This is a genomic window from Aliiroseovarius sp. F20344, assembly GCF_023016155.1.
Classification (GTDB): domain Bacteria; phylum Pseudomonadota; class Alphaproteobacteria; order Rhodobacterales; family Rhodobacteraceae; genus Aliiroseovarius.
Genome location: NZ_JALKBG010000006.1, coordinates 570,441 through 627,412, shown reverse-complemented (window position 1 = coordinate 627,412; position 56,972 = coordinate 570,441). Strand labels below are relative to the sequence as shown.

General features: G+C 56.2%; 54 protein-coding genes, 1 tRNA gene and 1 other RNA gene (2 of these 56 cut by a window edge). 20 read left to right on the top strand and 36 right to left on the bottom strand.

Features of this window, described 5'->3' with window-relative positions; translation table 11 throughout:
- From MWU55_RS08845 to MWU55_RS08795, 11 genes are all read right to left on the bottom strand, one after another.
- Positions 1-48, bottom strand: partial view of a MerR family transcriptional regulator gene (locus tag MWU55_RS08845; protein WP_246935678.1) — the 5' end (the start) only. The gene continues 162 nt to the left of window position 1, outside the view; 48 of the gene's 210 nt are visible here — the first part of the coding sequence; its start codon is at positions 46-48; its stop codon lies beyond the left edge, outside the window.
- Between the two features lie 98 nt (positions 49-146).
- Positions 147-1,079, bottom strand: a complete 933-nt coding sequence (locus MWU55_RS08840) for a hypothetical protein (protein WP_246935677.1) — start codon at positions 1,077-1,079, stop codon at positions 147-149.
- Positions 1,080-1,082: 3 nt separating this feature from the next.
- Positions 1,083-2,273, bottom strand: coding sequence for a site-specific integrase (locus MWU55_RS08835; RefSeq protein WP_246935676.1), 1,191 nt, complete (start codon positions 2,271-2,273; stop codon positions 1,083-1,085).
- Between the two features lie 150 nt (positions 2,274-2,423).
- A tRNA-Ser gene (locus tag MWU55_RS08830) sits at positions 2,424-2,513 on the bottom strand.
- Between the two features lie 145 nt (positions 2,514-2,658).
- Positions 2,659-3,378, bottom strand: a complete 720-nt coding sequence (locus tag MWU55_RS08825; RefSeq protein ID WP_246935675.1) for an alanyl-tRNA editing protein — start codon at positions 3,376-3,378, stop codon at positions 2,659-2,661.
- Entirely contained in the window at positions 3,371-5,872 is a 2,502-nt protein-coding gene (locus tag MWU55_RS08820; RefSeq protein WP_246935674.1) for a DUF3772 domain-containing protein, read from the bottom strand. Before MWU55_RS08820 ends, MWU55_RS08825 begins: the two co-directional genes overlap by 8 nt.
- Positions 5,872-6,906 (bottom strand): cysteine synthase A, encoded by a 1,035-nt coding sequence (locus MWU55_RS08815; protein WP_246935673.1) that lies wholly within the window; start codon positions 6,904-6,906, stop codon positions 5,872-5,874. Before MWU55_RS08815 ends, MWU55_RS08820 begins: the two co-directional genes overlap by 1 nt.
- A gap of 72 nt (positions 6,907-6,978) precedes the next feature.
- Positions 6,979-8,106: an NUDIX domain-containing protein gene (locus MWU55_RS08810; protein WP_246935716.1), complete on the bottom strand. Its 1,128-nt coding sequence runs from the start codon at positions 8,104-8,106 to the stop codon at positions 6,979-6,981.
- A 54-nt stretch (positions 8,107-8,160) separates the two neighbouring features.
- Entirely contained in the window at positions 8,161-8,601 is a 441-nt protein-coding gene (locus MWU55_RS08805; protein WP_246935672.1) for a TrgA family protein, read from the bottom strand.
- Positions 8,602-8,698: 97 nt separating this feature from the next.
- Positions 8,699-9,907 carry a cyclopropane-fatty-acyl-phospholipid synthase family protein gene (locus MWU55_RS08800; protein ID WP_246935671.1) on the bottom strand — a complete coding sequence of 403 codons (1,209 nt, stop codon included), beginning with the start codon at positions 9,905-9,907 and terminating at the stop codon, positions 8,699-8,701.
- A 177-nt stretch (positions 9,908-10,084) separates the two neighbouring features.
- Positions 10,085-11,311, bottom strand: coding sequence for an aminotransferase class V-fold PLP-dependent enzyme (locus MWU55_RS08795; RefSeq protein WP_246935670.1), 1,227 nt, complete (start codon positions 11,309-11,311; stop codon positions 10,085-10,087).
- Positions 11,312-11,586: 275 nt separating this feature from the next.
- Between MWU55_RS08795 and MWU55_RS08790 the strand changes: the two genes are divergently transcribed.
- Positions 11,587-12,069 carry an Hsp20/alpha crystallin family protein gene (locus MWU55_RS08790; RefSeq protein WP_246935669.1) on the top strand — a complete coding sequence of 161 codons (483 nt, stop codon included), beginning with the start codon at positions 11,587-11,589 and terminating at the stop codon, positions 12,067-12,069.
- A gap of 53 nt (positions 12,070-12,122) precedes the next feature.
- Here MWU55_RS08790 and MWU55_RS08785 read toward each other — a convergent pair whose 3' ends face one another.
- The 5 genes from MWU55_RS08785 to MWU55_RS08765 are packed head-to-tail and all read right to left on the bottom strand — an operon-like array spanning position 12,123 to position 16,009.
- The gene (locus MWU55_RS08785; RefSeq protein WP_246935668.1) at positions 12,123-12,467 is read right to left on the bottom strand and encodes a contact-dependent growth inhibition system immunity protein; all 345 of its coding nucleotides are present in this window, start codon (positions 12,465-12,467) and stop codon (positions 12,123-12,125) included.
- The gene (acuI, locus tag MWU55_RS08780; RefSeq protein WP_246935667.1) at positions 12,460-13,452 is read right to left on the bottom strand and encodes an acryloyl-CoA reductase; all 993 of its coding nucleotides are present in this window, start codon (positions 13,450-13,452) and stop codon (positions 12,460-12,462) included. The genes MWU55_RS08785 and acuI overlap by 8 nt, the downstream gene beginning before the upstream one ends.
- A gap of 10 nt (positions 13,453-13,462) precedes the next feature.
- Entirely contained in the window at positions 13,463-14,563 is a 1,101-nt protein-coding gene (locus MWU55_RS08775) for a dimethylsulfoniopropionate demethylase (RefSeq protein WP_246935666.1), read from the bottom strand.
- A gap of 32 nt (positions 14,564-14,595) precedes the next feature.
- Positions 14,596-15,228 (bottom strand): DUF1326 domain-containing protein, encoded by a 633-nt coding sequence (locus tag MWU55_RS08770; RefSeq protein WP_246935665.1) that lies wholly within the window; start codon positions 15,226-15,228, stop codon positions 14,596-14,598.
- A gap of 1 nt (position 15,229) precedes the next feature.
- On the bottom strand, positions 15,230-16,009 hold the full coding sequence (locus MWU55_RS08765) for a DUF2182 domain-containing protein (protein WP_246935664.1): 780 nt from the start codon (positions 16,007-16,009) through the stop codon (positions 15,230-15,232).
- 101 nt (positions 16,010-16,110) lie between these two features.
- Between MWU55_RS08765 and MWU55_RS08760 the strand changes: the two genes are divergently transcribed.
- From MWU55_RS08760 to MWU55_RS08720, 9 genes are all read left to right on the top strand, one after another.
- Positions 16,111-16,842 (top strand): FadR/GntR family transcriptional regulator, encoded by a 732-nt coding sequence (locus MWU55_RS08760; protein ID WP_246935663.1) that lies wholly within the window; start codon positions 16,111-16,113, stop codon positions 16,840-16,842.
- A gap of 78 nt (positions 16,843-16,920) precedes the next feature.
- Positions 16,921-17,946: a fatty acid desaturase gene (locus MWU55_RS08755; protein WP_246935662.1), complete on the top strand. Its 1,026-nt coding sequence runs from the start codon at positions 16,921-16,923 to the stop codon at positions 17,944-17,946.
- Positions 17,939-18,291, top strand: a transfer-messenger RNA (tmRNA) gene (gene ssrA / locus MWU55_RS08750). The genes MWU55_RS08755 and ssrA overlap by 8 nt, the downstream gene beginning before the upstream one ends.
- A gap of 142 nt (positions 18,292-18,433) precedes the next feature.
- The gene (locus tag MWU55_RS08745) at positions 18,434-19,249 is read left to right on the top strand and encodes a sulfurtransferase/chromate resistance protein (RefSeq protein ID WP_246935661.1); all 816 of its coding nucleotides are present in this window, start codon (positions 18,434-18,436) and stop codon (positions 19,247-19,249) included.
- Complete coding sequence (chrA, locus tag MWU55_RS08740) at positions 19,246-20,496, top strand: chromate efflux transporter (protein ID WP_246935660.1); 1,251 nt, start codon at positions 19,246-19,248, stop codon at positions 20,494-20,496. Before MWU55_RS08745 ends, chrA begins: the two co-directional genes overlap by 4 nt.
- A 67-nt stretch (positions 20,497-20,563) precedes the next feature.
- Positions 20,564-21,085, top strand: a complete 522-nt coding sequence (locus tag MWU55_RS08735; RefSeq protein WP_246935659.1) for a ClpXP protease specificity-enhancing factor SspB — start codon at positions 20,564-20,566, stop codon at positions 21,083-21,085.
- A gap of 127 nt (positions 21,086-21,212) precedes the next feature.
- Positions 21,213-22,607: a class II fumarate hydratase gene (gene fumC, locus MWU55_RS08730; RefSeq protein ID WP_246935658.1), complete on the top strand. Its 1,395-nt coding sequence runs from the start codon at positions 21,213-21,215 to the stop codon at positions 22,605-22,607.
- Positions 22,607-22,801, top strand: coding sequence for a DUF4169 family protein (locus tag MWU55_RS08725; protein WP_246935657.1), 195 nt, complete (start codon positions 22,607-22,609; stop codon positions 22,799-22,801). Before fumC ends, MWU55_RS08725 begins: the two co-directional genes overlap by 1 nt.
- Positions 22,798-23,022, top strand: coding sequence for a ribbon-helix-helix domain-containing protein (locus MWU55_RS08720; protein WP_246935656.1), 225 nt, complete (start codon positions 22,798-22,800; stop codon positions 23,020-23,022). Before MWU55_RS08725 ends, MWU55_RS08720 begins: the two co-directional genes overlap by 4 nt.
- A 12-nt stretch (positions 23,023-23,034) precedes the next feature.
- On the opposite strand, the gene MWU55_RS08715 is transcribed toward MWU55_RS08720, so the two are convergent.
- The 4 genes from MWU55_RS08715 to MWU55_RS08700 form a co-directional block, all read right to left on the bottom strand.
- The gene (locus MWU55_RS08715; RefSeq protein WP_246935655.1) at positions 23,035-23,229 is read right to left on the bottom strand and encodes a hypothetical protein; all 195 of its coding nucleotides are present in this window, start codon (positions 23,227-23,229) and stop codon (positions 23,035-23,037) included.
- 192 nt (positions 23,230-23,421) lie between these two features.
- Positions 23,422-24,792, bottom strand: a complete 1,371-nt coding sequence (locus tag MWU55_RS08710) for a cytochrome P450 (RefSeq protein WP_246935654.1) — start codon at positions 24,790-24,792, stop codon at positions 23,422-23,424.
- On the bottom strand, positions 24,789-26,033 hold the full coding sequence (locus MWU55_RS08705) for a hypothetical protein (RefSeq protein ID WP_246935653.1): 1,245 nt from the start codon (positions 26,031-26,033) through the stop codon (positions 24,789-24,791). The genes MWU55_RS08710 and MWU55_RS08705 overlap by 4 nt, the downstream gene beginning before the upstream one ends.
- A gap of 81 nt (positions 26,034-26,114) precedes the next feature.
- Entirely contained in the window at positions 26,115-26,867 is a 753-nt protein-coding gene (locus MWU55_RS08700) for a cytochrome c biogenesis protein CcdA (protein ID WP_246935715.1), read from the bottom strand.
- Between the two features lie 116 nt (positions 26,868-26,983).
- On the opposite strand from MWU55_RS08700, the gene MWU55_RS08695 reads away from it, so the two are divergent.
- The gene (locus tag MWU55_RS08695; RefSeq protein ID WP_246935652.1) at positions 26,984-27,220 is read left to right on the top strand and encodes a sulfurtransferase TusA family protein; all 237 of its coding nucleotides are present in this window, start codon (positions 26,984-26,986) and stop codon (positions 27,218-27,220) included.
- Between the two features lie 49 nt (positions 27,221-27,269).
- On the opposite strand, the gene MWU55_RS08690 is transcribed toward MWU55_RS08695, so the two are convergent.
- On the bottom strand, positions 27,270-30,131 hold the full coding sequence (locus MWU55_RS08690) for a ribonuclease E/G (protein ID WP_246935651.1): 2,862 nt from the start codon (positions 30,129-30,131) through the stop codon (positions 27,270-27,272).
- A gap of 577 nt (positions 30,132-30,708) precedes the next feature.
- Complete coding sequence (locus tag MWU55_RS08685) at positions 30,709-33,243, bottom strand: PBP1A family penicillin-binding protein (RefSeq protein ID WP_246935650.1); 2,535 nt, start codon at positions 33,241-33,243, stop codon at positions 30,709-30,711.
- Positions 33,244-33,460: 217 nt separating this feature from the next.
- Here MWU55_RS08685 and MWU55_RS08680 point away from each other — a divergent pair, with 217 nt between their 5' ends.
- The 3 genes from MWU55_RS08680 to MWU55_RS08670 all read left to right on the top strand — a co-directional run bounded on the left by MWU55_RS08680 (position 33,461) and on the right by MWU55_RS08670 (position 36,919).
- A complete protein-coding gene (locus MWU55_RS08680; protein ID WP_246935649.1) occupies positions 33,461-33,760 on the top strand; it encodes a YciI family protein in 300 nt (99 codons plus the stop codon).
- Between the two features lie 86 nt (positions 33,761-33,846).
- Positions 33,847-35,676, top strand: coding sequence for a M3 family oligoendopeptidase (locus tag MWU55_RS08675; RefSeq protein ID WP_246935648.1), 1,830 nt, complete (start codon positions 33,847-33,849; stop codon positions 35,674-35,676).
- Positions 35,677-35,845: 169 nt separating this feature from the next.
- Positions 35,846-36,919 (top strand): Hint domain-containing protein, encoded by a 1,074-nt coding sequence (locus MWU55_RS08670; RefSeq protein WP_246935647.1) that lies wholly within the window; start codon positions 35,846-35,848, stop codon positions 36,917-36,919.
- Positions 36,920-36,955: 36 nt separating this feature from the next.
- Here the strand turns inward: MWU55_RS08670 and MWU55_RS08665 are convergent, their stop codons facing one another.
- The 8 genes from MWU55_RS08665 to MWU55_RS08630 all read right to left on the bottom strand — a co-directional run bounded on the left by MWU55_RS08665 (position 36,956) and on the right by MWU55_RS08630 (position 43,440).
- A complete protein-coding gene (locus MWU55_RS08665; RefSeq protein ID WP_246935646.1) occupies positions 36,956-37,225 on the bottom strand; it encodes a DksA/TraR family C4-type zinc finger protein in 270 nt (89 codons plus the stop codon).
- 58 nt (positions 37,226-37,283) lie between these two features.
- Positions 37,284-37,586 carry a hypothetical protein gene (locus tag MWU55_RS08660; protein WP_246935645.1) on the bottom strand — a complete coding sequence of 101 codons (303 nt, stop codon included), beginning with the start codon at positions 37,584-37,586 and terminating at the stop codon, positions 37,284-37,286.
- 256 nt (positions 37,587-37,842) lie between these two features.
- Positions 37,843-39,432: a sulfatase-like hydrolase/transferase gene (locus MWU55_RS08655; protein WP_246935644.1), complete on the bottom strand. Its 1,590-nt coding sequence runs from the start codon at positions 39,430-39,432 to the stop codon at positions 37,843-37,845.
- A gap of 116 nt (positions 39,433-39,548) precedes the next feature.
- Positions 39,549-40,016: a transcription antitermination factor NusB gene (gene nusB / locus MWU55_RS08650; RefSeq protein WP_246935643.1), complete on the bottom strand. Its 468-nt coding sequence runs from the start codon at positions 40,014-40,016 to the stop codon at positions 39,549-39,551.
- Positions 40,013-40,564, bottom strand: a complete 552-nt coding sequence (locus tag MWU55_RS08645; protein ID WP_246935642.1) for a 6,7-dimethyl-8-ribityllumazine synthase — start codon at positions 40,562-40,564, stop codon at positions 40,013-40,015. The genes nusB and MWU55_RS08645 overlap by 4 nt, the downstream gene beginning before the upstream one ends.
- Before the next feature lie 3 nt (positions 40,565-40,567).
- Positions 40,568-41,698, bottom strand: coding sequence for a 3,4-dihydroxy-2-butanone-4-phosphate synthase (gene ribB / locus MWU55_RS08640; protein WP_246935641.1), 1,131 nt, complete (start codon positions 41,696-41,698; stop codon positions 40,568-40,570).
- 100 nt (positions 41,699-41,798) lie between these two features.
- The gene (locus tag MWU55_RS08635; RefSeq protein WP_246935640.1) at positions 41,799-42,764 is read right to left on the bottom strand and encodes an MBL fold metallo-hydrolase; all 966 of its coding nucleotides are present in this window, start codon (positions 42,762-42,764) and stop codon (positions 41,799-41,801) included.
- Positions 42,765-42,846: 82 nt separating this feature from the next.
- Positions 42,847-43,440 carry a riboflavin synthase gene (locus MWU55_RS08630; protein WP_246935639.1) on the bottom strand — a complete coding sequence of 198 codons (594 nt, stop codon included), beginning with the start codon at positions 43,438-43,440 and terminating at the stop codon, positions 42,847-42,849.
- Between the two features lie 204 nt (positions 43,441-43,644).
- On the opposite strand from MWU55_RS08630, the gene MWU55_RS08625 reads away from it, so the two are divergent.
- The 3 genes from MWU55_RS08625 to MWU55_RS08615 all read left to right on the top strand — a co-directional run bounded on the left by MWU55_RS08625 (position 43,645) and on the right by MWU55_RS08615 (position 48,239).
- Positions 43,645-44,937 carry a capsular biosynthesis protein gene (locus tag MWU55_RS08625; RefSeq protein ID WP_246935638.1) on the top strand — a complete coding sequence of 431 codons (1,293 nt, stop codon included), beginning with the start codon at positions 43,645-43,647 and terminating at the stop codon, positions 44,935-44,937.
- An 84-nt stretch (positions 44,938-45,021) separates the two neighbouring features.
- Positions 45,022-46,164 carry a polysaccharide biosynthesis/export family protein gene (locus tag MWU55_RS08620; protein ID WP_246935637.1) on the top strand — a complete coding sequence of 381 codons (1,143 nt, stop codon included), beginning with the start codon at positions 45,022-45,024 and terminating at the stop codon, positions 46,162-46,164.
- A 56-nt stretch (positions 46,165-46,220) separates the two neighbouring features.
- Positions 46,221-48,239, top strand: a complete 2,019-nt coding sequence (locus tag MWU55_RS08615; RefSeq protein WP_246935636.1) for a capsular polysaccharide biosynthesis protein — start codon at positions 46,221-46,223, stop codon at positions 48,237-48,239.
- Here MWU55_RS08615 and ribD read toward each other — a convergent pair.
- Both ribD and nrdR read right to left on the bottom strand, forming a co-directional pair.
- Positions 48,228-49,346 carry a bifunctional diaminohydroxyphosphoribosylaminopyrimidine deaminase/5-amino-6-(5-phosphoribosylamino)uracil reductase RibD gene (gene ribD, locus MWU55_RS08610; RefSeq protein WP_246935635.1) on the bottom strand — a complete coding sequence of 373 codons (1,119 nt, stop codon included), beginning with the start codon at positions 49,344-49,346 and terminating at the stop codon, positions 48,228-48,230. The two genes, MWU55_RS08615 and ribD, sit on opposite strands and share 12 nt — an antisense overlap.
- Positions 49,347-49,350: 4 nt before the next feature.
- Positions 49,351-49,824, bottom strand: a complete 474-nt coding sequence (nrdR, locus tag MWU55_RS08605; RefSeq protein ID WP_246935634.1) for a transcriptional regulator NrdR — start codon at positions 49,822-49,824, stop codon at positions 49,351-49,353.
- 216 nt (positions 49,825-50,040) lie between these two features.
- Between nrdR and MWU55_RS08600 the strand changes: the two genes are divergently transcribed.
- Positions 50,041-50,244: a dodecin family protein gene (locus tag MWU55_RS08600; protein WP_246935633.1), complete on the top strand. Its 204-nt coding sequence runs from the start codon at positions 50,041-50,043 to the stop codon at positions 50,242-50,244.
- Between the two features lie 66 nt (positions 50,245-50,310).
- On the opposite strand, the gene MWU55_RS08595 is transcribed toward MWU55_RS08600, so the two are convergent.
- The 4 genes from MWU55_RS08595 to MWU55_RS08580 all read right to left on the bottom strand — a co-directional run bounded on the left by MWU55_RS08595 (position 50,311) and on the right by MWU55_RS08580 (position 56,156).
- A complete protein-coding gene (locus tag MWU55_RS08595) occupies positions 50,311-50,730 on the bottom strand; it encodes a secondary thiamine-phosphate synthase enzyme YjbQ (RefSeq protein ID WP_246935632.1) in 420 nt (139 codons plus the stop codon).
- 657 nt (positions 50,731-51,387) lie between these two features.
- Positions 51,388-53,370 (bottom strand): RNA polymerase sigma factor RpoD, encoded by a 1,983-nt coding sequence (rpoD, locus tag MWU55_RS08590; protein ID WP_246935631.1) that lies wholly within the window; start codon positions 53,368-53,370, stop codon positions 51,388-51,390.
- A gap of 191 nt (positions 53,371-53,561) precedes the next feature.
- The gene (dnaG, locus tag MWU55_RS08585) at positions 53,562-55,529 is read right to left on the bottom strand and encodes a DNA primase (RefSeq protein WP_246935630.1); all 1,968 of its coding nucleotides are present in this window, start codon (positions 55,527-55,529) and stop codon (positions 53,562-53,564) included.
- A gap of 39 nt (positions 55,530-55,568) precedes the next feature.
- Positions 55,569-56,156 carry a TetR/AcrR family transcriptional regulator gene (locus MWU55_RS08580; RefSeq protein ID WP_246935714.1) on the bottom strand — a complete coding sequence of 196 codons (588 nt, stop codon included), beginning with the start codon at positions 56,154-56,156 and terminating at the stop codon, positions 55,569-55,571.
- Between the two features lie 145 nt (positions 56,157-56,301).
- Between MWU55_RS08580 and MWU55_RS08575 the strand changes: the two genes are divergently transcribed.
- Complete coding sequence (locus tag MWU55_RS08575) at positions 56,302-56,589, top strand: hypothetical protein (RefSeq protein WP_246935629.1); 288 nt, start codon at positions 56,302-56,304, stop codon at positions 56,587-56,589.
- A 116-nt stretch (positions 56,590-56,705) separates the two neighbouring features.
- Positions 56,706-56,972: the 5' end (the start) of a homoserine dehydrogenase gene (locus MWU55_RS08570; protein WP_246935628.1), read on the top strand. 1,026 nt of this gene lie beyond the right edge of the window; 267 of the gene's 1,293 nt are visible here — the first part of the coding sequence; the start codon lies at positions 56,706-56,708; its stop codon lies off the right edge, out of view.

Genomic DNA, 56,972 nt, shown 5'->3' with positions numbered 1-56,972 from the left:
AGGATCTTCAGGAAAGTAGATACGGTCGTCGTCGTAGATGTTAGCCATCGGTGTGTCATCCTTTTGCTGGACTGGTTTCGATGGCCTTATATTCCGTCTATCCACACAGGATTTGAAAGCGTTACCCGCGAAGCAATTGGAAGTAACTATTCATTTCTTTGCTTCTCATAATTTCCGACCATTCTCTCGGAGATTTTGAATCCCGCCTCCTCAAGTTCCTTCGAAATAGAAAGAAAGCTAACTTCTTTCGGTTTGCCATGCGGATAACGACGATAGTACTCTTCTTTGGCACCGGAGGGCTTCGGGCCGCGTCTTTCGGTTGGCCGACTTCTCCTTTCGTGCCCCTCAGATCTTCCAACCAATCCCCAACCCGGCTCAATGAATCCAACTTGTTGAAGATACGTGGGAAAGTCGTCTGGAAGCGCGCCCCTTTTCCAAACCAGCACCCAAGAAACAAAGGGAGTGACCTGTTGCTCGATGTACTTTCTCGTCGTTTCGCTATCAAGATAGTGAGAGCTTCGCTCAAACCCTGAAGCGGAGTTATTCTTCAATCGGATACACCCCAGCGTATGGTCAAGAAAACAGTATCGTGCGGCTAGGTCTCCAGTGTCGAAACTTCCTTCTTCGTACAGCTTGAAAATATTCAGCAACTCTCGCGACTTGCGAATTGGCCAAACTGGGTGAACCCAATCCAAGCGATCCATATGCAGAAATAAGCTTTCGTCAGGCTGGATAACCAAACCTTCAGACGAGCTGACACATGTTGGAAAATCTTTCAGCACTCTCGATAGTAAACAATGGTACAAAACCGAAATATCGAAACGCATGTTTTGACTGTAGTCAAAATACTCCTGCATCTCTTCATTTGTCGCTTCAAATGGATAGTCGGGATGAAGCTTTCTGAACTGCTTCAATTTGAATGAACCCAACAAACTGTCCGGATGCATATCAAAATCAAACACACCCTCCAAATCCTCTTCATCTTCCTGCAATAGTTTTGCAAGGTAGATGCGATGCACCCAATCCGAAATGAATTCAGACATTAATCCAAACGATATGTAACCTTCGGGTGCAAACAATGACTAATCCTCGCGACCATTCTGTGAAACAGATGAGAAAGTGCTCCACTGAGCCATGACTTTCCGGCGCCGCTCTAACAAATCCGACCGCGCATAAGCGCGCTCCACATCATTCCCGACCTGATGCGCCAATGCGGCCTCAGCAAGCTCCCTAGGCGCATTCGCGGCCTCTGACGCCCAATCCCTGAACGAGCTACGAAAACCGTGCACAGTGAAGCCCTCGCGCCCGATACGGCGCAACAGCATCAGCATCGACATATTGGACAACGGCCTGTGCCGTTTCTGCCCCTCAAAGACGTACGTGGACGCCATCGCCTTGAGCGGTTCAAGGATTGCCAGCATTTCATCAGTCAGGGGCACGCGGTGTTCTTTGCCGCCCTTCATGCGCTCGGCTGGCACGGTCCAAAGGCGCGTTTCAAAATCCACCTCCGGCCATGTCATTTCCAGCACCTCGGTTGTACGTGCGGCGGTCAGGATGGTGAATTGCAGCGCCTTGGCCGCCATTGCCGTTCGTTTATCAAGCTCGGCATAGAAAGCAGGCACATCACGCCACGGCATCGCATCATGGTGTTGTGGCTTGGCTTTGACCTTGGGAAGCACTTGCGCCTCTTTCACGGCAGTCACCGGGTTCTCGCCAGAGCGAAACCCCTTGGCCTTGGCAACATCCAGAACAACCTTGATGCGCTGGGCAAGCCGTTTCGCCGTTTCATGCTTATCGGTCCAGATTGGAGACAGGCACATCATCACTTCGGGTTGCCCGATGGCATCAACTGGCATCCGCCCTATCTTGGGAAACGCATAGTCTCGCAACGTGTTCAACCATTGCTGCCCATGCTTGGGGTTCTTCCAAGTGGGCAATCGGTCGATATGCACTTGGCGGCTGAGTTCTTCGAAAGACGGAACCTCGCGCTTGGCGTTATATCGTGGGTTCAGCCCCGACTTTGCCATGCGTCGGTATTCCAAAGCCCTCTCGCGTGCTTGGTTCAGCGTCACAACATCCGCACCGCCTAAACCAAAGTCCGTGCGAAGCGGTGCGCCCTTGGCATTCTTCTGACCCTTGACGGTAACTCGCACAATCCAGCGCCGCGCGCCGGATGGATCAACCACCAGATAAAGCCCAGAACCGTCGCCATGCCGACCCGGCCCAAGATTCTCCACCAGCCTTTTCGTAAGCTTGCCGCCCAGCGCCGCCATCAAGAAATACCACTATTCATACCACGCAACGAAAGTATATGTGGACAAGTGAATGAAATCCAGTGAAACCAGACAGAAGAGCCAAAGCCATACAAATTAGGCAGATATGGCGTTAGATGCCATTCAACAAAACTGAGAAAAAGGTGTGGCTGGCGGAGCGGAAGGGATTCGAACCCTCGAGACGGTTCCCCGCCTACACACTTTCCAGGCGTGCGCCTTCGACCACTCGGCCACCGCTCCGCCGACGTTGTTATTCGGAAGTGCAGCCGGGTTCAAGCGGTCATTGCAACTTTTATGGCGTCCGAATTGCGACCTTTTGCAGGGCGATCATTTCGCAGTTGATTGGGGATTTACCGGTTCACTGTAGCCGGTCTTGTGCTGTCCGTTAATCGACAAGATGAAGTGCAACGCGCCGGTTCATGCGACCTTTCTTTTCGACCTTTCCCAGCCGCACCTGACCAATTTCCAAGCTTCGCGCCACATGTGTTCCACCACAAGGCTGAAGGTCCACTTGATCATCTTCCGTCCCGATCCGCACCAAACGCACCCTGCCCGCCCCTTTCGGTGGCTGCACAGACATTGTTTTGACCAATCCCGGGTTGGCGTCCAGCTCGGCATCAGTGATCCAGCGCTCTGTGATCTCAAGATCGCGTGCGATCAGGGCGTTCAGCGCATCTTCTACGGCCTGTTTGTCTTCCAGAGGTTCTTCCATTGCAAAATCAAGGCGTGATTTTTCGGCCCCGATCTGTCCGCCCGTCACTGGCAGAGGGATCACAACGGACAATAGGTGTAAGGCGGTATGCATGCGCATGTGCCGCTGGCGCAGGTTCCAATCAAGCCTTTGAGTGACTTCGGTGCCGATGGCGGGCAGCACGCTGGCCTCTGACGGCACAAGTACAATGTCACCAGCGTCGCCCTTCACGGTGGTGGCTATGTCCATTTCTCCACCGGACCAAACAAGCTGGCCTTTATCTCCGGGTTGACCGCCGCCTGTTGGGTAAAACAGACTTCTGTTCAGCACCACGCCGCCCTGATCCGTGTGGGCAACGACGGTACCAGTCGCATCAGTTGAATACGCATCTTTCAGGAAGACCGGATCACTCATCCCCTGTGCCCTCACCATCGGTTTCACCGTTGTTCATGTCGTCGGATGTCATTGCGTCCCGACCCAGCGGAGAAGCATTTTCTGAATTCGACATCTCCGCTTTGGATTGAGAAACCAGCGCCTCAGGATTACGCAACCAGATGTCGCGCTGTGCAAATGGAATCTCGATTCCCTCTTCGACAAAGCGGCGTGCGATTTCGTGGTTGATTTCGCTTTTCACTGTCAGCATGAAATTGACGTCCGATAGGATCGCCCGGATCTCGAAATCCAAACTGTCAGCACCAAAGCCTTGGAATACAATCGCTGGAGCCGGATCGACCGTAACCATCGGATGAGCCTCGGCAATTTCGCGCAAGATGGCGTCAACCCGGCGGGTGTCGGTGCCATAAGCAACGCCAACAGGAATGATTACGCGCCCGATCGAATTGCCGCGGGTGTAGTTGGTGACCACCCCCGCCACCAAATCACTGTTTGGCAGGATCACGTCGGAACGGTCGAAGGTTTCGATCCGCGTGGCGCGGACCGAGATGTCGCGTACATAGCCCATCTCCCCGTTCACCTCGATCCAGTCGCCTTCGGATATTGGACGCTCGATCAAAAGGATGATGCCAGACACGAAATTCGACACGATGGTTTGCAGACCAAAACCAATCCCGACAGACAGCGCACCAGCAACAATCGCGATCGAGCTAAGATCAATGCCCGCCCCGGTAATGGCAATAATGGCAGCTAAGAAAATGCCGACATATCCAGTGCCAACAGCGATCGCATTCTGTCCGCCTTTGTCCATCTTCGTTTTGGGCAAGATCGTGCCACGAAGCGTCGCTTGAATGGCGCGCGTAGCGACATATCCAACCGCAAAGATGATCGCAAAGATCATAAAGGCATGCGGCGTAATCCGCGCCTCGCCCATCTGGAAGCCACCAAGGAAGGTTGTCCAAAGCTCTGACAGATCCGTAGAACGGGCGCCCCAGATCAGCGCTAGTAAAGGCAAAGCAGCAAGCGTTAAACAGAAGCTGATCACCACAGGAAGCAAAGCGTCATCTGTGGCGTCATCGTCTTTGCGCATCACCGTTGCATAAAGCGCTTTGATGAAATCATGCAGGATGACAAGGATCGCCAGCACGGAAAGTGTAAGGATTGTTGGAACAATCATCGCCTGAGCTAAGGATGAGTATCCAACAGCCGCAGCGACAGGGGCCGCAAAGCCAACAATTTCACAGATACGTCCAATTAATGACATCGAACGGGTGCGGAAATTGGTGTTTTCCTCGGACTGAATGCTGCCCAAATGCCGACGCAACAAGCGGCCCAATCTTACAAGCAGAACACCGCCCGCAACGATGAGGGGAAATGACAGCACAGCCATCGTGACATCGGAATATCTGTCATGTTCGCCGATTTCGGACAGGATGTTTCCAAGCCCCAGCAGTACCCCCAGAAACATGACATCTATGCGCGCTTCGGCACGCAAAGCGGGCGTGGGCAGGTGAATTGCCGAGTTGCCGGCCTCCTGCCCAAACAACCGTGTTCCGATCCACAAGGCGACGAAGAAAAAGAAGCCCGCATCTGGCAGAGCATCGATGATGACCTGTCCGCGAAGTCCTAGAACTCCGGTTAGTTGAACAGCCAAAAGTAACGCGATCAAACCAATCATTGGCGCGATGACTTGCCCCAATGAGATCACAAACCCGATCACACCGCGCGATGGCCCCTTGCGCATTTTCCGCAAGCGTCCGCCCAAACGGATCAACCAGAAACGAGAGCGCGTTAGCAGCAGCAATCCGATGCCCAACAACGTCACAGTCAAAGGCAGATCCGATTGGAAATCGCGCCTTTGCGCATCACTGCCCCAAGCATTCTTAACCTCGGAAAGAGCATTCGCGAACGTCTGCTTCATCTCGGAAAATGCAACTGGCCAAGCTGCCGGATTTATCGGGGTTGGTCCAAGCTTCAACAACTGGTCTGTTTGCCGACCACGCAGCTCTGAATCAATTTCTTCGATCAAGATCTCGGCGCTTGCAAAGGCCTCTTGCGCATTTTTGACAGGGGCCTGCACTTCGGCCAAAGCGCTGGCAAGTTCCGTCCGCCGATGCGTCACAGCGGCATGTTCGCTTCCGGGGTCTTCCGGCTCTGGACCCAGCGTCGCCAGCTGAGTTTTCAAAGTGTTGATGCGGATCGAGTTTTCTTCCTGTGCAGACAGGAAAAGCGTGCGCCACTCAGCAATCTCATCTCTAAGATCGCTTAACGCGCTGTCTGAAGCACGACCAATTTCAAGCACCCTTTCACCGCGTTCGGCCACGCGTGACCACGCAAGGTAATCAGGCAATCCATCAGGCGTTAGGATATATGCCGGGGTGTCTTCGGTGACTTCGGCTTCCTGCGCATGAGCAGGAACCATCATAAGGGCGGCAAGCAGCAATACCTTCGCCACTAGAAGCCCGATTGCACGAAGCAAGCTCTGACCTATGCGCGGTCGCAACCCGTTCGTCATCAGCTGTCCTCGAACACTTCGGGCATAAAGGCAGGATCGCGATCCAACCATTCAGGAACTGGAAGCCCTTTTTCACGAAGGAAGGCGGGGTTGAACAGTTTCGATTGATATCGAGTGCCGTAGTCGCACAACACTGTCACAATCGTGTGGCCAGGTCCCATTTCACGCGCCATGCGCATGGCGCCAGCCACGTTGATCCCTGACGACCCGCCAAGGCACAGCCCTTCATTGCGCAGCAGGTCATAGATCACGGGCAGTGCTTCGTCATCTGACACTTGAAACGCCATATCGGGTTTGAAGCCTTCCAAATTGGCCGTGATACGCCCCTGCCCGATCCCTTCTGTGATCGAACCGCCTTCGGCTGCCGCCGTACCGGTTTGATAAAGGGAATAAAGCCCCGACCCCATCGGATCGCTCAACGCCACTTTCACGCCTTTGGGCTGCAGCGCCATACCGACACCGGCTAGCGTACCGCCTGATCCAACGGCACAGGTGAAACCATCCACTCTGCCATCGGTTTGCGCCCAAATCTCGGGCCCGGTGCCTTCGATATGCGCCTGACGGTTTGCAACATTGTCAAACTGGTTGGCCCAGATCGCCCCGGCGGGTTCGCTTTCATTCAACTTCTCTGCCAATCGGCGCGAGTAGTGAACATAGTTGTTTGGGTTTTTGTAAGGAACCGCGGGCACTTGCACCAGCTCTGCCCCGGCCAAACGGATCATGTCTTTCTTTTCTTCAGACTGCGTTTCCGGAATCACAATTACTGTCTTGAAGCCCATCGAGGCACCAACCAGCGCAAGTCCGATCCCGGTGTTTCCAGCCGTCCCTTCAACAATCGTACCCCCCGGCTTCAACGCCCCACGGGCCACAGCATCACGAATGATAAACAGGGCTGCCCGGTCTTTGACGGACTGACCCGGATTCATGAACTCAGCCTTGCCAAGGATCTCACAGCCTGTGGCTTCGGAAGCAGCTTTCAGGCGGATCAGTGGAGTGTTTCCCACCGTGGCTTCGAGATCGCGTTTGATGTCCATTTTTCAGCCCCTTGTGACGCAGTGTTCCTATCATCTGTAGGACTTGGGCATAGGCGGTTCAAGGGCCGAGCATCACGAATGCGTGCGCAAATCCTGTCGGTTTGCAGCCAACCAGTACGCCGCCAGTATCAATGGGCCGCAATTCGCTTCACCCGAGGTGACGAGCGTCATCAGATGTTCAAAAGAAATGACGTGGCTGCGAATGTCTTCGGCTTCGTTCTCTACCCCTGCTATTCCACCGGCATCATCGGGCAAATCGCACAACGCGATAAAGGGATAGAAATACTCGGTGCTGGCACCGGGGCTAGGGTAATGCGCGGTCAAAGGGATCAGACGATCCAAGGTCAGGCGGGCTTCTTCCATTGCTTCCCTACGAGCGCTGTCTTCGGGTGTTTCACCGCCGTCAATGCGCCCCGCAATGGGTTCCAACAACCATGGGCGCACATCGCCGCGGATTTGCGGTCCCATTCGGAATTGCTCGATCACCAAAACCCGGTCACGAACCGGATCATAGGGCAAAACAATAACGGCATCGCCGCCAACAAAGGCTGCACGATCAACAACGTCGCTCATATCGCCCGAGTATTTGCGGAAAGACAGCTCTCGCTCTTCCATCGTGAAATACTGCGCATAAGGGCGACGACTGTCGTAAACTTCAATGTCGTTGGGTCCATAATCTGCACGCAAAGTGGCGGGCACAGGTTCGTTGCGCGCGCGAATGCGGCTAGAAGCTCGAGTGCGGATCATCGGGAAGCGTTGGGCGATGACCTCAGGCGAGACCACCCCAAAGTAACTCATAACCTCTTTCGCGGCCTCAACTGTCATCTCGCCAAACTGCATTTCCCAGTCAGAAAGGCTCCAAACCGCGCCCGGTTTCCACAAACCCGGCGCAGGAAAATAAACCTGAGTGTCGACGGGCTTGCGACCTTCATCGACCTCAACCGAAACATTCTTCAGCGCATAGTCGAACCCACCCTCATAAAAATTCAAGCGGGCGACATCTTCGTCAGATAGATCTTCGGCCAACACTCCGGAAACTTGGCTTGACAGATCACTTGAAGAAATCATCGGAAACGGCTGATTTTCAACCCAATTCACCTTATGAGCACAAAGTACTGCATCGTGAATGCTGCTGACACTGTCTGGTCCAAGCACTGTTTCCAGAAGTGGGCGATGACACAAGGTGCCGTAGAAAAACATGGATGTCACAGCAAACCCTTTTCGCGACCCGCCGGCAAATGGCGTGCTAACGCTCTACCCCCATTTTCGGGCGGCGTAAAATGCACTTGTTGACGCAATAAAGCCCCCGAGAATGGCGGTGGCAGCGATTTCAGCAGTGGTGAACTCCAAAACGGTTTCATACCCAATAACGAAAATATCCTGCAGCGCCTCAATCGGCCCATCATAGCGTTTGCGCAATGAGTTGCTGATCATCTCGGAAAAGGCAAAAATGAAAAGTGTGACAATGACTTGGACAAGAATTGTCGTACCGGCATTCGCACCAACCGACCCCTGCCCTTTGTCAGCCCGCGGGCCAAGATACATCCACCCAACAAAGAACCCCACCGCCGCGCATGTCGGCGACAGATATGGCAACTCCTGGCCTTCTTCCATTAAGGGCTTAACCATTTCGGCGCAAAGCCATCCGATCACAGCCAGAATGATAGCGGAAATCAGTTTTGCGGCTGTAGGCATGTGCTTCTCGGGCCTTTCTGGCTGTGCTGATGGTTAGCTAATCGTTACGAACCGCATATGTCCATATTATGGCATAAAACACAACTTTTTCGCGGGTTTATCCGTTTCTTCGCGCAACGGTCAATTGCACAACATCACAACTGCCAGAATGAAACGCTGCCGCACAGGAGGTCAGATAGAAATTCCACATCCGCCGGAACCTGTCATCGAACCCCATGGTTGCGATCCGCCCCCAGCTTCCGTTGAAACGATCAAACCACCGTCGCAGGGTTACTGAATAGCTTTCACCAAACGTGATCTGGTTGCGCGTATCCAACCCGGCCCGCGCGACTTCATCCTGCAACACAGTCTTTGAGGGCAACATGCCACCGGGAAAAATGTATTTTTGAATAAAATCAACGCCCTTGCGATAGGCCGCAAAACGGCGTTCCGCGATGGTAATAATTTGCAGCGTCGCTTGCGCCCCCGGTTTCAGGCAGGATTTGACGGTCTCAAAATAGATGGGCCAGTATTTCTCGCCCACGGCTTCGAACATCTCGATTGATGCGATCCCGTCATATTGTCCAGTTTCATCGCGATAGTCCTGAAGCTTGATCTCGACCATATCAGACAGCCCTGCGCGTCGCAGACGTTCGACTGCGAAATCATGTTGCTCCTGACTGATGGTCAGCCCCGTGACCCGAATACCTTTACGCGCGGCGTGTTCGGCGAAGCCACCCCAGCCACAGCCTATTTCAAGCACGTGATCCCCCGGACCAACGCCCATTTCATCGATCATCGAGGCGTATTTCTCTTCTTGCGCCTTCTCAAGGCTTTCCTGCCCTGTACGAAACAGAGCGGACGAGTACGTCATCGTTTCATCCAGCCACATTCCATAGAAATCGTTTCCAAGATCATAGTGGTGCGAGATATTTTTCTTGGCCTGTTTTTTCGTGTTCGCCCGCATGACGTGCCGTAGACGTTCATAGGCGCGCAGGAAGATCTGACCGGGAAACCCGTCATAGACCATGTCATTGTCGTCCTGAACAAGGTCCAGAAAGGCCTGAAGGTCGGGTGTCGACCAGTCACCTTCGATATACGCATCGCAAAATCCAAGATCACCTTCGCGGATCAAACGCGCAAACACGTCTGGGTCGTGAACATGAAGTTCGGCCACATATCCTGGCGCGGCACCTTCGGCACGAAACCGACGACCATCAGGCATAACAAAGTCCAATCGGCCTTTGTTCATTCGCTTTGCAACATCAAAGACCTGCGCGAAATACCGCGGCAGGCCGTCTTGGTTCTTTGTATCAGTTAGGATCATGTCTCCCCCCAGAAACACGTTCATATCTGGTGAAAGGCTATGTCGAGCTAGGCCGCGCTGGCAAGGTAGCTGCTATGCAGATGCGGAAAACTGCTTTGCAGGTGCAGTATTGCCGGATGAAAAGCAGCGGCGAAAGCCTTGTCTCGCCGCTGCGGCATTGTTGTCGCAATAAAGGGATCAGAGCACCTGATCCAGCGCTTCCATCAGCTTTGTGACCTCATCGGCCGAGGTATAGTGGGTAAAGCTGACACGCAGCACGCCATGGTTTGGATCAATACCCTGCGCCTCAAGCGCACGTACGGCATAGAAGTCGCCCCCACCCGACATAATCCCCATTGGGGCCAGCTTTTGGGCCAGATCCCCCCCAGTGTGTTCAGAGACCAACGCCACGGTCGGCGCCCTTTGCGCAGCTTGATCCGGTCCAAGCAGACGGACCGAGTTCTTGGCAGCTACATAATCCAGCAATGGCTGCAAAAGATTGACCTCGTGCGCACGCATCAAGTCATGCGCACCGGCTGCCAGCTGAGCCGCATCGCCAGTGATCCCGTGGTGACCAGCCAGCGCCTCCATGTAATCCGCCATCCCAGCCGAAGCCGCGATCTGAGCATGATCCGGTCCCGCTGGCGTAAAGCGTTTGTAAAGGCTTCCCGCGTTGAAATAGTGCCCCTGATTGGGCAGCGCGTCGCCCAGCGCGCGACGGATCACCATGACCCCCTGATGCGGTCCATAGGTTTTGTAAGCAGAAAACATATAAATATCAGCGCCTAAGGCATCGACATTCACAAATCCATGTGGGGCGTAGCTGACCCCATCTACGCAGGTATAGGCCCCCGCGGACCGAGCTTTGGCGCAGATTACAGCAACGTCATTTATCTCGCCCACCACGTTAGAGCAATGAGGGAAGCAGACAAGCTTGACCTTTCCGTCGCCCAAAAGCGTGTCCAGATCCGCCGGGTCCAGATGGCCCGTGTCGGGATCAATCTGCCATTCGCGAACCTCGAACCCTTCATCTGCAAGCCGCCGCCATGGGCCGGAATTTGCTTCGTGATCTTGATTGGTCACGACAATCGCATCGCCCTGTGACAGGTACTGACGGAAAGCTTGCGCCAGAACATAAGTGTTCTGCGTGGTCGAGGGACCAAAGCTCAGCTCATCCGTCGCTACGCCCATCATGGCCGCCAGGCGCGCACGCGCTTCGTCCATTTCTTCGCCTGCCAGACGCGAGGCCTCATAAGGCCCGTACGGCTGTACTTTGCGCTGCGTGTAATAACGCGTGAGCCGGTCGATCACTGGTTTACAGGTGTAGGACCCGCCGGCGTTCTCGAAAAACGCTTGCCCCTGTAATGATGGCTCGGAAAACGCGGGAAACTGTGCCCGTACCCAATTGATATCCAGTTCAGCCATGAGAAGGCTCCTTCTTTCAGTCTTTGGGAGTGCGCCCGTCAGATCGGGCACCCTCGATCTGGCAGGTCTTCCAGCCAGCCCAACGAGTTTTCGATCTCGCGGGCAGTCCGCACCACAGTGGGACCTCTTCGGGCTAGCGGCACGCACAAGAGCCGTCAAGCCCTGTCGTCTGAGTTTGCCGTTAGTGTCCCTGGGTTTGACGCGCGTCAAAGAAACAGGCCGGGACATGCGCATAATATTCACCGTTAACAACAACTGCTTCAAAGGAGGAAACGATGACCCAACGTGAATGGCTTCCCAAAATGTGGGGCGATTGGGGCGAAAACGAAGACAGCCCGTTTCATGCACTTCGCAAACAGGTCGATACGTTGTTTGAAGATTTCGACAGCGGCATCCCGGTGCGTGGTGGCAATTTCGCCATACGTACAAATGTCAGCGAAACGGACAGCGAGATATGCATCACCGCCGAGCTTCCCGGGATCGAGATGAGCGATGTCGACGTTGAAATCACCGGCGACAGCATCACTATTAAAGGCGAGAAAAAGTCCGAGAAGGATGAAAAGGGCGAAGAGGATGGCCGAACATTCCATCGCATTGAAAGAAGTGCCGGTTCGTTCATGCGCAGCACTCGGCTTCCGTTCGATATCGATCCTGACAAGGTGGTTGCCGATGTCAAAAATGGCGTTCTGACGGTCACGGTTCCAAAACCGGCGGACAAGCAGAAGAAAACTCGCAAAGTCGAAGTCAAAGCTGGCTAAAGCGAAGCTGGCGATTGAAACGGCTCGAGCCCACGCGGCTCGAGCCACTTTACTTACTTGCCGTGGCGTGCAGCCAAAGCCGCAAGGAACTCGTCATCGGGCCAGTGTTTGGTAGCGGCTTCCAGAAGGTCCCCGGGGTAGTAATCTCCCTCGGCGAGTGGGTCTTGTCTCAGAACTTCCAATGCGAAGGGCTTCAGCACTTCTGCTCCGATATCCTGCGCGATCATGATGCGCAGGTCTTCGGTGGTGAATTGTCCAAGGGGTTTCTTGCGCAGCGAGGCGCATGTCGCCTCGATGTAGGACGCGCAGCAAGGCGTTCCCCAGTGCTGCCCGTCAATCTCTTCCAGCGTTTTGTTGGCGAGGGACGCGATCAGGCGCCCCTCATCTTGTTTAGGCATTTACATCCACCACAACACGACCTTTGACACCCCCTTTTAGGATATCTGCCCCCAGTCCGGGAAGGTCTTGCAGTGTCGCAGGGGTGATCATGGCTTCTAGCTTGTCCATCGGCAGATCCTTGGCAATGCGTTGCCACGCCCGCACGCGGTTGTCGTAAGGCTGCATGACGGAATCAATACCCAGAAGGTTCACACCACGCAGAAGGAATGGAATGACCGTTGCAGGCAGCCCAGCGCCGCCCGCCAGCCCCACGGCTGATACGGACGCGCCATATTTCATCTGTCCCAGAACACGCGCCAACATGTCGCCACCTACGGCATCCACGCAACCGGCCCAAGTTTCCGCTTCAAGCGGACGTTTGGTGGTTTCGTTCAGCTCTTCACGTGCCACGATGGTGGTCGCACCCAAGGACTTCAGGTAATCCGCTTGATCCGGACGTCCTGTCACCCCTGCAACCTCGTAGCCCAGATTGGCCAGAATTGCGGTCGCGACCGACCCAACACCACCCGCAGCCCCGGTGACCAGCACCGGTCCCTGCCCCGGTTTCAGTCCATGATCTTCCAGAGCCATGACAGCCAACATCGAGGTGAAGCCCGCAGTCCCCACAGCCATCGCCTGACGGGTGGTCAGACCGTCGGGCAGCGGTACCAGCTTGTCCGCCGAGATACGTGCCTTCTGGGCATAGCCACCCCAAGACACCTCGCCCACGCGCCAGCCGGTCAGCACGACCTTGTCGCCGGGCTTGTATCGATCGTCATCCGACGCCTCGACCGTGCCTGCATAATCGATGCCCGGAACATGGGGATAGTTGCGCACAAGTCCTCCGCCTTTGGCAGACAGGCACAGCCCGTCTTTGTAGTTTACGGTGGAGTATTCCACGGCGACGGTCACATTGCCCTCGGGCAGCGCATCGGTATCGATTTCCTTGATCGACGCGGATGCCAACCCTTCGTCGTTTTGCTCCATCATCAATGCTTTGAACATTGTCGTCTCCTCAAATCCAGAAAGTGTCATAGACGGTCGCAGCACGCGGTCCGTCAGGCGTCATCACATCAAGCTCGGTACCCGTGTCCCAATGGGTCATGCGCACCATGCCGATGCCGACACCGGTGTTAAAGTCAGGTGAATTGGCGGCCGAGGTCACCTGCCCCACCTGCCGATCCCCATCCATAAGCGGCCAAGCCCGGTCGCAGGGTGGCACGCCACCCAGTATCTCGATCGCGCGCACTTGCTGAACGGGGCCTTCCTTGGCCACGCGTAACAGAGCATCACGCCCCACACAGCCCAGCGCGCTTTCGGTCGAACAGAACCGCCCCAACCCGGCTTCGTGCGGGGTGTTTTCGCGGGTCATATCGTTGCCGTAAGACAAAAGCCCGCCTTCGACGCGTTCAATCCCATTGGGACAACCCGCATAGACGTCCATACGCTTGCCCGCTTCCATCAGCGCGTTCCACAGGGGCATCGCGATGTCCGCCCCCTCGACATAGATCTCGAACCCACCCTGTTTGGAGTAGCCTGAACGCGCGACCACAAGATCGCGACCCTGAAACTTCAGCCGCTTATACCGGAAGAACCGTATGTCACGCACTGCGTCGCCAAAGACTGCCGCCGCCAGCTCATCCGATAACGGCCCCTGAATGGCCAAGGGCGAGACGTCCGGTTCATCAACCAGAACGTCCAGCCGGAACCCATAAGCCAGTCCCTTCACCCAAAACAGCAGGTCACTGTCCGCGATCGAGATCCAGAACCGGTCCTCGTCCAGTTTCACAGCTACCGGGTCGTTCAGCATCCCCCCGGTCTCATCGACCATGGGAACATAGAAACACTGCCCGTCCTGCATCTTTGACAGATCACGCGGGGTGAGCATCTGGATCAGGCGGGCGGCATCTGGTCCGCGCACCTCGACTTGACGTTCGCAAGACACATCCCAGACCTGCACGGCCCGCTTCAGATGAGCATAATCTTCTTCCACCGACCGAAAGACGGTCGGCAGCAGCATGTGGTTGTAAACCGTGTAGCCCTTAACCCCAGCGGCTTCGACGCCGTCTGAGAATGGGGTACGCCGCAAACGGCGGGATGGTGAGATCATAGCCATGGGTCGCGCTCCCGTGGGGTCCTCCGGCCGCGTTAGCGACCGGGGCCTTTCCAATCGATCTGGCAGATTTCAGCGGATTTGCCGTCGAAATCCCAGACGCGACCAAAGGCGCGTACGCGGGCCTCGTCGGCCTTGGCGACGGTGATGTCCGGCCCCATCCAGTAATTGGTGTTGGTGATCACCTGCTCGGCCCCGCCTTTGCCCGGCACCGGAGTGATCGAACCGCGAATGGCTTTACCGACGATCAGACGACGGGTGTTGCCTTCGGTTTCGAACGACACGGGTGCGCGTTCGGCGCCAAGGAACTCGCTGACCAGCATTTTGAACAGGCCCGTGGTGCCTTTTGCAGCGCCCGTGAAGATGTGGCACAACGCCTCAAATGCCTCGTCCGAAGCACGGTCATCGATATAGGCGGCTGCTTTCCAGTTGCCCCGCGCCATACGGCCCGGAATTTCCAGCAGAAGGCCTACGTTCAGGCCCGCAAGATCCACATCACCATACTGACCGCTGTCAATGCGGATGCCGGCCCAACCCATGCAGTACCCTTCGGTCGGCGGGTGATCCCCAAGACTGACCACGCAAGGGCAGAACACCGTGCAGTTACAGTTGAGGATCAGTTCCCCTTTGATGGTCCATTCGACCGTGCCAATTTGCGATCCGTCCATGTTATCCTCCCTGGACAAGCGCCACGATCCCGCCCGCGATCAGCGCCCAGCCCAAGGGGCGGGTCAGATAGCGGCCGAGATCGGGCAGTTTTTCAAAAATCATGATAAGAGTGGCGAGCCCCATGAAGGCGAGGTTCATTACCCCGCCCACGAAGCCCAAAAGCATCAGCGCCCAACAGCAACCAAGGCAGATTGCCCCTAAACGCAGGCCAAGAGCTGCATCGTTCCATCTGGTCTCGCGCCAGTATTGCATGAAGAAAGCCATTGGCTGGCGACATTGGCTGAGGCAACTGTCTTTGAGGCTTGAGAATTGATACGCCCCTGCCCCGATCAACAGCGCGCCCGTCAGCCAAGGCGAGACGCTTTGGCCAAGCGGCGACAACAGTCCCACCCGGAACAGCACAAGCTGCCCTGCGGCTGCGATGGCTGCAAAGCCCAGCCAGATGACCAGATAGCCTGCAATCAGTTCCAAGAACCCCCGCTTGCTTCCGGCACCCGAGGCGATCAGGTCGTCATAGGTGGCAAAGGTCGGCAGCGCAGTTGGGGCCATCATGGCAGCAGACATAACCGCCCACATGGCAAACAGGCCCACGAAGCCAGCCTTGTCAGGCTCTACCACGCAGAGCGACCGCCAGAAGTCCGCGCCATAGATGCGCGAAAGCTCCAACGCATCAGGCGGCAGTGCCATCGCATAAAGAAGCACCCATCCCACAAGGATCAGAGCAAACAACGCCAGCCAATGTGGCGCGCCCATCGTTCTGATCCTTGACGTGACCGACATGTTGCCTCCATCTTGCGAGTCGAGATTGATAATGTCTGACAATTGCCAATCGAGCAAATGAATTGTCAGACAATTACGGCAAATTAGGGAAGTGACGCGGCGTGAAAACAGATTTGGACGAGAATAAAGACCTGTCAGCACAGATCGCCGAGGCCATACGTGACGCCATCATCGGGGGCAGCCTGATCGTCGATCAACGCCTGCCGTCTGAGGCGGAATTGTGCGAGAAGTTTGATGTGGGCCGGTCCACCGTTCGCGAGGCTTTGAAGCGCTTGGCCGCACAAAACCTGATCCGCACCCAACGTGGCGCGTCCGGCGGGGCCTTCGTGAACCGCATGTCGTTCGAAGACGCCTATGACCAGCAGATCACCACCTCGACCCTGCTTCTGTCCATGAACAGCGTCGACTTTGAGACCGCCTGCGAGGCCCGATACGCGCTGGAACGCTCTTGCGCGCCCCTGTCTGCCCAGCGCCGCACGCCGGATCAACTGGCCACCATGCGCGCCGAGATCCACCGCCAGAGCCAACCCGGCCTGACGGATGAAGCCTTCTGCGCGTCAGATGTGGCCTTCCACCGCGCGCTGGTCGATGGCGCGGGCAATCCAGTGCTGTCCTACCAACTTGCGGGCGCGGTCGAGGCCATGCAGCCCTTGATGAACATGATCACCTATACGCAGAGGGATCGGGAGCGGATTGTCGGGCTGCATACGCAGTTGGCGGACGCGATTGAGGGGCAAAACCAAGCGGCGTCAGTGCAAGTATTGTCTGACCTTGAGGTCTACACGGTTCAACTTGCTAAGAGTTTCATCTCAAAAAGCGCGAAAAAACACTAGTACCAAGCTCGGACCAACGCACATCTTGACAATTTTGCAACCGGTTGCAATTCTTGACTTCACAAGCTGGAGGCGACGATGAAGTTTGGTAAGCGCGACTATCAACTGCACGAAAACGAAGGTCGCCCTCGTCCAATCAGGTGGTGGTCGCCCAGAATCGCCCCAGAAGAACTTGCCGCTTTACGCGAACCAACGGACATGCCCGGTTTGCTCAATTTTTGTCTATGGATCGCCCTTCTGGGCATCTCCGGATGGCTGGCGTGGCTGAGCCTTGGAACCTATTGGGCATTTCCCGCCTTCATCGCCTATGGCACAATCTATTCGTCTTCAGACGCGCGGTGGCATGAACTGTCACATGGCACTGTGTTTCGAACCAAAAGGCTGAATAACTGGTTCTATCAGCTGTGCAGCTTCATGACTCTGCGAGAAGCCTATCTATGGCGCTATTCGCACACGCGACACCACACGCATACCATTGTTGTGGGCAGCGATCCCGAAATACAGGTCGCCCGCCCTGCGGACCTGGTGCGCATTGCCTTGGATTTTCTGTTTATTCCTTCGGGAATTTCCGAAACGCGCCGCATCATGCGCCACGCATTTCGCGGACTAGGTAACCAAGAATCACAGTTCGTGCCCGAACGTGCCAAAGTGCGCCTCGTACGAACAAGCAGGATTTATGTAGCCCTTTGGGCGATCCTCGGTGTTTGGTGCCTCGCAATCCAATCAGTTTTGCCTTTGCTATTTGTCATCGGACCAAGGTTTTATGGCGGCTGGCTACATCAACTGTTGGGGCTGACGCAACATGCCGGTCTTGCCGAGAATGTCTGCGATCACCGTGAAAACTGCCGCACGGTTATGATCAACCCGGTGTTCAGGTTTCTCTACATGAATATGAACTACCATCTAGAGCACCACGCCTCGCCGACAGTGCCCTATCACGCCCTGCCCCGGTTCCACGCGCAGATCGTCGATCAGTGCCCACCGCCATATCCAAACCTATGGGCGGCATATCGGGAAATCCTGTCAGTGCTTTGGGCGCAAGCCACACGCGACCCGGATTTTCACGCAACGCGCCCTGTGCCTAATACCTTAGTTCGAGCTTGAACCGGCCGTATGGTGACCATATATGTTCCCTGTCCCCTCGGGGACTATGGACATAAACGCGCTCGTAATAAGCGGATCGGACCCGGGGGCGGTACCCGGCGCCTCCACCAATATCCTTCATTTGGGGACCTTGGGGGCGAAATAGGATCGACGGACGTCTAAAGGGGTTAGCTTTGTTTCGGTGAGATACCACCGTTATCGGTTCATTTAAGCTAGTTGCAAATGACAACAAAGCTCCGGCAATGGCTCTGGCTGCGTAAGCAGTTCGGGTCGCCGAAACTTAAGCCCCTAGGCCTAGCAGCTTAGGGCGGGGTTCGCAGGCACCTGGCAACAGAAGCCTGCACTTCCATTTCTCGTGCACTTCAAGACCTTGACCCCTGCCCCTTGGGTCTGGCACAAAATGCCTATGGGGTTCGCGTAACCACCCCGTGAGGCCGAGGCTCAAGGTTCGCATCCATCACCAAACTTGTTTGAAGGATGCCCAGCCATGCCTGCATTTTCCGAAATTTCACCCGCCCAGCTGATGCGCTTGATCGGCACGCCTGACGCGCCGGTACTAATTGATGTCTCGATCGACGAGGACTTTGACGCCGACCCGTTTTTGGTCCCCAGCGCGGTGCGCCATCCACACACTGGTATTCGTACCTTGCTGCCCTCATTGGATGACCGCCTCGTGGTCACGATCTGCCAGAAAGGCGGGAAGCTGAGCCATGGCGCGGCTGCGATATTGCGAGACGCCGGATTGCGGGCCGAGGTTCTGGCCGGTGGCAACTATGCGTGGCGCGATGCCAAACAGCCGCGCGTCCCAGCAGCCTCGATCCCTGCCAAACAAGACGGGGCGACGCTTTGGGTAACTCGCCATCGCCCCAAGATTGATCGCATCGCCTGCCCGTGGCTGATCCGTCGCTTTGTCGACCCGGACGCGCGCTTTCTATTTGTCCCGCCTGCACAAGTCGTAGATGTGGCCGCAAGGTATGACGCAACTCCGTTCGATATCGAGGACACTTTCTGGTCCCATCGCGGTCCACGATGCAGCTTTGACACGATGATCGAAGAGTTTGCGTTGGCCACCCCGGCCATGTCCCGTCTGGCGGAAGTCGTGCGCGCGGCGGACACCAACCGGCTTGCTGACGTGCCCGAGGCGGCTGGGCTTCTGGCGCTTTCGGTCGGGCTGTCGCGGCAATACAAAAACGACACAGAGCAGTTGGACGCGGCAATGCCCCTCTATGATGCGCTCTATCGTTGGGCCCGTGATGGGGCGGACGAAACCCATGATTGGCCTGACAACCGGGGGGCACGATGACACCTCCCGGCTTGGCGGAACTGACCCGCGTTTTCACCCGCATTGGCCTGATGTCGTTTGGCGGACCAGCAGCGCAGATTGCCGTTATGCATAAAGAATTGGTCGACGAGCGCCCATGGCTGAGCGAGGATCAGTTTCTGCGCGCCCTGTCGTTTTGCATGTTGCTGCCCGGCCCCGAGGCGATGCAGCTTTGCACCTATTCAGGCTGGCGCTTGCGCGGCGTGATCGGCGGACTAATTGCCGGGCTTCTTTTTGTTTTGCCGGGTGCGGCGGTGATGTTTGCCTTGGCGCTGGCATATGCCGTATGGGGCGGCATCCCCGCGATCGAGGCATTATTTCTAGGCATCAAGGCCACCGTCGTCGTTGTTGTTATTCAGGCACTTTTGAAGCTGGGCCGGAAAACGCTGAAACGCCCGCTGCATTGGCTGATCGCGCTCGCAGCGTTCACCGCTCTCTACTTGTTTGGGTTGCCCTTCCCGCTTGTGGTCATCACTGCCGCCCTGTTCGGAGCGCTGCGCGCGTCAGGCCATGCCCCACGTGCTCCACGCTTGGACCGACCCGCTGGCAACACCGCCGCAACCATCATGACATGGGGCACATTGTGGGTGGCTCCAATTGCTCTGGCCTATCTGCTGGGCGCGGATTTTCTGGTCGATATTGGGCTTTTCTTCTCAAAACTCGCGGTTGTCAGCTTTGGCGGAGCCTATGCGGTGCTTGCCTATATGGCGCAAGCCGCAGTTGAGACAGAGGGCTGGATCAGCGCTGGCCAGATGGTGGACGGTCTGGGGCTGGCAGAAACCACGCCAGGGCCATTGATCCTTGTGACACAATTCGTGGGCTTCATGGCTGGCTACAATCTGGCAGGGGTCGGGTTGGCTCTTGCTGCAGGCTTCATGACGCTCTGGGCCACCTTTGTCCCGTGCTTTCTATGGATATTCACTGCGGCCCCGCATGTGGAGTGGCTGACCAACCAGCCCCGGCTGGACGGGGCCCTACGCGCCATCACTGCGGCCATTGTTGGCGTCATCGCCAACCTGATGCTGTGGTTCGCCATTACAGTGTTCTTTTCACAAACCCGCCCGATTTGGGAAGGATTGCCCGGATTGCGGCCCGTCCTGTCCTCGGTTGATCTGACAGCCCTCAGTCTCTGTGCACTCTCAGCCCTCTTGCTGACCCGGCTGTCGCTCCCCCTCACCCTTTTGCTGATGGCACTCGCCGGATTAGGCAGCAATCTTCTGTTCGGTTGATCACTTCCTATCTTCCCTTCCAAACAGACTGCCCCTATTCTGACTGAAAGCGCAGGAGGTCCCGCACATGTCCGACCAGATCGACTATGGAAATCTGATGCATGACGCCATGCGTGGATTGATCCGTAAAGTGCTGGATGATGTGGCACGCGACGGGCTTCCGGGCGAGCATCATTTCTTCATCAACTTCGACACCCATCATGAAGATGTCGAGATCGCGGACTGGATGAAGGATCGTTTTCCAGAAGATATGACCATCGTTTTGCAGCATTGGTTTGATAACCTTGATGTGGGCGAAGACGGCTTTTCCGTTACCCTGAATTTCGGTGACGTCCCCGAAACGCTCTACGTGCCCTACGACGCGATACGCACCTTTGTGGATCCGTCTGTCGAGTTCGGCCTGCGTTTCGAAATGCAGGAAGAACACCACCCTGATCTGCATCTTGCGGGTGACGACGACATCCTGCCTGAAGAAGAGCAGCCTGTTTCCGATCCCGAACATGACGAGGCTGAGGCGAACATAGCGGAAGATGTCGAAGAAGAGCATCACGACGCTGAGATCGTCAGCTTGGACAGCTTCCGCAAGTAAGCATGATCGGCAGTTCGACGACTTAAGGAATACCAATAACGTTAGCGGTATCCCACGGTATACAGTATTGAACTTTGCGCCCATTCCGCTATGAAGAACGCGGTATTTTTGACAAAGGCGCAAAGACATGACCCAGACCCGCACCGAATCCGACAGCTTTGGCCCCCTTGAGGTTCCCGCCGACAAGTATTGGGGCGCGCAGACGCAGCGCTCTTTGATGAACTTCCCGATTGGCTGGGAAAAGCAACCCGTCGCCATCGTGCGCGCGCTGGGCGTTATCAAGCAAGCGTGCGCTGAGGCCAACAAGGCCGCCGGTGACATGGATCCCAAGATCGCAGATGCCGTCATTCAGGCCGCAAGCGAAGTGGTCGCGGGCAAGTTCGACGACAACTTCCCGCTGGTCGTCTGGCAGACCGGTTCTGGCACCCAGTCGAACATGAACTCGAACGAAGTGATCGCAAACCGTGCGATTGAAATCATGGGTGGCGTGATCGGCTCGAAAGACCCGGTTCATCCCAATGATCACTGCAACATGGGCCAGTCGTCAAACGACACCTTCCCAACCGCCATGCATATTGCAACGGCGATGATGGTTCGTGACGTGCTTCTGCCGGGTCTTGAAAAGCTTCTGAAAGGGCTTGAGGCCAAGGAAGAAGAGTTCAAAGACATCATCAAGATCGGCCGCACCCATACGCAGGACGCCACCCCGCTCACACTGGGTCAGGAGTTTTCAGGCTACGCCCATATGATCCGTCAGGGCATCGAACGGGTGAAGCTGGCCCTGCCCGGCATTTACGAGCTGGCACAGGGCGGCACCGCCGTGGGCACCGGGCTCAACACCAAAAAAGGTTGGGGCGAAACCGTTGCGGCCAATATGGCGCGCATCACTGGCCTGCCCTTCGTGACCGCACCGAATAAATTCGAGGCCCTGTCGGCCCACGACGCCATGGTCTTCATGTCGGGCGCTTTGGCCACAGTTGCTGGCAGCTGCTACAAAATCGCCAATGACATCCGCTTTTTGGGCTCCGGCCCGCGCTCGGGTCTGGGCGAACTGATCTTGCCGGAAAACGAACCGGGATCGTCGATCATGCCGGGCAAGGTGAACCCTACGCAGGCCGAGGCGCTGACCCAAGTTGCCGCCCACGTTATGGGCAATAACGCCGCAATGACCTTTGCGGGTTCGCAGGGTCACTTCGAACTCAACGTCTATAACCCGATGATGAGCTACAACCTGCTGCAGTCGATCCAGCTTCTGGGCGACGCGACAGACAGCTTCACTGAGCGGATGTTGAACGGCATTCAAGCCAACGATTCGCGCATCGACAAGCTGATGAAGGAAAGCCTGATGCTGGTGACAGCTTTGGCCCCGACCATCGGCTATGACAACGCGACCAAAGTGGCCAAGACCGCGCATAAGAACGGCACCACCCTGAAGGAAGAAGCCATCGCCCTTGGTTTCGTAGACGAGAAAACCTTTGACGAAGTGGTCCGTCCTGAACAAATGATCGGCCCGAAGGACTGATGCCCGAATCTGGTTCAGGGCCGGTCAACCTGAACCGGTTTCGAAAAGAAAAAGCACGGGCTGCCAAAAAGGCCCGCGCTGACGAAAACGCCGTGAAGTATGGGCGCACAAAAGCGCAAAAACTATCTGAAAAGACGAGTGCATCGCGCGCGCAGTCCCACTTAGATGGACACAAGCGGGATCATGACGAATGAGCAGACCCGTAAAACACTCACTCACCCTTCACGGGCACCGAACATCCGTATCCTTGGAACCTGAGTTCTGGCAGGCGTTTCAACTGATCGCAAAAGCGCGCGGTCTTCCATTGAATGCCTTAGCGGCCGAGATCGACAATGAACGCGGTGTTGACCGTGGGCTGGCCTCGGCAATCCGGGTCTATGTTCTGGAATACACGCAGAACCAAATCAACAACTAGCGGCCGCGTGGTTTAGCCCCGAAGGGCGGCACGGATGCGTGCGATACGGTGCTGTTCGCTCAGTTCATCTGGCGAAAGCTTCTTACCGTCTTGCCCTGGTTGCAGGACATCTTGAAAGAGGCCTTCCAGCTCTTCTCTCGACAAGTTCTCTTCGTTTTCGGCATCGTCAGAACGAGCACCGAATATACGCCATGCAGGAAGCGACATACGATAAGCCCCCCCTTTTGGAGCAGTTAGATTGGCAGCGATAGGCATCATCACATTCCCCAATGTGTTTCCCCTGATGACATGTATTTTGGACAAGTTGACGTTTCGGTAAACGGGGAAAAGGCGCGTTTCTGTCACCAAATATGCGATTCAAAGAATATCTTTTTGTTTTCCCTGAGTGATTCCCAACGCTTAACGTTGCGTAATGGACAGCCAAATTCCGTCTTTTCCACGCACAGTCAGGTGTGCGACAGGTATTGCAGGGCGGTTTTTCACAAGTTCAAACCGGTAAGATCGCACCAGCATCGACAGAAGCAACGGCCCTTCGATCATGGCGAATCCAGATCCCGGACAAACCCTTTGCCCGGTAGAAAAGGGGATGTAGGCGTTGCGCAGACATTCTTTGCCGTTCGGCGTTTGAAACCGGTCAGGGTCAAACCCATCCGGGTTGTCCCACAAACGTTCATGACGATGCAGATGCCACGGGCTGAGCACGATCTGACTTCCTGCTGGTACGTCGCGCGCCCGAAAACGTTCGGGGCATTGCGCTTCGCGCACCATCATTGGAACCGGCGGGTAAAGACGCATGGTTTCACGAAACACATCACGCGAAATGCGGAGTTTCGACATGACTGAGAAATACACCTTATCCGGATCGATTTCAGCCCGCGCTTCTGTTGCCACACGATCCTGCCATTCAGGATACAGCGCCAAAAGGTAGAGCGCCCATGCCAGAGACGACGCACTGGTTTCGTGGCCCGCAAGGAAGAAGATGGCCACCTGATCCACCATCTCATCTGTGTCGAAACACTTCCCCGTTTCCGGGTCCGGTGTCGTCATGATCTTGGTTGCCAGATCATCCGGAGCGTCCCCATCTTGGATGGCGCGCATTCGGTCCTGTGTCAGCTGCGCGATCAACTGACGTATCACCTTGGCCGTGCGTTTCGTGTCGCGCTTGTGAAAGCGGGGGAACCATTTTGGCAGAGGCAAGAATGCCCCCAAGTTCAGCACGGGCTGCGTGCGTTGGTGTTCCCTGAACTCTTCAAATACGCGACCTGCGACCTCGTGCTCAATAGGGATCGAGAAGAGCGTGCGGAAAATTACATCCGCCGCTGCATGGCTGGCGTGGCTTTCGATCTCAACGGGTTTTCCGTCTGAATGAGTTTCAAGGCGTGCGACGACTGCGTTCGCCGCGTCCCACATGGCCGGAAAGACTTCGCGCAGCCGCCCACCTTCGAAGGCCGGGTCGATGATGCGGCGTTGGCGTTTCCAAACATCCCCATTCGTGACGAAAACCGAGTTTCCAAGCAGCGGGGCAAGCCCTTCGCGAATCCGGTCAGATTTGGGAAAATCATCGGGGCGCTGTTTCAGTACCAAATCAACGAGCTCGGGATCATTGCACATGTAGCTGCGGAAAAACGGCGTTCGAAACTCTGCCATCCACGCGTGATACAGCCGCGCGGGCTGGGCCGACAGGATGTCCTTGCGAAACAGCTTTGCATAGCGCCACAGCGACACGCGACCGGCACGCGAGGGAGGTTTAGGGGGCATAGGTTCCGTCATGGCACCAGTGATGTGTATTTTGACGCGCTGACGTCAATGCGGCTTTTCGACGGCGCCCGGTTACGATACCGGTCGCGCAGGGTCAGTGGACCCGCAGTGATGCGAAAATAGTCATAATCTCGGGGTTGGTCGAAGGCGCAGAGATACTGGAAATGCAGCCTGAAAAAACGCCAGCGCAATTGCGCCCATCGTTTGGGCGACAACGTCTGGGTGAAGGCCGCTGAAAACACAAGCGGCCAGCGTTTGCCCTTGTCCGGGGCCGCCCCAGATACGGTCACGGGATCGCATAAAGCGAAGGCGCAACCATCCCCTGGCGCGGTCACATCAACCCATGCAATCTGATCTTGTTGTGACAGCCGGTTCAGATCACGCCGCAGCCGCCCAGCTTTAGGTAGGAAACTGACCATCGGCACCACCTGCCCAAGGGTCAGGAAGTTTAGCTGAGGTCCTGACGCGGGCACCCTGCCCTGCACCAGCAGGTCAGACAGGATCGACACGCCGATGTGCGCACCGGATGAATGCCCAATCACCAATACCTCGTCCACATCGGTCTCAAGAGCTCTGGCGATCTGGTCGCCAAACTCAGCCATGCGTGCCTCAAGCTCAGGCGGGTTCGCTCCTTTGGTTGCGGCGGAATAGCTGTAGTCATGCATCAGGTAGTAGATAAAGAGCTTATTGTCGATTTTGCGAAACCAGATCAAAAGGGCCGCGACAACACCCAGCGTGGCAACCCAGCCCAGAAGGTGGCCCAAAAGCGGAGAGACCCCGCCAAACGCCCATTGCACCAGTCCCCCTAGGATCAGCCCAACGACGACCGCCAGTATGAACTGCAAGATCAGGGCAACCACTGGATAGAGTGCCGCGATCACAGGACCTTTACGAAGCCACATCAGACGCCGAAGCGTGCCCGTACTGATATAGGTCCATGCGGTGCGCAACATCATCAGATAGGTCTGGGGGATGTTGCGCTCCATGCTGCTGCGCACGATGTCGGACCAGACCAACACGTCAAATTCGGCTTCCGTCTCATATCCATCCATGCGGCCCAGCACCTGCCAGCCGTAAGTGGCCGTGCCTTGACGACCAATCAGATCCAACTCATAGCCCGAGATACCGGCCTGTGCCGCCCCTTCTTTGCGGTAAAGTTCGCGATAGCGGCGCGGATGAATGGGGTCATAGCCCGGAATGTAGAACACCCGGCGGCGACGTACGGTGATTGAGCTGTCGGCGTGCTTGGTCATCTGCCCGGCCTGTACTTTTTGTCAGGTTAGACCGGATTGGTCGGGGAAATAACCCCCAGCGCATAGATTTTGCACCCTTGCTTAACCCAGCGTGGCCATGGCCGGGAACATCTCGAGCAACCAGTAAGAGAAGCGGGAAAAGCCGCCTGTCAGCATCAGTAGGCCGATGGTCCACAAAAGCAAACCCATGATGCGCTCGATCCGCTCCATATTGCGTTTCATGAACGCCATCAGCCCGCCCAGACGCGAAAAGAATGCGGCGAACAAAAGGAAAGGAAGGCCCAATCCAATTGCGTATACGGCCAGCAACACAGTGCCGCGCACAACCGAGCCTTCGCTTGCAGCCAAGGCCAAGATCGCGCCCAACTGCGGCCCGATGCAGGGCGTCCAACCAAAGGCAAAGGCGAGCCCTAAAAGATACGCCCCAAACGCGCTGCCACCTTGATCACCTGCATCCAATCGCGCTTCGCGGTTCAGAAACGGGATCGAAATCACGCCCAGAAAATGCGCGCCGAACACCATGACGACCACACCCGCGATCCCCGCGAACAGAGATTGATTTTGCAAAAACATCGCCCCGAACGCGGATGCGGCAAAGCCCAGGAACAGAAAGACCGTCGACAGACCCAGAACAAAAAACATGGCAGCCAACAGCACCTTGCCGCGACCCGATCCGCCCTCGTTCATTTCAGACATGCTGATCCCCGACATATAGGCCAGATAAGGCGGCACAATCGGCAATACACAGGGGCTTATGAAGCTTAGGATCCCCGCGATGAAGGCGATGGTCAGGGCAGGCACAAGGCTTGCGTCGATGAGCTCTATTCCAAACATATCTTTCACATAACGTGGGTTTTGGGCGGCGTCACCTGCTGCTTTGTCACATCTGCGCGACAAGTTGCGATCTGGCCGAGGATGGACAGGGCAAGGCGCAGATATTATGGAACAGTATGACCTATGATGATGATCTGGATGCCATTGGGCTATTGTGTCCCCTGCCCGTGCTGAAAGCACGCAAGCGGTTGAAATCGCTTGAGAAGGGTCAGGTCCTTAGACTTCAGGCCACCGACCCTGCTGCCGTGATCGACGTTCCGCATTTCTGTGCAGAACAAGGGCACAAGCTTGTGGGGCAAGATGATCAGTCTGGTCCCGAGGGCGTAACCTTTTACTTCATCAAACGCGGCTAAACGAAAAAAGCCGGGCGATGTGCCCGGCTTTCTCTTACTTTGCTTCCTATCAGCGGTTCAGAGACCACCAGCCTTTGCGCTTTGGTTTGGGCGGCTCATCCGACTTAACCTCTGCAGCCGGAGCAGGTTCGGCAACCGCAGCAACTGCGACGGGTTCTGGGTCAGCCTTGGGGGCCTCCGCCGGGGCGCTTTCAGCCTCGGCCGCTACTGGTTCAGCCTTCTTGCGCGGCGCGCGTTTACGAGCCGGCTTCTTGGGTTTTTCTTCCTCAGCCTGAGCCTCTTCCGCTTTGGCTTCTGCCTCGGCCGGAGCGTCCTCAGCCTTCGGCTTTTTCGCACGGCTTGCACGCTTACGCTTGGGCTTTTCTTCCTTTGCTTCTTCTGATGCCTCTGGCTTTGCCTCGTCGGAAACCTCAGAGTCTGCCGCCTTGGCCTCTTCCTCGGCCTTCGCCTTGGATGTCCGACGCTTGCGCGCTGGCTTTTTGGGCTTCTCTTCCTCAGCTGGCGCTTCGGCCTCTACTGCCTCGGTCGCGACCGCGTCGGCACCCTCAGCATCAGCCGCAACCTCGTCGGTCTTCTTCTTGCGCGACCGGGTGGCACGTTTGCGCTTGGTCTTCTCTTCTGTCGGTTCTTCAGAAGCATCCTTAGGGGCGTCTGTGTCTTCAGAAGTCTCGTCAGCTTTCGCATCCCCTTCCGAAGCAGCCTGTTCGGCTTCTCCGCTCTCGGACTGTTCAGCATCCTGCTGCTCATCCCCACCGCGACCACGACGGCGACGACGCCGACGACGGCGCTTCTTGGGCTTATCTTCGCCCTCAGCAGCTGCCGGCACTTCATCCGTGGTGTCTTCCGCGATCACTTCCGCGTCTTCCACATCATCGATGTCAGCCATGATCGACGCATCAACAGACACAACGGGCGCAGCTTCCGGCACCACACGCGTGGCGGTCTTGAACTTCTCGATCGTGTAATCTGGTGAGATCAGGAAAGGATCTGCTTCGATCCGAACCGACATGCCATAGCGTGCTTCGATCTGCGCAATATGCTCGCGTTTGTTGTTCATCAGGAAGTTTACGATCCCCACAGGGGCCTTCACCAAAACTTCGCGTGAACGACGGCGCACGCCCTCTTCTTCCAGCTGACGCAGGATGTTCAGGGCAAGGTTGTCGTCCGAACGGATCAAGCCAGTGCCGTGGCAATGGTTACAAGGCTGGGTCGTTGCCTCGATCATCCCAGGACGCAGACGCTGACGCGACATTTCCATCAAACCGAAGCCCGAGATACGACCCACCTGAATGCGGGCGCGGTCGGTCTTCAGCTTGTCCTTCATTCGCTTTTCAACGGCGTTGTTGTTTCGACGTTCATCCATATCGATGAAATCGATCACAATCAGACCGGCAAGGTCGCGCAAACGCAACTGACGCGCCACTTCTTCAGCAGCCTCAAGGTTGGTCTTCGTAGCGGTTTCCTCGATCGAGCCTTCTTTCGTGGCCCGGCCCGAGTTCACGTCGATCGCCACAAGGGCTTCCGTCACGCCGATCACGATGTAACCACCAGATTTCAACTGCACTGTCGGGTTGAACATGCCCGAAAGATAGCTTTCGACCTGATAGCGCGCGAACAGCGGCATGGCGTCCTGATACAGCTTCACGTTTTTCGCGTGAGACGGCATGATCATCTTCATGAAGTCCTTGGCCACGCGGTAACCCGCTTCGCCCTCAACAAACACTTCGTCGATTTCACGCGAATACAGATCGCGGATCGTGCGTTTGATCAGGTTGCCTTCTTCGTAGATCTTGGCCGGCGCGATGGAGTTCAGCGTCAGCTCGCGGATTTGTTCCCAAAGGCGCTGCAGATACTCATAGTCGCGCTTGATCTCGGTCTTGGTACGCTTGGCCCCAGCCGTACGCACGATCAGCCCGGCACCTTTCGGCACATCGATCTCGGCGGCGATTTCCTTTAGTTTCTTGCGGTCAGCGGCGTTGGTGATCTTGCGGCTGATCCCGCCACCGCGTGCGGTGTTGGGCATAAGCACACAGTACCGACCCGCCAGCGACAGATAGGTGGTCAGAGCTGCGCCTTTGTTGCCGCGCTCTTCCTTCACGACCTGTACCAGTAGGATCTGGCGTACCTTGATCACTTCCTGGATCTTGTAACGCTTCGGGCGCGGCTTGCGACGCGGACGAATTTCTTCGCTGGAATCGTCATCGGCCACACGCTCGATCTGGTCATCCTTCTCGGACGCTTCCAAAGGTGTATCTTCGTCGTCATCACTGTCGTCATCATTCTCGGAAGATGACGTATCAGCGTCTGACTTGGCGTCTTGTTCAGAGGCCTCTTCAGGTGTTTCAGCTGCTTCAGCCTTGTCTGCACCTTCAGCATCGGCCCAATTTTCATCTGTGGGTTCTTCAACCGGGGTTTCAGCAACCAGATCCATGGGCGAATGGCCCTCGGTTTCATCTGATCCAGCATCGTCCAGATCAATCACATCCATACCACTGGAGGCCTGATCGATCTCTTTGGTGGCAACCGCATCATCCGACTTGGTCTCTTCCGCCTTAGAGCGCGACCGAGAACGGCGACGACGACGTGTCTTGGGCTTGTCTTCCTCGGCGGCCAGTGCTTCTGCATAGGCGCGCTCTTCTTCCAAAAGCGCTTCGCGGTCAGCCACAGGGATCTGATAATAATCCGGGTGAATTTCCGAGAAGGCCAGGAAACCGTGGCGGTTTCCGCCGTAGTCTACAAATGCTGCTTGAAGCGAAGGCTCAACCCGCGTGACTTTCGCTAGGTAGATATTGCCTGCAAGTTGGCGTTTGTTCTCGGATTCAAAGTCAAATTCCTCGACCTTGTTTCCGTCAACCACCACAACCCGAGTTTCCTCGGCGTGGGTGGCGTCGATAAGCATCTTCTTTGCCATTGTATCTTTCTGCACCCGGATCGCCGCACCCGTCCTGGAGGACGCGCAACGTGATAGAGGTGACTTGTAAGGGCGAGCAGATGCGGGGGATGAGACAACAAATCAAGGGGCACTTGCCCCTGTCTGCCTACTTGCTCTGTCCTCGCACGCATCATCGCGTTTCTTCTCCGGCCTCGCCTATCCTGTCCGGTTAAACCGGCGGTTCGTACGAGACCCATTATGTGCCCCCCTTTGCTGTGCAAAGCGTGGGCGTATCAACCGACACCGGGGCAAGTTTGATAAAACCTACTGCCGGGTCATCAATTTCCAGCTTCGGCGGCCAGTCCGTCTTGCGGCTGCGTCCCGAAGCGCTTTTAACCTGTCATGATGTGGTCTGCGGTTTTTCAGTACCGGCATCCGTCTCCATGACAGAGAAATTCTCAGAGCGGGGCGCGTTTCAACATCCGCCTCCGTTTCCTGAACATAAGTGCTGCACCCATGAAATGACAATGGGCAAAATGCTTTTCACTGCAGAAGTTTTTCGAAAGGGCTGTGGGAGGACCGCGATCAACCGCTCTATTTCAGGTTGTTTTCCTGATTAATATAGCCCGCCAGAGGACAGCGATCCAAAATCAGCCTTACCAGGCACCACAACGGTTTTACCTGTCGAGGTTTTAACCTTTGCAGAGTTCTCTGAAGCGTTATCAAACAGCGGAAGATTGGCCCCCATCGCAAAACCACCGTCGAACATCACACCGAAAAGCGGCTCTTCCCCATCGCGGAAGTACTCCGCCACAACATGATCGCCACTGGCGTTGTTGGGCAAACGAGCGCCAGAGAACCGGTCAATCTTAATGAAATGCCCGCCTTTGGGAACCTTGAAGTCCCCTCCGCCCAGTTCTTTGATGGCTTCTTTCATGAACCCGTTGAACACCGGACCACACATCCCGCCACCCGATGCACCGGGCATGGTGCGAGGACGGTCATAGCCGATGTAACACCCTGCCACGATGTTCGAAGTGAAGCCAACAAACCAAACATCACGTCCATCGTTTGTCGTTCCCGTTTTACCAGCAGTTGGAACCGGCAGGTTCACTGTTCGGCTGGCCGTACCGCGCTGAACAACGCCACGCATCATCGAGGTCAGCTGATAGGCAGTGATCGCATCCATCACACGTTCGCGGTTGCTGTCGATTGTCGGCTCTGCACCAGATGTTAGCACCGGATCATCACAGTTCACGCAGTCGCGGCGGTCGTGCCGATAAACCGTTTTCCCCCAACGGTCCTGAACGCGGTCAACCAGCGTCGGCTCAACCCGTTCACCCCCGTTGGCAAACATCGCATAGGCCGCTACCATCTTGAAAAGAGTGGTTTCTTCCGAGCCCAGCGCGTTCGCAAGGAAGGGATTCATACGTTCGTAAACGCCAAAGCGTTCAGCATAGCCCGCCACCGTGTCCATCCCAATTTCCTGCGCCAAACGCACAGTCATCAGGTTCCGCGATTGCTCGATCCCAGTCCGCAGGGGGGTCGGGCCGTAAAACTTGTTCGACGCATTTTTCGGGCGCCAGATCTCGCCCCCCGACACAACTTCGATCGGGGCATCAATCACGATGGTTGCAGGAGAGAACCCGCTGTCCAACGCCGCAGCATAAACAAACGGTTTGAAGCTTGAACCCGGCTGCCGCTGCGCCTGTGTCGCGCGATTGTAGACCGAGTGCTGATAGCTAAACCCACCCTGCATCGCCAAGACACGACCCGTGTTCACATCCATCGCCATAAAGCCGCCCTGCACTTCCGGGATCTGGCGCAACGTCCAGCGGATAAAGCTGCCGTCATCATCGCTGACCATGCGGCGAACATGAACAACCTCGCCCAGTTTCAGCAGATCGCCTGCCACGCGGGCTTTTCGACCCAGGCTTCCGTCTTCGTTCAAACGGCGTGCCCAAGTGACGTCTTTGGCTGGGATCCAATGCCCATCCTCGTCGTCTTCAACACCTTCGATCCCAATACGGGCATCATTGCCACCAAGTTCAAGCACGACGGCCGGGGACCATCCCGCAACATCACGCGGGAACTTCGTTTCGGCCAAGGCCGCGCGCCAGCTGGCTTCATCCACCAATGCAGCATCAGGCAAGGTCACCCCGGTCGGGCGCCAAACGCCCCTGCCCCGGTCATATTTCTCAAGCCCATTGCGAAGGCTTGCGGCTGCGACCTCTTGCAGATGAGGGTGTTCTGTTGCGCGAATGGTCAGACCGCCGGTAAAGAACTCTTCTTCCCCGAAGTCACGGCTTAGCTGACGACGGATTTCGTCGGTGAAGTAGTCCCTGGAGGGCAATGCGGTGCGGAACCCTTCAAAGTCACCGTTTTGCACGGACCGAAGCGGCAATGCGACTTCGGCCTCGTACACGGCCTCATCCAAGTAACCGTTCTGATACATCTCACGCAGGACATAGTTTCGACGCCCAAGGGCGACGTCTTTGTTGCGGACCGGGTGCAACTTTGCAGGCTTTTTAGGAAGGGTCGCCAGATAGGCAGCCTCGTGCGGTTCCAGCTCGTCCAACGTCTTGTTGAAATAGGTTTGGGCGGCAGCCGTCACACCATAGGAGTTCTGGCCCAAGAAAATCTCGTTCAGGTAAAGCGCCAGAATGTCATCCTTGGACAGGGTGTTTTCCAGACGCACCGACAAGATCAATTCCTTGATCTTCCGTTCAGCAGACCGTTCCGAGCTCAGCAAAAAGTTCTTCACAACCTGCTGCGGGATCGTCGACGCACCACGAAGAGCGCCCCCGCGTGCAGCCTCGATCGCGGCCGCCGCGATTCCGCGCGGGTCAAAACCTGCGTGATTGTAAAAGTTTTTATCCTCGGCCGAGATGAAAGCGTGCTTCACCAGATCCGGAATTTCGTCTGCCGGGGCAAACAAGCGACGCTCACGCGCAAACTCATCCATCAGCTGGCCTTCGCCGGAATAGACCCGGCTGATCGTTGCTGGCGTGTAATTTGACAACTGCTCGTGGCTAGGCAAGTCCCTGGAATACATCCAGAAAACGCCGCCCACGACAAGTGCAGCCATAAAAATCGCAAGGGTGATGCCGGTAAAGGCTGCACCAAAAATGCCAAGGACGAATCTGATCACGCCTAAAGCTCCTAAGGAAAGACCTCCTCCCTATAAAGGGACGCTCGGGCCGGGTCAAAACCCCCCAAGGGGGAAAATAGGCCGGTTTCCACCAATGCGCGGACATCATAGCGGTCTAACTTGGCCGCATTCCCCCTACTTAAGTGGCCCTATTCCCGTGTCAGGTTCACCGCCAAGCTTCTATAAAACCAAGCTTCTATAAAACAAGGAGATACCAATGCAGCGTTGGGCCGTCATATTCACAGACAAACCTGAGATGAACAACATTCGTGCCGACAGGAAGACGCGCGACGCCCATGTGGCCTATGCTATGGCCCACCCCGAGCTTGTCATCGGCGGGGGCCTGAAGCCAAGTCCAGAAGCCGATTTCTGTGGTGCGCTCTGGATTGTTGACGCTGACACCCGCGACGCGGTCGAAGCGCTCATTAAAGAAGATCCGTTCTTTGTCCCTGCCTATCGCAACTATCAGATCTTCACATGGGGCAAGATTTTAGAGGATCAGTCCGCAATTCTATAAGCCCACGCGCAAGGGCAAAAACAGCAGTAGATTGCAACCAACTCGCGCACCGCCTATGTCTTGAGGAACAAGTATTCGGAGGTCTCATGTTTTCCACCCTACCCCCACAAATTCTGCGAGATGCAACTGCCGGAACGGGGGAAAACCCGTTCGGAGATCTGCCGGAATGGGATCTATCTGATCTCTACAGCTCGCAAGACGCACCAGAGCTTGAGCGTGATCTGAAATGGCTTGAAACCGCCTGTGCTGATTTCGCCCAGACCTATCAGGGAAAACTGGCGGATCTGGATGCTGCTGGCATGTTGGACTGCGTGAAGGCTTACGAGAAAATTGAGCTGATCGGTGGGCGCATCATGTCTTTTGCAGGCCTGCGCTATTACCAGCAGACAACTGACGCAGATCGTGCGCAGTTTTTCCAGAACTGTCAGGAACAGATTACCGTTTTCACCGCGCCCTTGGTGTTCTTCTCGCTCGAAGTGAACCGGATTGATGACACAGTGCTGGACGGGTGGTTTGCCGACAACGCAGACCTTGCCCGTTACAAGCCCATCTTTGATCGTCTGCGCGCCATGCGCCCCTATCAGCTGTCAGACGAGCTGGAACAGTTTCTGCACGACAAGTCCTCGGTCGGGGCATCCGCTTGGAACACACTGTTTGACGAAACTGTCGCAGGGCTGATGTTCACGGTGAATGGTGAAGAGCGCGGGCTTGAAGCGACTGCAAACCTTCTGACCGAGAAAGATCGCGACACCCGTCAAGCCGCATCAGAAGAGATCGCCCGCGTGCTGGGCGAGAACGTCAAGATTTTCGCGCGCGTTCACAACACCTTGGCTAAGGAAAAAGCCATCGAGGATACGTGGCGCAAAATGCCCAGCCCGCAGACCGGGCGACATCTGTCGAACCATGTAGAGCCTGAAGTGGTCGAGGCGTTGCGAAACGCTGTGGTCGACGCCTATCCGCGCCTGTCGCACCGGTATTACGAGCTTAAGCGCAAGTGGTTGGGGCTTGACCGGATGCAGGTCTGGGACCGCAACGCACCATTGCCGATGGAAGATGACGCGCTGGTCAGCTGGCCAGAAGCCGAAAAGATCGTCATGGACGCCTATGCCGATTTTGATCCCCGAATGGCTAAGATCGCTGCGCCCTTCTTCTCGAAGGGTTGGATTGATGCAGGCGTGAAACCCGGCAAAGCACCGGGGGCATTTGCCCATCCGACCGTTACAGACGTCCACCCCTATGTGATGTTGAACTATCTGGGCAAACCGCGTGACGTGATGACCTTAGCGCATGAATTGGGCCACGGTGTGCATCAGGTTTTGGCCGCCAAGCAAGGCGAGATGCTATCATCGACACCGCTGACACTGGCTGAAACCGCATCCGTCTTTGGCGAAATGCTGACCTTCCGCAAGCTTCTGTCGGAAGCCAATACAAATGCGGAAAAGAAAGTGCTGCTGGCTGGCAAGGTCGAAGACATGATCAATACGGTTGTCCGTCAGATCGCGTTTTATGACTTTGAGTGCAAACTGCACGCGGCCCGCGCAGAAGGCGAACTGACACCCGATGACATCAACGCACTGTGGATGTCCGTACAAGCTGAAAGCCTTGGCGAAGCCTTTGATTTCATGGATGGGTACGAGACGTTCTGGTCCTACATCCCCCACTTCGTCCATTCGCCCTTCTATGTCTACGCCTATGCGTTTGGCGACGGCTTAGTGAACGCGCTTTATGCTGTCTACGAAGAAGGCGATGCAGATTTCCAGCAAAAGTACTTCGAGATGCTGGAAGCTGGCGGATCGAAGCACCACAAAGAGCTTCTGGCCCCTTTCGGGCTCGACGCGTCCGACCCGAATTTCTGGGCCAAAGGCCTGGGAATGATCGAAGGTTTCATCGACGAGCTGGAAGCGATGGAAGACTGACTAGACCAACCGATGGCTGATACCTCTCAGCCATCGGTCAAATCTTATTAACCGAAAATCCTAAAAAAATGTTATTCGACTAAAACTTGAACTAAAGTTACAACTAGCGCGGGGGTTTGCGCATATTGGCTGAACGCCGATGTGTTTCTTGTAACTGGTGTTTGAGATTATGGCAGATCCGTTCTTCTCAGAGCTAAAGTACCTTGGTGGTCCACCTCAGGATTTCATCGAGATTCAGGTTGATGGCGGCTACGACGTCACCGATCTCGTTGTTACGATCTACAATGCCAATGGGACCATTCGCTCGACCACGTCACTAAACGGACTAACTCCCACCACGGTCGCCGGAAAAGACATCTATGTGATCGACAATTCTGTCGGTACTTTCACGGGATTGGGTAAAACCAACGCGGTGTCGCTTTCCGAAAACGGCACGGTCTATTCCTTCGTTTCCTTTGATGACAATGCCGCGACCGTAACCGCGACCCAGGGCCCGGCCAGCGGTTTGACATCTACTGATATAGGGCAAGCAGGTGCTGGTTCTTCGCTTGTGTCAACGACCGGGGACGTAAACAGCTATACGGTCAACACCTCCCCCACCCCCGGCAGTATCCCATGTCTTACTGGTGGAACACTTGTTCGTACAGCCGACGGTGCCCGTCTTGTCGAGGACCTTTTACCCGGAACATTGGTTGAGACGTTCGGCGGCAGTCATCGGCCCATCGCGCATGTTCTTCACAGACATATTACAAAGACAGACCTTCAAGAAAACGCCCGGCTGTACCCGGTTCGCATCTGCAAAGGGGCGCTTGGCCAGGGTCTCCCAATCCGCGATCTTCTGGTGTCTCGCCAACATCGCATGCTGGTGACGTCCCCCATTGTGAAACGCATGTTCGGTGTCTCCGAGGTTCTCATTGCCGCCATCAAGCTGACCGATCTGCCCGGCATTTACGTTGATATGTCGGTCACAAGCGTCACTTATTACCACATCGTTATGGAAGAGCATTTGGTCCTATTCGCCGAAGGTGCTCCCACTGAAAGCTTGCTTCTTGGTCCTGAAGCACTTAAGTCGCTTCCGCCCGCTTCACTGCAAGAGCTTCGCGAGATATTTCCAGATGAGTTGGAAATACATAATCCACAGTCAGCCTGCCACATTCCAGTAAACCGACGCCAAGTGAAGCTAGTTGCCCGCCACGCGCAAAACAATCGCTCTGTGCTGGCGTCTTACAAAACTCAGAGATGATTTTGCGGGCCGGCATTTTGGCGCCACCCGTTGCCGCTACTTCAACTGACTGTCTTTCGAGCCACGCCGATTGATGCCGGGACGGTTCTTGAACGCCGCATCCCGTTCTTGCACGCAGTCAATACACAGCTTTACCCCCGGCAAGGCTTCGCGACGGGCTTGAGGGATTTCTTCTTCGCATTCGGCGCAATGGGTGAAGCTTTCCCCCACGGGCTGCGCCTTGGCCTTCATGCGGGCCAGCTCGTCCGAGACCGAAGCTTCAATCTGTTCGCTTACAGCGCCATCGCGCGCCCATCCACCAGCCATGGTTACCCCCCCTCATCGCTTGGAAAGCATGACCTCATTCGCGGGAACTGGCAAGATATCAGCGGGGGGCGGCAACTTTCACAAGAGCCGTTTCGCCTGTGATCACAGGCTGTCGCTTGCCGCCTTTCGGTGTATCATCACGCTTCTCCATCCGCATGATAACAAAAGCAAATTGCACTCCGGCAAACACGATGCCGTTGAACATGAACAACATCAGAACGGCGATCCACCCCATATCCGAGGTCGAGATCAGGTGCCATAGGTTCCCAACGTTGGTGTAAAGCAACGCCGCTACAAAAGCTGCGGACAAACCGAAGCCAACAAGGACGTTTTGGATGTAAACACGAACGAGTTTTGGCATGATCTTCCCCTTGATACAGAGGCATCCTAACTCTGGCGCTCATGGGTTTGAAAGCAGACATGGCGTCGCAGGGGCATGGCTTGCGCATAGTGCAATCTGCACCTGACTACAGTTTTTGGGCATCATGATCAGAAAATGTCGCATCCACGCGCGCTCTGGTTCCAATATGTAAAAGCCGCACAGAGCCCACTGGTGACGTAGTTGTTGGCTTGAATCGGCTTTGAAGGCTAGAGACGCTAGAGCACACCCAGTCTGATCAGCCTTGTTCATCCCCAAGCTCGTTGCGCCAGAGCCACCGGACAAACCTGACATCGCGACGAAGCCGTTGTTCTGTTGTCAATTGATCCTCGCCATCTGCAAAGGACCTTATTCCAGAATACAACGAGGTTCCCAATCCAGCTTTTCGACCCTTCAATTCAAAACCCAAGGCTTCCAAAATGGTGGGATAAACATCAAGCATCGTTCCGCGTTTACCGACGACGGTGCCTTCGTTACCCGCATTCACAAAAAACACTGTGTTACGGCGTTGTAGCGTCTTCAACTGACCAATCGCGCTGACGTTGGAATGAGCCAAATGGTCGGACATCACAACAAACAGGGTCGACGGGTCAGCAATTTTGCGTGCTTCATTGACGAAGTCGCGTGCCAAACGGCCGGTGCATTCCACCGCCAAAAGCACATCAGGGACAGCATCAGGCATACCCTCAGAACGGCATGCCTCGGACAGATAACCATATGGTCCGTGAGGGCCTATCGTAAACAAGGACAATGCATAGGGCGCACCGGCCATTTCGAGTTCACGAATGCGCGCAAGCCCGGCTTTGAAAACCTCACCATCATGAAATCCCCAAGGGCCGAAATCTGTTGCCCCATACGCCTTCATCCCCTGCAGATCCGTCACACGATCGAAAGAATGGCTGTTCAGGAAGGCTTCGAAGCCGCCAAACACCGCGTTTGCTCCCAGCAGCATCTCAACCTGATAGCCCTGTTTTGAGAGCACATCCCCCAAGCAAACCCGATCAGACATGAAGTCCACTTCTTTATCGGACATAAGAAAACTTGGGCGTACTCCACGAGGCGGAGTGGGGTATCCACACTGCGATGCAACCAATCCTGCAACGCTCCAACCTGTCATTGGAATTTGACGGACACTCGAAAAGCTTGTGGCGGATTCGCGTAGATCCGCAAGCGGCGCGTAGGCATCTCCGAACACTGGGTTCTCGTAGGTTGCCTCTAACCCTTCAAGCAAAACAATCACCAGATTGCGCGGCTGATCAGGCTCGGCCGTTATGATGGGGTCTGAAGCAAACGCGCGCACACTTTCAGGCGCGCCCTGCCCCAAAACGCTCAGATTGTCACCGACATATCGCGTTATTGGGTTTAAGACCAAGAACACCGTTGCTGCAGACAGCAACATGAAATTGCCCCATCGCGACTGTGCAACAAACAGATAGATAGCGTGGAGCAGGATGGCGATTAGGACAAGAGCCGCAACATGGGCCAAAATGGACGGAATGTTCACCCCCCCAGTCACGCCTTCTCCCCAGTGGTAGACAACGGCGCTTACTGTAACCGCCCCGAAATACTGGCGCAGAACCAACCAAGGATAAAACAAGCCCGCAAACACCCAATAGATCAGCGCAACGGGACGCTTGATTTGTGACGCTGATCGCGGCCGCAGATACAACACCGCAACATACCCCAACAGGGCAACAATTGCAGCGGGAGCTAGATCCCGGCCACCGTGGATTTCGTGTAGGAAGACCGCCCAATACCCAAGCGCAAGCAAGCTGATCAATATAGCATAAAACGCAGCAAGCCGGATCTGAGAGTTCGAATTTTTCATAACGTGCAAGAAACACTGACCAAGTGATAAAAGAATATCACCATCTACCCATAGTAGGCTGTCAATACAACGAAAAACGCGAAAACTGTCGATTTAGCCCGCCAAGCGTTAGAGACTTAAAACGCCTCAGGCTTTGCCTCACGGGCCATGTGATCCAGAACGGCGTTTGAGAACTTTGCCTCGTCCCCTTCCGGGAAAAACGCACGGGCCACATCGACATATTCCGTAATCACCACCTTGGGCGGAGCGTCGCCTTCGACCAGTTCGGCGCCTGCTGCGCGGAACAATGCTCGCAAGGTTGGATCAATGCGCGCGATGGGCCATTTTGCCACCAGCGCGCGGTCAGTCATTTGGTCGATTTTCGCCTGATGGTTTACCGCATCGCCAACCACTTTGCGGAACAGTCGGCTGTCGCCTTCTGCCATCGTGTGGTCGTCGAACTCCTCGCCAAAACGATGATCCTCGAACTCGACCATAACACGGTCCATTGTCTGGCCTGCTGCTTCCATTTGAAACAGCGCCTGCACCGCGAAAAGGCGAGCTGCAGATTTCATCTGGCGTTTCTGGTTGCCGGAAAGCGTCATGCGGTTGGGGTATCCTTCGTGTCACCGGCAAGTTTGATCGAATCCGTAAGTGTCTTGAACCCGACGCCCTTGCTTGAAGACGCCCATTTGCGCGAAAGCGCGACCAGATGCAAGGCCGCAGCGGCTGCGCCGCCACCTTTATTTTGGTCTTTTACATCCGCGCGCACCTCGGCTTGCTTGCGGTTCTCTACCGTCAGAATGCCGTTGCCGATGCACAGCCCATTGAGACCCATCAACTGGATCGCACGTGAGCTGTCATTGCACACAGTTTCATAGTGCGTGGTTTCGCCTCGGATCACACAGCCCAACGCCACATAGCCGTCGAAGTTCGACAGGCGGTCCGCCATGGAAATTGCGGTGGGTACTTCCAGTGCGCCAGGTACTTCAACCAGATCCCATGTGCCGCCTGCGGCCTCGATTTCAGCCTTGGCGCCCGCAACCAGATTGTCCGCGATGTCCTTGTAGTAAGGCGCGACAACGATCAGAAGTTTGACTGGCTTGTCAAAGCTGGGGCGGTTCAGAATGTAGTGCTGTTCTGCAGTGGCCATGGTTCAGTCCTTTTGAATCGGGCGCGTGCCGGTGATGGTCAGCCCGTAAGCGTCCAGCCCCACATAGCGCGTCTCGGGGCTGTCGGTCAAAAGCACCATCTCGTTTAGACCCAAAGTCGACAGAATTTGCGAACCGAGGCCGATCTGGCGCACGGTGCGCGGGCCTTCCTCTTCATCGGCATGCAATGTTTTGCGCGGCTCACGGAACAGACACACAACGCCCCTGCCCTCATCCGCAATGATCTGCATGGCGCGCGGCAATTCGTCAGCGGGCTTTGGGCCAAGACCCAGCACGTCCTGCGCTTCCTGCAGTGCATGGGTCCGTACGAGAACAGGATCATCTGTCGAGATGTCGCCTTTGATCAGCACCACGTGCTCGATCTCGTGCGTCATGTCAGTGAAAATGCGCATTTCCCACTCGCCTCCGAACTCCGAGGTGATGGCTTCGCGACCCGTCTCACGCACCAGATTGTCATGGCGGCGGCGATAGGCGATCAGATCCGAGATCGTGCCGATCTTGATCCCATGTTTCTGTGCGATTTCAACCAGTTCTGGCAGCCGCGCCATGGTGCCGTCTTCGTTCATGATCTCGCAAATCACCCCTGAAGGGTTGCGTCCAGCAAGGCGCGAGATGTCCACGGCAGCTTCTGTATGGCCGGCGCGAACCAACACACCGCCATTGCGCGCGCGCAGCGGGAAGACGTGACCGGGGGTGGCAATTTCGGCGGGGCCATTGTCGGGGTTGATCGCGGTCGCGACGGTCAGTGCACGATCGGCGGCAGAGATACCGGTGGACACGCCTTCGCGTGCTTCAATTGACACGGTGAACGCGGTTTCATGACGCGAGGAATTGTGCATCGCCATCATCGGCAAGCCCAGCTCGTCCACACGCGCCGCTTCCATTGGAAGGCAGATCAGCCCGCGACCGTGTGTGGCCATGAAATTCACCGCAGCCGCATCACATGCATCGGCCGGAACGACGAAGTCACCTTCGTTTTCACGGTCTTCATGGTCCACAAGGATATAGATCCGCCCAGCTTTCGCTTCGGCAATGATCTCTTCCGTAGATGAGATGGCATCCGACAATCCAGCCTCGATCGGACCGGGTGTTTCGTAGGTGGTGCTTTCAGACATGGCGCGTTCCCCTTAAGGCTCGGGGCTGAGTAGCGCAGCCGCGCGGCCAATGCCAGCCCAAAGGCGGCAAGGAAACGGCCTGCGACGTCACGGCAGAGGGTTAGAACTGCCAGAGTGCTGGGACGAACTGATAGGCATCACCCTCGCGGCGTACATGACCCACGCCGGGAAACGGGAAGTGATAGCCCAGCACTGCGATCCGGTCCGCGGCGGCCATATCTAGCAGGCGGTTGCGTGTGGCGCCGGTTTGCGCTCCATCGGAATCGCGACCCGAGTACCATTCAGGATGTGCAAAGTTCAGGATGGCATGGGTCATGCAGTCGCCCAGTGCAATCAACTGCTGCCCGTCGCTTTCGACTGCTACCGACATATGGCCCGGTGTGTGGCCCGGCGTGTCGATCAGGCGGATACCCGGCGCGATCTCGTGATCATTCGACGCCAAAGTCCATTCCAGCCCTTCGGCGGTGATCGAGTTTACAGCGCCCAGCACAAACTGCTGATCTTCAGGTGCCACGCGGTCGACCAGACCATCTTGCATCCAATGTGTGCGCTCGGCCTCGCCCATAATGTACTCCGCGTCCGGGATAACGGGTTCGTCAAAATCGTCGCGAATGCCCCATATGTGATCCGGGTGCGCGTGGGTGATGGCCACATGCGTAATGCCCATCGGGTCAATTCCGGCAGTTTCCAGATTGCCCATCAGACGGCCCGTCGTATCGAACCAACGATTGCCCGACCCCACATCGACCAACACGCGCGCCTCGCCCAGCTCGATATACATGTGGTTGGTGTGGGAATAGCCGACCTTGGGATCAATGTAATGCGCGGCCATAAAGGCGAGCTTTTCGTCTTCCGGCGCATTCATCGCCTGCCCACCAAACGGCAGTGTGAAGTAACCATCTGAAACGATAGTAATTTTCGCCTGACCCAGCGTGAACGAGAAATGCGCGGGATTGCCATCCGTCGGGGCGCCCAACATGGCGCGGGCAGTCGCAGGCATGGCAAAGGCCGGTGCTACGGCAGCAAGGCGCAAAAGGTCACGGCGTGTGGGGCGTAGAAGGGACATGGGCGAACTCCGTCAGTCAGGGATTTCGCCAATCATATGCCCATATACGAATATTTCAAACAGAGATCACGCCAAACACAGATCAGGACTGTCCGTAATCGGCCAACCGGGCCACATAGCGCGCCAGCGTGTCAATCTCGAGGTTCACCCGATCACCAACCTTCGCCTGCCCCCAGTTTGTGACCCCTTTTGTATGCGAGATCAGGTTCACGCCGAACTCGTCACCTTCAACTTCGTTCACGGTCAAAGAGGTACCATTCAACGCGACAGATCCTTTTGGTGCGATAAAACGCGCCAGATTAGATGGGGCCTTGAACCGCACACGAGTGCTGTCCCCTTCTACATTCATGGCGACGATCTCGGCCACACCGTCAACGTGACCAGACACGATGTGCCCGCCCAGCTCGTCGCCCACTTTCAAAGCGCGCTCCAAGTTCACTTTGAGCCCAACCACCCAGTCGCCCAGATTGGTTTTCGACACAGTTTCAGCTGAGATATCAACGTCATACCAATTCTCGCCCAAAGTGACGACAGTCAGACAAACCCCGTCCGAGGCAATGGACGCCCCAATGTCTATCCCAGACGTGTCATAGGCAGTCGCAATGCGCGCACGCATGTCACCTGCTTGTTCCAGCGCCTCAATGCGCCCCACATCAGTGATAATCCCGGTAAACATGAATCGCCTCCTGCGTCGATCTGCATGCATTGGTCTAGAGGAATTCTCCTTGGGTTTGAAGACAGGATGCGACCAGTCGCGCCCCGCGCCCGAAAACGTTGACCTTGGCCCAATTTTTGCCGCAAGCCCCTGTTAATTCCCCTATAACCAACATCACGTATCTCTATAACATCGCAGTCACGAAGCGATCTGGTGAGTTTCCGCATGGCGCGCATTACGGGCGAGAACCGAAATTTTTTATTCCTACAGGGTCCGCATGGGCCTTTCTGTTGGCGCCTTGCCAAAATGCTGGGCCATTCCGGTGCGAAAGTTTGGCGCGTTGGGTTTAACCGCGGCGATCAGGCCTTCTGGCACGACAAATCAAACTTTATCCCTTTCACCGATACGCAAGACCAATGGTCTGAGCGGTTTGAGCAGATCGTCGACACCCACAACATCACCGACATCGTTCTGTATGGCGACACCAGACCGATCCACGCGCAGGCCGTGGAACAAGCCCGCGCACGGGGATTGACCATTCACGTGTTCGAAGAAGGCTATCTGCGACCCTATTGGGTGACCTACGAGCGTGACGGATCAAACGGAAACTCCCGCCTTATGGAGTATTCGGTGGATGACATGCAGCGCATTCTTGCAAATGCCGAACCCGACATTCCCGAAGCCCCCGCCCATTGGGGGGACATGCGCCATCATGTGTTTTACGGCGCGCTGTACCACTGGTTTGTGATGTTCCTGAACCAGAAGTATCGCAATTTCAAACCGCACAGATCGCTTAGCGTTGGCAAAGAGTTCCTTCTTTACCTTCAACGACTTGTACTGATGCCTGTGATAGCAGCCAACCGCATCGCGGCCACGTTGCGCATCCGTTATGGCGGCTTTCCCTATCACCTTGCGCTGCTTCAGCTGGAACATGACTCCAGCTTCCAGATGCACAGCCCCTTCACCACGATGACCGAGTTCTTGGAACGTGTCATTTCTGACTTCTCAAAGGGCGCTGCAACCCATCACCACTTGGTGTTTAAAGCGCACCCCCTCGAGGATGGGCGTGTGCCTCAACAGCGCGAGATTCGCAGGTTGGCCAAAACGTATGGCGTCGAGAACCGCGTGCATTACGTGCGCGGCGGAAAGCTTGCGAAATTGCTCGACCACGCACGGTCATCCGTCACGATAAACTCGACCGCCGCGCAACAGGTTCTGTGGCGTGGGCTTCCGCTAAAGCTTTTCGGGGACGCAGTCTATGCGAAACCGGAATTTGTGTCCGAACAAACCTTGCCCGAGTTCTTTGAATCCCCAACCCGGCCTGACAAACGCGCCTACCGCGATTATCGCCATTTTTTGTTAGAAACCAGTCAGGTAGCGGGTGGTTTTTATTCGTCGCGAGGACGGCGGCAGTTGCTGCGGCAAGTCGTCGATATGATGCTTTCACCACACGATCCTTATCACGCTCTGGAATATGGCACAGCGGCACCACGGCAACAGTTAAGTGTGGTGAGCTAAGAGGAACGCTTCCCAGCTAGAAAACAATCTTGTCTCGCTGTAGATTGCAGAAAATGAATCAAACCTCCACGAAGGGGTCGAGCGGTGAAAGCTAAAAAAACATATTGGATCAAACACTTGGCCTTAGCCGGCGCAGTGTTAGCCCTTGCCGCTTGTGGCCTACCTCGCAGTGGTCCAAGCAAGCAAGAGATCTACGCAGGTTCTGTCCAGAAGAATGGCGATGCCTATATCGTTGACGTTGACACACGCGTCGCACGCGAGGCGGCCCAAGTTCCTGCGATCGGGTTCAGCAAAGATTTTCAGAACAGTGGCGTTGTCGGTTCTGACACTATTCGCCCCGGTGACGTTCTTGGAATCTCGATCTGGGAAAACGTTGAAGACGGTATCCTGACAACAGCAGGTGCCCCGGCAACGCTTGAACAGGTTCAAGTTGATGGCGCTGGTAATATCTTCATTCCCTATGCCGGTCGCGTTAAAGCCGCCGGAAATTCGCCCGAAGCCATTCGTCGCGTGATCACCAGCAAACTTGCTGAACAAACGCCTGATCCGCAGGTCACCGTGCGCCGGATGGCTGGCGATGGGGCAACTGTCTCGATCTCGGGTGCAGTTGGTGGGCAGGGTGTCTATCCGATCGAACGTCCGACCCGCACTCTGAACGCCATGCTTGCACGTGCAGGCGGCGTGACGATTGAGCCTGAGATTGCGAAAGTGAAAGTGATCCGTGGCCGCAATTCAGGTGAGATTTGGTTCGAAGATCTGTTCAGATATCCAAACATGGACATCGCCCTGCGGGGCGGCGACCGCATCCTGGTCGAGGCTGACACACGTACCTATACCGCCCTTGGCGCCACGGGCACGCAAAGCCGCGTTGGCTTTGAAAGTCAGACGCTTTCAGCGGTTGAGGCGATTGCTCAAGTTGGCGGATTGTCCCCGGCGACCGCAGATCCAACTGGTGTATTTGTGCTGCGTAACGAAAGCGCAGTTGTTGCCAACGCCGTTCTGCGCCGGTCAGATCTGCGTGGACCTCAGCGCATGGTCTATGTCCTGAACCTGACCGAAACCAACGGTTTGTTCATGGCCCGCGACTTTGTGATCCGCGATGGCGATACGGTTTATGTGACCGAAGCCCCCTACGTTCAGTGGTCGAAAGTGCTGACTGCCCTGACTGGAACGCTGGCCACTGCAGGCTCGATTTCGGCACTGAATCAAAGCTTAGCTGCTGAATAACCGGGCCATTGCCCGTGGGCGATCATAGCAAAACCAAACAAGCCGCCGGGCAGCAGATGCCCCGGCGGCTTTTTGTTTACAATGGCGGCTTTCTGACACAACCACGCATCAAGCGGATCTTAGAACTTTCAGGTTGGAAAATCCGTCTTGGTGTTCCCTCTGCCGACGACTGGGTAGGCACATGGGGCAAAAGCCCTACCTCTGGTCGGGGCGAGGCGGTGGCCGCCAAAAAGGCAGCCCCCGTCCTGCGCGTCGAAGACGCGTTTTTACGGTCGGTTCTGCCAGGTCGGTCCGGCGAGCCGCCGTTGGGTCTTTTGCTGGATGATATGGGAGTGCATTTCGATGGCTCCCTCCCTTCGCGGCTGGAACACATCTTGATGAACGACCCGCTGGATGACAGTTCAATGCTGAACCGCGCGCGCGTTGCAATTGAGCGTATGAAAACGGGTCATCTGTCCAAATACAACGCATTCCTGCCCTCACGACCGGTTCCCGATGCGCCGTATGTTCTGGTGCTGGATCAGACCGCCGGGGACGCGTCGATCCGTCATGGCGGCGCATCCAAGGCCACATTCCGCGACATGTTGGTCGCTGCACGGCTGGAACATCCCCATGCGCGCATTCTGATCAAGACACATCCCGAAACGCAGGCCGGCCACCGCACCGGTCATTTTGGTCCCGAAGATGCAAATGTACAGGTGCATCTGATCACGGACGCTGTCAGCCCATGGGCGCTTCTTGACGGGGCGATGGCTGTCTACACCGTCAGCTCCGGCATGGGGTTCGAAGCCATCTTGGCGGGGCACAAGCCGCAGGTGTTCGGCCAGCCTTTCTATGCGGGCTGGGGTCTGACTGAGGATCGGCAGCCCGTAAACAGACGCAATCGCAAGCTGACCCGCCCGCAGCTGTTTGCGGCTGCGATGATGATCTATCCCACCTGGTACGATCCCTACCGCGATACCTTGTGCGAAATTGAGCAGGTGTTGGACACGTTAGAAGCGCGCGCGCGGGCATGGCGTGAAGACAGGCAAGGCTATGTCGCCAGCGGAATGCGCCTGTGGAAACGCCGCCCACTGGCCGAGTTCTTTAAGGCGGACACCGCCATGGTGTTTGACGACGATGGCGCGCGCGCTGCAAATGGGGCCGAGACACTTGAACGCCCGCTGATGGTTTGGGCTGGGAAAGAGACGCCGGAACACAACACGCACCAAGTCCCCCTGCGCATCGAAGACGGGTTCTTGCGTTCGCGCGGGTTGGGGGCAGAGCTTACCCCACCCTTGTCTTTGGTTCGGGATGATCTGGGAATTTATTATGACCCTGCGCGCGAAAGCAGGCTGGAGCAACACATTGCGAATGCCACCACCCTGCCCGACCACGCCCGCGAACGGGCCGCGCGTTTGATTGAGCGCATCACGCAAAACCGGCTGGGGAAATACAATCTGGATCGTCCACTGCCTGCTGGCCTTGACGAACTGCCGTCGGGCAACCGCATTCTTGTGCCGGGGCAGGTGGAAGACGATGCCTCGATCAAGCTGGGCACTTCAACGGTTGCAACCAATCTGGGTTTGCTCAAACGGGTGCGCGCCGACAATCCCGACGCCGTGATCATCTATAAGCCACATCCGGACGTCGAAGCCGGGTTGCGCGAGGGACGCATTCCGGCGGATGAGGCTTTGCGCTATGCAGACTTGATCGCGGATGAATCTGATCCCATCGCGCTGTTGGAGCATGTTGATGCGCTGTGGACCATGACCTCCACCATGGGGTTCGAAGCGCTGCTGCGCGGGGTGTCTGTGACCTGTCTGGGGGCGCCCTTCTATGCCGGTTGGGGCCTGACGACAGATCTGGGTCAGGTGCCGGACAGGCGACAAGCGCGCCCTGATCTGATTGCTCTCGCTCATGCTGTGCTGATCGACTATCCGCGCTATTTCGATCCAATCACCAAAACAGCTTGTCCGGTCGAAGTGATTGTGGATCGTCTTGCGTCCGGTGATCTGCCCAAAGGGCGACCCGGTACGCGGATGCTTGCCAAATTACAGGGGGTCTTCGCCAGCTACGCCTATCTATGGCGTTGATGGTGTCGCGCGCCAACGGTGCAAGACATCGCCACCTATGTCGCGACACTCGACCAGCTCAAATCTGGGGGCCTCGGCCAATCTGCTTAGCCCCATTGCAGCCAAAGACGGTCGCCCTTCGGCACCAATGGCCAGCCCCGCGCCATAGCCCACAAGCTCGTCGACCATTCCCGCCATAAGAAAAGACGCGGCCACCCCACCGCCACCTTCGCAATAGACACGGGTCAGGCCACGCGCGCCCAGAGCCTCAAGAACCGATGTTGGGTCCAACGTCGCCTGCGCCTCGTCCACCTCGATCAATGTGGCGCCGATGTCTTTCCAGACCGAAATCAGCTCGGGCGCGGCACGGCGACCATGGCAAATCCATATAGGAATTTCTTTTGCGGATTTCGCAAGTTTGCTGTCCAGCGGAAGGTCCAAATGCCGGGATAAAACCACCCGCACCGGTTGGTGTTCAATTCCCAGCCCACGCACTGTTAGCGACGGATCATCATCACGGGCCGTACCTGCCCCGACCATCACCGCATCATGGTTTGCGCGCATTGCATGCACATGGCGGCGCGCGGCGGGCCCTGTGATCCATTGGCTTTCACCGCTGGCTGTTGCGATGCGCCCGTCAAAGCTGCTGGCGAGTTTCAGCGTCATCATGGGGCGACCACGGGTCACCCGGCTTAAGAAGCCGGCCTGGTCTACGTGCGCTTCATCCTCGCAGAGGCCCGTTACAACTTCGATGCCCGCCGCGCGGAGCATATCGAAACCGCCCCCATCCACACGCGGATCAGGATCACCCAATGCACAGACCACACGCGCGACACCCGCCTTGATAAGTGTGTCGGCACAGGGCGGCGTTTTTCCGTGATGGGCACAGGGTTCCAGCGTGACATAAGCAGTGGCTCCTTGCGCAGCTCCCCCTGCCTGAGCAAGCGCAACTGTTTCCGCATGGGGCCGTCCCCCCGGCTGCGTCCAACCACGGCCGATAATCCGGTCATCACGCACAATCACACAGCCCACCGCAGGATTGGGCCAAACACGCCCAAGCCCACGCCGGGCAAGCGACAGAGCCAAGCGCAAAAACCTGTTATCCGCGCCCGTCTTGTCTGCTGTCATGGGTCTACTCGTTGTCTTCTGGCGGGATGTCCGGTCGCAACTCGCTGACAAATTTGTCGAAATCATCAGCGGCTTGGAAGTTTTTGTAAACGCTGGCAAAGCGCACATAGGCAACGGTGTCAATCCGGGCCAAAGCCTCCATCACGATCTCACCGATCGTCTTGGACTGAATGTCTGTTTCGCCCATACTTTCCAAACGCCGCACAATGCCCGAGATCATCTGATCAATCCGCTCTGGTTCAACCGGGCGTTTCTGCATCGATATACGGATCGAGCGCTCTAGTTTTTCACGGTCGAAGTCTTCACGGCGACCGTTGGATTTTATCACCACAAGATCGCGCAATTGCACGCGTTCATAGGTGGTAAACCGCCCCCCGCAAGCCGGACAAAAGCGGCGGCGTCGGATCGCAACGTGATCCTCGGCTGGGCGGCTGTCTTTTACCTGAGTGTCGATATTTCCGCAAAACGGACAGCGCATGGGCGATCCCCTTCCTTCACTGAACCATGTGGGTGTGGGTCTATGACCACTTATCCACAGGCACTATAGGCCAGCCTCTAAGTCTTGTGTAGCCCGAATTGCACACACCAAGATAAGGCCTGCTAGGCGTCAAGTGGGAATGGCTGAAAATACTCCCCTGTCGGCCTGTGATATAACTCAAATACTTGCGTAATCTGAACAACAGGAGGACCAGAAATGTCCGTAGCACGAGTTACCGAAATCTCAGCAACATCAAAGAAAAGCTTCGACGATGCGGTTGAAACTGGCGTTGAACGCGCCGCAAAAACCCTGCGCAACGTGGTGAGCGCTTGGGTGAAAGAACAATCCGTATCGGTCAAAGATGGCAAGATTGAACACTATCAGGTGAACCTGATGGTAACGTTCGTACTGGAAGGCTGATCCATCCACACAAAAGACAACGCGCTGCAGTCGAACCGAATTGCGGCGCGTTCTTATGTTTATCCATCAGGTAGACAGATGCCCAGCCACCTGCCGCCGATGCGGGGCCGTGCGGTGCTCGAACAAATAGATCCCCTGCCATGCTCCCAGCATAAGCCGCCCGTCATGGACAGGGATCGACAGATTCACGGGCAGCAGCGCGGATTTAATATGCGCGGGCATATCATCCGGCCCCTCATAAGTATGTGTCAGATAGCTCATCGTTGGATCCGTGCTGGGCGGTACCAATCGTGAAAAGAAGTTGTTCAGGTCTGTTTGAACCTCAGGGTCCGCATTTTCTTGGATGAGCAGCGAACAAGATGTGTGGCGCACAAACAAGGTCAGCAATCCATCACTCGTATTCTGCGCTCGCAACCAAGATGTCACTTGGTCGGTGAACTCATACAGTCCCGCTCCATGCGTGGTGATCTCAAACATGTTGGCCATTTAGGTACCCCGAAAAAACGAAACCGGTGCGCAAATGCGTCACCGGTTTTGTTTTAGCCAAAGCTGAAGCAACAGATCAACGTTAAGCACGCAAGGCAGTGTCGGGCTTCAGTCGACTTCTCGATACTGCGCCTAGAAATGCGCAAACGATGGGCGGCATGAAGCCAAGCCTTCGCTTTTGCGTTTCTCAAGCGCTTTCAACGCAAGCAATCGTCCCAACCGAACCGCCGATACTTTATTCGCGAACCCATCGCGTCGGCGCGGTGTCTCAATTTGCCAATCTGGCTGCAGCGCCAATGGCTTTCCCCTCACAACATCATACATTTCAAATTACCCAGTATAAGTCAGCAAAATAGACTGACGTGAACATTTCCCCGCCACATTCCTGCCACAAACCGCCACATTTTTAAATCCTAAGGAGGGCTTTTTTGTTCAAATTTAGGGAAACAATCTGTTCTCGTCGAAGAATTGTGTCCGCTGGGTAGAGGTGGAAATAGATCAATTCTGGCATAGGTGGAGGTGCGTCACATCCAGCCGTCTGTGGCCTAACCGACAAGGAATCACTCAGCAAGCCTGCCTTGATCGGAGCTGCACATACGGCTGAAAATAAAACGCCCCGCAAATTGCAGGGCGTTCTCTAAAAGACTGTGAAAGCTGTTACTGATCCAAGAAACTGCGCAGTTTGCGCGAGCGGCTTGGGTGCTTCAGTTTGCGCAGCGCTTTCGCCTCGATCTGGCGAATACGTTCGCGGGTCACGCTGAATTGTTGGCCCACTTCTTCCAGCGTGTGGTCGGTGTTCATGCCGATACCAAAGCGCATCCGAAGCACACGTTCTTCACGCGGAGTGAGCGAAGCTAGCACGCGGGTCGTAGTTTCCTTGAGGTTTTCCTGAATGGCGCTGTCCAAAGGCAGCACGGCATTCTTGTCCTCGATAAAGTCACCCAGTTGGCTGTCTTCCTCGTCGCCAATCGGTGTTTCCAGAGAGATCGGCTCTTTGGCGATCTTCATCACCTTGCGCACTTTCTCAAGCGGCATTTGCAGCTTTTCGGCCAGTTCCTCCGGTGTCGGTTCGCGACCGATTTCGTGAAGCATCTGACGACCAGTCCGGACCAGTTTGTTGATCGTTTCGATCATGTGAACCGGGATACGGATCGTGCGGGCTTGGTCCGCGATCGAACGCGTGATCGCCTGACGGATCCACCATGTCGCATAGGTCGAGAACTTATAACCGCGACGGTATTCAAACTTGTCCACCGCCTTCATCAGGCCGATGTTACCTTCCTGAATAAGATCAAGGAATTGCAGGCCACGGTTCGTGTATTTTTTAGCGATCGAGATCACGAGGCGAAGGTTGGCTTCTACCATTTCCTTCTTAGCCTGACGCGCTTCTTTCTCACCCTTCTGAACCTGCTGAACGATGCGGCGGAATTCAGGGATGTCGACGCCGACATATTGGCCCACTTGCGCCATGTCGCCGCGCAGCTTCTCAACCTTGTCGGTCGACTTTTCGATGAAGGACTGCCAGGCGCGCCCGGTCTTTTCGCCCATCTCTTCCAGCCAAGTCGGGTCCAATTCACGGCCACGATAGGCCTCGACAAATTCACGGCGGTTGATGCGGGCTTGGTCAGCCAGTTTCACCATCGCGCTGTCAATCGACATGATGCGGCGGTTGATGCCGTAAAGCTGGTCGACCAGTGCTTCGATGCGGTTGTTGTGCAGGTGAAGCTCGTTCACCAGCAAAACGATTTCCGAACGCAGCTTCTGATACGCGCCCTCTTCCTTCTTCGAGAAGCTGTCATCCTCGTTCAGGGTCGCGGACATCCGCAGATCCTGCATTTCCGACAGCATTTCATAGTCGCGGGCGATCAGTTCGAGGGTTTCCAGCACGCGCGGTTTCAGAGCGGCTTCCATCGCGGCAAGCGACATGTTGGCGGCTTCATCCTCGTCATCATCATCGTCATCGTTGGTGATGGGATTGCCGTCTGCATCCAGCTCTTGCGCTTTTTCTTTCTTCTCGGAAGCGGGTGCTGCGCCATTGGCGGCCGGTGCAACCTCTTCCTCTTCATCTTCTTCCAGCTGATTGCCGAAGGTCGCATCAAGGTCGATCACATCGCGCAACAAGATGTCTTCGTTCAGAAGTTCTTCACGCCAAATGGTGATCGCCTGGAAGGTCAACGGGCTTTCACAAAGGCCCGAGATCATGGTGTTGCGGCCAGCTTCAATCCGCTTGGCGATCGCAATCTCGCCTTCACGCGACAGAAGCTCTACCGATCCCATTTCGCGCAGATACATGCGCACAGGGTCGTCAGTCCGGTCGAGCTTTTCCGTCTCAGCCGTTGCTACGGTAACTTCACCACCGGCATTCTTGGCGACAAGTTCGGTCGAGCCCTTCTCTTCCTCTTCCGCCTCTTCATCTTCAATGATGTTGATACCCATTTCGGACAGCATCGACATCACGTCTTCGATCTGTTCGGAACTGACCTGTTCGGGCGGCAGCACCTGGTTCAGCTGATCGTAGGTAATGTAGCCACGCTCGCGCGCCTCGGCGATCATTTTCTTCACCGCGGCTTGTGACATATCTGTCATCGGTTCGGCGTGCTGATCGTCTTTTTGATCGTTGGCGGTGTCCTTGGCAGCCATGGGCTCTCCTTGCACGAAAGATGCGGTCTGGGCCGTTTGTGGTGATGCGAAGCGTCCTTCGCTGACGGCCACCCGCGCTTGGGTGATTCGGGACGGACGTCACGCTGATTCGAATCAGTGATTCGTCCACAGCTGTAAGGTGGGTGCTTTAGCGGGGCTTTGCAAGCAGTCGCCCCCCTATGGCGAACGCATTAGTGGCTTTTTCGCTTCGCCGGATCAATTTGTTCCAGCAAAGCGTCCAATGCATCGCGCTCTTCCCGGTCCATCAGCGATCCATTGTCCGCAATTTCATAGGTGGTTTTGTCTTCGGTTTGACTGCGCAATGCATTGTTGCGGGCTTCGGCTGCCTGCCCCAGCCGCCATGTCACACCCTCATCCGGCAGGGCCTCCATGTCGGCTTGTGCATCCTGCACCTCGCGACGCACCCCACGCAGGGCTTCCAGCTTGGTCAGCTCTTCCGTCAGGCAGGCCTGAACGATTTCATCATCCTCAACAGACCGAATGGCTGGCGTGATGCGCACATGGTTCAGCATGAAAAGCTTGTCCAGACAATCGCCGCCAACTCGGTTCAAGATGGCCTCTTCCAGCGCATCTGCACCAGAATGCGCATGGCCTAAGATCACCCGAAGAAGTTCGCCATGATCTGGGCCGACCATGTCCAACCGCTCCATCCTGCTTTCCACCTGATCCAGCATGTCAGGGCGGCGGATCAGGATGGCAAGGATCACAGCCTCTCGCAGCGCTTCCTGCGCCAGATCATCTGCCGTCGCCAATATGGATCCCTTGGTCGAGGCCAAAACCGGCGGCGTTTGCTGCCATCCCTGCCCCTTACCCGGTTGCCACGCGCGCTTTTGGCCACCCTGCCCTTTCGGGCGCGAGCGGAACAGCTCCCACCGTTTGTCTTTGATGGCCTGGCCATAGTGATTGCGGATCGACTGATCCTTAATGTTCGAAATGGCGAGGCGCAGGTCCTTGTCCAGCGCCGCTTTGCGCTCAGGACTGTCAAAGACCTTGCCTTCGGTTTCACGCCGCCACAACAGGTCCACCATCGGAATAGCCCCATCAATCAGCGTCTGCATCGCGCTGGATCCGCTTTCTTTCAGCAGATCATCGGGGTCTTTGCCTTCCGGCATGATCGAGAACCGTAGGCTTTGACCCGCTTCTAGCAATGGCAGTGCGTTGTCGATCACCCGCATCGCGGCACGCAGACCGGCCGTGTCTCCATCCAGCGCGATGATGGGTTCGGGCGCGATCCGCCAAAGCAAGCGCAACTGATCTTCGGTGATCGCAGTTCCAAGCGGCGCGACTGTGGCATTGAACCCGGCCTCGGACAAGGCAATCACGTCCATATAACCTTCGGCCACAATCAACGGCTGCCCTTTTCCCGCGGCTTCGCGGGCGGGGCCGTGATTGAACAGACTGCGGCCTTTGTCAAAAAGCTCGGTCTCAGGCGAGTTCAGGTATTTGGCGTTGTCGTTTGGGTCCATCGCACGGCCCCCAAAAGCGATCGCCCGTCCACGCGCATCCCGAATGGGAAACATGATACGTCCGCGGAACGTGTCATAGGGTTTGCCACCCTTTTGACTGGGCTTGGCCAGCCCCGCGCCAAGGATCAAGTCATCGTCGACATTCTTGCCCTTCAGGTGATCCCAAAGCCCCTGCCACGCATCGGGCGCAAAGCCGATTTCCCAACGATCCAGTGCCGCTTCGTTCAGGCCACGGCGGGTCAGATAGTCCCGCGCCTCGGCCCCCGCCCCCGTCTTCAGCATCAGGCGGAAATGGCTGACCGCCATCTCCATCACCTCCGCCAACTGCGTGCGGCGGTCCGCTTTTTCTTGGGCTTTCGGGTCACGCGCGGGCATCTTCATGCCTGCTTCTCCCGCCAAGATCTCGACCGCTTCGATGAACGAGACATTTTCGGTCTCTTTCACAAAACTGATCGCATCGCCCTTCGCGTGGCAGCCAAAGCAGTAGTAAAACCCCTTCTGGTCATCTACATGAAAAGACGCGGTTTTTTCCTGATGGAAGGGGCAAGGCGCCCACATGTCGCCCTTGGCTTGATTGGATTTCCGCTGGTCCCACATGACCTTACGCCCCACAACCTGTGTCAGGCTGAGGCGGGTACGCAACTCATCTAGGAAACCGGGCGGCAGAGACATGTTCTATATATCGGTTCGATAGCGGACAGAGTCCAGTACTCACGCGCCAACTGCGCCGCGTACCATATCCCAATACCGATCCGCCACGGCCTCGCGCGACAGACGACCACCTTCGCGATACCAGGTGTTCACCCCTGTCAGCATAGCAATCAGCGCCATGGTGGTCAGACGAATATCTGGAACGGTGATGGCGCCATCGTGCTGCCCTGCCCGCAAAATGGCTTCCAATTCTCCCTCATACTGACGACGCAGAACTTCGATAGCGGCGAAATTGTCATCCGTCAGGTTGCGAAGCTCCATATAAGCAATGAAAACCGCGTCGGGTCGTTCCAAGTGAAAACGGATGTGGAACCGGGTGAAGGCCTCAAGCGTATCCAGCGCGCCCTCGCCTTTGGGTTCCTCTGCCCATGCGGCCAACAGATCGTCCATATGGGTGCGCATCAGGTCGAAAAGCAGGCTCTGCTTGTCCTTTGTATAAAGATAAAGCGCGCCTGCCTGCACACCGACCTCGCCCGCGATCTGGCGCATCGACACGGCCGCAAAGCCATGGCGCGCAAACAGCGTCAGCGCGGCCTCTCGCACACGTGGGCCAGTGATTTCGCTATGTGATCCAGTTTTCCGAGCCATGATGGATTGGTAACTGAACAATCGTTCATATCCAAGCGTTTCGCGACGTCCTGCCAACATTGCACGCTTACTTTCATGCTGCCTTGCAGCGCCTGAATGTGCTGTCTATGGTCGCCATGACCAAAGCATCAAGGACCACCGCCAGATGACTCGCCCGTTCACGACCAGTTTGCTTCTGGCCTTTGGCACGCTTGTGGCCTGTTCGAACATGCCCGATTTCGCAGATGGCGCTACAAAGAACGCGCCCTTCCCAAAGATTGTCGCAATGGATGACATCGTTGGTCAGATCCCAGCGGATCAGGGAGATTTTGGCACTGGAGCCTTGGCATCACGCGCAGCATCTCTGCGCGCGCGCGCCGATCGTCTGCGCCGAAGTGCTGTGGTGGACGGGGCTACCAAATCGCGCATGCAAGCAGCACTGGCGCGCCGCTAGAGGCACCTCGCCGGACTTTCAAAGGAATTTCCCCAATGTGGGCCAGCCGTGGATTGCACAGGGCCGCGCCTTTGGCTACACGTCCCTGAACGACAATAGTGCCGACGGAGACTGACATGAGTGAGATTGCCCCCCTTCGCCTTGGGATTGCAGGTCTTGGCACCGTCGGCATCGGCGTTGTGAAGATCATCCGCCGGCAAGCTGCCATGCTGGAAGATCGTGCAGGACGCCCCGTCGTGATCTCGGCCGTTTCTGCACGCACGAAAGACAAAGATCGCGGTGTCGATCTGTCGGATTATGGATGGGAAGACGATCCCATTGCACTGGCCAAGCGCGATGATGTGGACGTATTTGTCGAACTGATGGGCGGCCATGAAGGCCCC

What these genes read in the sequence shown, in the direction of transcription:
- MWU55_RS08835 (WP_246935676.1), bottom strand. Translation starts at nt 2,273, where the DNA reads ATGGCGGCGCTGGGCGGCAAGCTTACGAAAAGGCTGGTGGAGAATCTT.
- MWU55_RS08825 (WP_246935675.1), bottom strand. Translation starts at nt 3,378, where the DNA reads ATGAGTGATCCGGTCTTCCTGAAAGATGCGTATTCAACTGATGCGACT.
- MWU55_RS08820 (WP_246935674.1), bottom strand. Translation starts at nt 5,872, where the DNA reads ATGACGAACGGGTTGCGACCGCGCATAGGTCAGAGCTTGCTTCGTGCA.
- MWU55_RS08815 (WP_246935673.1), bottom strand. Translation starts at nt 6,906, where the DNA reads ATGGACATCAAACGCGATCTCGAAGCCACGGTGGGAAACACTCCACTG.
- MWU55_RS08810 (WP_246935716.1), bottom strand. Translation starts at nt 8,106, where the DNA reads ATGTTTTTCTACGGCACCTTGTGTCATCGCCCACTTCTGGAAACAGTG.
- MWU55_RS08805 (WP_246935672.1), bottom strand. Translation starts at nt 8,601, where the DNA reads ATGCCTACAGCCGCAAAACTGATTTCCGCTATCATTCTGGCTGTGATC.
- MWU55_RS08800 (WP_246935671.1), bottom strand. Translation starts at nt 9,907, where the DNA reads ATGATCCTAACTGATACAAAGAACCAAGACGGCCTGCCGCGGTATTTC.
- MWU55_RS08795 (WP_246935670.1), bottom strand. Translation starts at nt 11,311, where the DNA reads ATGGCTGAACTGGATATCAATTGGGTACGGGCACAGTTTCCCGCGTTT.
- MWU55_RS08790 (WP_246935669.1), top strand. Translation starts at nt 11,587, where the DNA reads ATGACCCAACGTGAATGGCTTCCCAAAATGTGGGGCGATTGGGGCGAA.
- MWU55_RS08785 (WP_246935668.1), bottom strand. Translation starts at nt 12,467, where the DNA reads ATGCCTAAACAAGATGAGGGGCGCCTGATCGCGTCCCTCGCCAACAAA.
- acuI (WP_246935667.1), bottom strand. Translation starts at nt 13,452, where the DNA reads ATGTTCAAAGCATTGATGATGGAGCAAAACGACGAAGGGTTGGCATCC.
- MWU55_RS08775 (WP_246935666.1), bottom strand. Translation starts at nt 14,563, where the DNA reads ATGGCTATGATCTCACCATCCCGCCGTTTGCGGCGTACCCCATTCTCA.
- MWU55_RS08770 (WP_246935665.1), bottom strand. Translation starts at nt 15,228, where the DNA reads ATGGACGGATCGCAAATTGGCACGGTCGAATGGACCATCAAAGGGGAA.
- MWU55_RS08765 (WP_246935664.1), bottom strand. Translation starts at nt 16,009, where the DNA reads ATGTCGGTCACGTCAAGGATCAGAACGATGGGCGCGCCACATTGGCTG.
- MWU55_RS08755 (WP_246935662.1), top strand. Translation starts at nt 16,921, where the DNA reads ATGAAGTTTGGTAAGCGCGACTATCAACTGCACGAAAACGAAGGTCGC.
- MWU55_RS08745 (WP_246935661.1), top strand. Translation starts at nt 18,434, where the DNA reads ATGCCTGCATTTTCCGAAATTTCACCCGCCCAGCTGATGCGCTTGATC.
- chrA (WP_246935660.1), top strand. Translation starts at nt 19,246, where the DNA reads ATGACACCTCCCGGCTTGGCGGAACTGACCCGCGTTTTCACCCGCATT.
- MWU55_RS08735 (WP_246935659.1), top strand. Translation starts at nt 20,564, where the DNA reads ATGTCCGACCAGATCGACTATGGAAATCTGATGCATGACGCCATGCGT.
- fumC (WP_246935658.1), top strand. Translation starts at nt 21,213, where the DNA reads ATGACCCAGACCCGCACCGAATCCGACAGCTTTGGCCCCCTTGAGGTT.
- MWU55_RS08725 (WP_246935657.1), top strand. Translation starts at nt 22,607, where the DNA reads ATGCCCGAATCTGGTTCAGGGCCGGTCAACCTGAACCGGTTTCGAAAA.
- MWU55_RS08720 (WP_246935656.1), top strand. Translation starts at nt 22,798, where the DNA reads ATGAGCAGACCCGTAAAACACTCACTCACCCTTCACGGGCACCGAACA.
- MWU55_RS08715 (WP_246935655.1), bottom strand. Translation starts at nt 23,229, where the DNA reads ATGTCGCTTCCTGCATGGCGTATATTCGGTGCTCGTTCTGACGATGCC.
- MWU55_RS08710 (WP_246935654.1), bottom strand. Translation starts at nt 24,792, where the DNA reads ATGACGGAACCTATGCCCCCTAAACCTCCCTCGCGTGCCGGTCGCGTG.
- MWU55_RS08705 (WP_246935653.1), bottom strand. Translation starts at nt 26,033, where the DNA reads ATGACCAAGCACGCCGACAGCTCAATCACCGTACGTCGCCGCCGGGTG.
- MWU55_RS08700 (WP_246935715.1), bottom strand. Translation starts at nt 26,867, where the DNA reads ATGTTTGGAATAGAGCTCATCGACGCAAGCCTTGTGCCTGCCCTGACC.
- MWU55_RS08695 (WP_246935652.1), top strand. Translation starts at nt 26,984, where the DNA reads ATGACCTATGATGATGATCTGGATGCCATTGGGCTATTGTGTCCCCTG.
- MWU55_RS08690 (WP_246935651.1), bottom strand. Translation starts at nt 30,131, where the DNA reads ATGGCAAAGAAGATGCTTATCGACGCCACCCACGCCGAGGAAACTCGG.
- MWU55_RS08680 (WP_246935649.1), top strand. Translation starts at nt 33,461, where the DNA reads ATGCAGCGTTGGGCCGTCATATTCACAGACAAACCTGAGATGAACAAC.
- MWU55_RS08675 (WP_246935648.1), top strand. Translation starts at nt 33,847, where the DNA reads ATGTTTTCCACCCTACCCCCACAAATTCTGCGAGATGCAACTGCCGGA.
- MWU55_RS08670 (WP_246935647.1), top strand. Translation starts at nt 35,846, where the DNA reads ATGGCAGATCCGTTCTTCTCAGAGCTAAAGTACCTTGGTGGTCCACCT.
- MWU55_RS08665 (WP_246935646.1), bottom strand. Translation starts at nt 37,225, where the DNA reads ATGGCTGGTGGATGGGCGCGCGATGGCGCTGTAAGCGAACAGATTGAA.
- MWU55_RS08660 (WP_246935645.1), bottom strand. Translation starts at nt 37,586, where the DNA reads ATGCCAAAACTCGTTCGTGTTTACATCCAAAACGTCCTTGTTGGCTTC.
- MWU55_RS08655 (WP_246935644.1), bottom strand. Translation starts at nt 39,432, where the DNA reads ATGAAAAATTCGAACTCTCAGATCCGGCTTGCTGCGTTTTATGCTATA.
- nusB (WP_246935643.1), bottom strand. Translation starts at nt 40,016, where the DNA reads ATGACGCTTTCCGGCAACCAGAAACGCCAGATGAAATCTGCAGCTCGC.
- MWU55_RS08645 (WP_246935642.1), bottom strand. Translation starts at nt 40,564, where the DNA reads ATGGCCACTGCAGAACAGCACTACATTCTGAACCGCCCCAGCTTTGAC.
- ribB (WP_246935641.1), bottom strand. Translation starts at nt 41,698, where the DNA reads ATGTCTGAAAGCACCACCTACGAAACACCCGGTCCGATCGAGGCTGGA.
- MWU55_RS08635 (WP_246935640.1), bottom strand. Translation starts at nt 42,764, where the DNA reads ATGTCCCTTCTACGCCCCACACGCCGTGACCTTTTGCGCCTTGCTGCC.
- MWU55_RS08630 (WP_246935639.1), bottom strand. Translation starts at nt 43,440, where the DNA reads ATGTTTACCGGGATTATCACTGATGTGGGGCGCATTGAGGCGCTGGAA.
- MWU55_RS08625 (WP_246935638.1), top strand. Translation starts at nt 43,645, where the DNA reads ATGGCGCGCATTACGGGCGAGAACCGAAATTTTTTATTCCTACAGGGT.
- MWU55_RS08615 (WP_246935636.1), top strand. Translation starts at nt 46,221, where the DNA reads ATGCCCCGGCGGCTTTTTGTTTACAATGGCGGCTTTCTGACACAACCA.
- ribD (WP_246935635.1), bottom strand. Translation starts at nt 49,346, where the DNA reads ATGACAGCAGACAAGACGGGCGCGGATAACAGGTTTTTGCGCTTGGCT.
- nrdR (WP_246935634.1), bottom strand. Translation starts at nt 49,824, where the DNA reads ATGCGCTGTCCGTTTTGCGGAAATATCGACACTCAGGTAAAAGACAGC.
- MWU55_RS08600 (WP_246935633.1), top strand. Translation starts at nt 50,041, where the DNA reads ATGTCCGTAGCACGAGTTACCGAAATCTCAGCAACATCAAAGAAAAGC.
- MWU55_RS08595 (WP_246935632.1), bottom strand. Translation starts at nt 50,730, where the DNA reads ATGGCCAACATGTTTGAGATCACCACGCATGGAGCGGGACTGTATGAG.
- rpoD (WP_246935631.1), bottom strand. Translation starts at nt 53,370, where the DNA reads ATGGCTGCCAAGGACACCGCCAACGATCAAAAAGACGATCAGCACGCC.
- dnaG (WP_246935630.1), bottom strand. Translation starts at nt 55,529, where the DNA reads ATGTCTCTGCCGCCCGGTTTCCTAGATGAGTTGCGTACCCGCCTCAGC.
- MWU55_RS08580 (WP_246935714.1), bottom strand. Translation starts at nt 56,156, where the DNA reads ATGGCTCGGAAAACTGGATCACATAGCGAAATCACTGGCCCACGTGTG.
- MWU55_RS08575 (WP_246935629.1), top strand. Translation starts at nt 56,302, where the DNA reads ATGACTCGCCCGTTCACGACCAGTTTGCTTCTGGCCTTTGGCACGCTT.